Annotated in this window: 41 protein-coding genes and 1 pseudogene (2 of these 42 running past the window's edge); 24 read left to right on the forward strand and 18 right to left on the reverse strand. The window is 66.5% G+C overall.

Annotated features, from left to right (window positions below; translation table 11 throughout):
• The 3 genes and pseudogenes from KY501_RS23560 to KY501_RS54335 form a co-directional block, all read left to right on the forward strand.
• On the forward strand, positions 1–74 hold the 3' end of the coding sequence (locus KY501_RS23560; RefSeq protein WP_224365498.1) for a hypothetical protein. Its footprint begins 1,408 nt before the window's first position; only the last 74 of its 1,482 coding nucleotides appear in the window; its start codon lies off the left edge, out of view; the stop codon is at positions 72–74.
• Between the two features lie 117 nt (positions 75–191).
• Entirely contained in the window at positions 192–728 is a 537-nt protein-coding gene (locus KY501_RS23565) for an RNA polymerase sigma factor (protein ID WP_224365499.1), read from the forward strand.
• Positions 728–796 (forward strand): annotated as a pseudogene (locus KY501_RS54335) (hypothetical protein); the annotation flags it as partial. The gene KY501_RS23565 and the pseudogene KY501_RS54335, both read left to right, overlap by 1 nt.
• On the opposite strand, the gene KY501_RS53205 reads toward KY501_RS54335, so the two are convergent.
• The gene (locus tag KY501_RS53205; RefSeq protein WP_255636784.1) at positions 782–910 is read right to left on the reverse strand and encodes a hypothetical protein; all 129 of its coding nucleotides are present in this window, start codon (positions 908–910) and stop codon (positions 782–784) included. The pseudogene KY501_RS54335 and the gene KY501_RS53205 sit on opposite strands and share 15 nt — an antisense overlap.
• Before the next feature lie 210 nt (positions 911–1,120).
• On the opposite strand from KY501_RS53205, the gene KY501_RS23575 reads away from it, so the two are divergent.
• The 5 genes from KY501_RS23575 (at position 1,121) to KY501_RS53210 (ending at position 14,811) form a co-directional block, all read left to right on the forward strand.
• Positions 1,121–3,703: a CHAT domain-containing protein gene (locus tag KY501_RS23575; RefSeq protein ID WP_224365668.1), complete on the forward strand. Its 2,583-nt coding sequence runs from the start codon at positions 1,121–1,123 to the stop codon at positions 3,701–3,703.
• A 143-nt stretch (positions 3,704–3,846) separates the two neighbouring features.
• On the forward strand, positions 3,847–5,388 hold the full coding sequence (locus tag KY501_RS23580) for a hypothetical protein (RefSeq protein WP_224365500.1): 1,542 nt from the start codon (positions 3,847–3,849) through the stop codon (positions 5,386–5,388).
• Between the two features lie 1,299 nt (positions 5,389–6,687).
• Positions 6,688–8,043: a methyl-accepting chemotaxis protein gene (locus KY501_RS23585; RefSeq protein WP_224365501.1), complete on the forward strand. Its 1,356-nt coding sequence runs from the start codon at positions 6,688–6,690 to the stop codon at positions 8,041–8,043.
• 586 nt (positions 8,044–8,629) lie between these two features.
• Positions 8,630–13,993: an MFS transporter gene (locus tag KY501_RS23590; RefSeq protein ID WP_224365502.1), complete on the forward strand. Its 5,364-nt coding sequence runs from the start codon at positions 8,630–8,632 to the stop codon at positions 13,991–13,993.
• A gap of 689 nt (positions 13,994–14,682) precedes the next feature.
• Positions 14,683–14,811 carry a hypothetical protein gene (locus tag KY501_RS53210; protein WP_255636785.1) on the forward strand — a complete coding sequence of 43 codons (129 nt, stop codon included), beginning with the start codon at positions 14,683–14,685 and terminating at the stop codon, positions 14,809–14,811.
• Between the two features lie 6 nt (positions 14,812–14,817).
• Here KY501_RS53210 and KY501_RS23595 read toward each other — a convergent pair whose 3' ends face one another.
• Positions 14,818–15,246: an arginine repressor gene (locus tag KY501_RS23595; protein WP_224365503.1), complete on the reverse strand. Its 429-nt coding sequence runs from the start codon at positions 15,244–15,246 to the stop codon at positions 14,818–14,820.
• 212 nt (positions 15,247–15,458) lie between these two features.
• Here KY501_RS23595 and KY501_RS23600 point away from each other — a divergent pair, with 212 nt between their 5' ends.
• From KY501_RS23600 to argC, 7 genes are read left to right on the forward strand one after another with little or no spacing between them, the layout of a single operon-like run.
• A complete protein-coding gene (locus KY501_RS23600) occupies positions 15,459–16,463 on the forward strand; it encodes an N-acetylornithine carbamoyltransferase (RefSeq protein ID WP_224365504.1) in 1,005 nt (334 codons plus the stop codon).
• A 24-nt stretch (positions 16,464–16,487) separates the two neighbouring features.
• Complete coding sequence (locus tag KY501_RS23605) at positions 16,488–17,339, forward strand: amino acid kinase family protein (protein ID WP_224365505.1); 852 nt, start codon at positions 16,488–16,490, stop codon at positions 17,337–17,339.
• Entirely contained in the window at positions 17,336–18,409 is a 1,074-nt protein-coding gene (locus KY501_RS23610) for a M20/M25/M40 family metallo-hydrolase (RefSeq protein WP_224365506.1), read from the forward strand. The genes KY501_RS23605 and KY501_RS23610 overlap by 4 nt, the downstream gene beginning before the upstream one ends.
• Before the next feature lie 4 nt (positions 18,410–18,413).
• Complete coding sequence (gene argH, locus KY501_RS23615; RefSeq protein WP_224365669.1) at positions 18,414–19,754, forward strand: argininosuccinate lyase; 1,341 nt, start codon at positions 18,414–18,416, stop codon at positions 19,752–19,754.
• Between the two features lie 35 nt (positions 19,755–19,789).
• Positions 19,790–20,980, forward strand: coding sequence for an argininosuccinate synthase (argG, locus tag KY501_RS23620; RefSeq protein WP_224365507.1), 1,191 nt, complete (start codon positions 19,790–19,792; stop codon positions 20,978–20,980).
• The gene (locus KY501_RS23625) at positions 20,977–22,038 is read left to right on the forward strand and encodes a P-loop NTPase family protein (RefSeq protein ID WP_224365508.1); all 1,062 of its coding nucleotides are present in this window, start codon (positions 20,977–20,979) and stop codon (positions 22,036–22,038) included. The genes argG and KY501_RS23625 overlap by 4 nt, the downstream gene beginning before the upstream one ends.
• Positions 22,035–23,105 (forward strand): N-acetyl-gamma-glutamyl-phosphate reductase, encoded by a 1,071-nt coding sequence (gene argC, locus KY501_RS23630; RefSeq protein ID WP_224365509.1) that lies wholly within the window; start codon positions 22,035–22,037, stop codon positions 23,103–23,105. The genes KY501_RS23625 and argC overlap by 4 nt, the downstream gene beginning before the upstream one ends.
• Positions 23,106–23,120: 15 nt before the next feature.
• On the opposite strand, the gene KY501_RS23635 is transcribed toward argC, so the two are convergent.
• From KY501_RS23635 to KY501_RS23660, 6 genes are all read right to left on the reverse strand, one after another.
• Positions 23,121–25,727, reverse strand: coding sequence for an ATP-binding protein (locus tag KY501_RS23635; protein ID WP_224365510.1), 2,607 nt, complete (start codon positions 25,725–25,727; stop codon positions 23,121–23,123).
• Positions 25,728–25,814: 87 nt separating this feature from the next.
• The gene (gene opgC, locus KY501_RS23640) at positions 25,815–27,047 is read right to left on the reverse strand and encodes an OpgC domain-containing protein (protein ID WP_224365511.1); all 1,233 of its coding nucleotides are present in this window, start codon (positions 27,045–27,047) and stop codon (positions 25,815–25,817) included.
• Positions 27,044–28,390 carry a DUF3131 domain-containing protein gene (locus KY501_RS23645; protein ID WP_224365512.1) on the reverse strand — a complete coding sequence of 449 codons (1,347 nt, stop codon included), beginning with the start codon at positions 28,388–28,390 and terminating at the stop codon, positions 27,044–27,046. Before KY501_RS23645 ends, opgC begins: the two co-directional genes overlap by 4 nt.
• Position 28,391: 1 nt before the next feature.
• On the reverse strand, positions 28,392–30,200 hold the full coding sequence (locus KY501_RS23650) for a glycosyltransferase family 2 protein (protein WP_224365513.1): 1,809 nt from the start codon (positions 30,198–30,200) through the stop codon (positions 28,392–28,394).
• A gap of 12 nt (positions 30,201–30,212) precedes the next feature.
• Entirely contained in the window at positions 30,213–30,539 is a 327-nt protein-coding gene (locus KY501_RS23655; RefSeq protein ID WP_224365514.1) for an STAS domain-containing protein, read from the reverse strand.
• Positions 30,540–30,731: 192 nt separating this feature from the next.
• Positions 30,732–31,886 (reverse strand): PP2C family protein-serine/threonine phosphatase, encoded by a 1,155-nt coding sequence (locus tag KY501_RS23660; RefSeq protein WP_224365515.1) that lies wholly within the window; start codon positions 31,884–31,886, stop codon positions 30,732–30,734.
• A gap of 205 nt (positions 31,887–32,091) precedes the next feature.
• On the opposite strand from KY501_RS23660, the gene KY501_RS23665 reads away from it, so the two are divergent.
• The gene (locus tag KY501_RS23665; protein ID WP_224365516.1) at positions 32,092–32,553 is read left to right on the forward strand and encodes an ATP-binding protein; all 462 of its coding nucleotides are present in this window, start codon (positions 32,092–32,094) and stop codon (positions 32,551–32,553) included.
• Here the strand turns inward: KY501_RS23665 and KY501_RS23670 are convergent.
• On the reverse strand, positions 32,537–33,928 hold the full coding sequence (locus KY501_RS23670) for a hypothetical protein (RefSeq protein ID WP_224365673.1): 1,392 nt from the start codon (positions 33,926–33,928) through the stop codon (positions 32,537–32,539). The genes KY501_RS23665 and KY501_RS23670 overlap by 17 nt on opposite strands.
• Positions 33,929–34,156: 228 nt before the next feature.
• Between KY501_RS23670 and KY501_RS23675 the strand changes: the two genes are divergently transcribed.
• Positions 34,157–35,356 carry an acyltransferase gene (locus KY501_RS23675; protein ID WP_224365517.1) on the forward strand — a complete coding sequence of 400 codons (1,200 nt, stop codon included), beginning with the start codon at positions 34,157–34,159 and terminating at the stop codon, positions 35,354–35,356.
• 4 nt (positions 35,357–35,360) lie between these two features.
• Here KY501_RS23675 and KY501_RS23680 read toward each other — a convergent pair whose 3' ends face one another.
• From KY501_RS23680 to KY501_RS23720, 9 genes are all read right to left on the reverse strand, one after another.
• Positions 35,361–36,479, reverse strand: a complete 1,119-nt coding sequence (locus KY501_RS23680; protein ID WP_224365518.1) for an SGNH/GDSL hydrolase family protein — start codon at positions 36,477–36,479, stop codon at positions 35,361–35,363.
• 39 nt (positions 36,480–36,518) lie between these two features.
• Positions 36,519–38,039 (reverse strand): DUF3131 domain-containing protein, encoded by a 1,521-nt coding sequence (locus tag KY501_RS23685; protein ID WP_224365519.1) that lies wholly within the window; start codon positions 38,037–38,039, stop codon positions 36,519–36,521.
• Positions 38,040–38,270: 231 nt separating this feature from the next.
• On the reverse strand, positions 38,271–40,427 hold the full coding sequence (locus KY501_RS23690) for a fibronectin type III domain-containing protein (RefSeq protein WP_224365520.1): 2,157 nt from the start codon (positions 40,425–40,427) through the stop codon (positions 38,271–38,273).
• Positions 40,428–40,463: 36 nt separating this feature from the next.
• On the reverse strand, positions 40,464–42,329 hold the full coding sequence (locus KY501_RS23695; RefSeq protein ID WP_224365521.1) for a fibronectin type III domain-containing protein: 1,866 nt from the start codon (positions 42,327–42,329) through the stop codon (positions 40,464–40,466).
• Positions 42,330–42,451: 122 nt separating this feature from the next.
• Positions 42,452–43,180 (reverse strand): hypothetical protein, encoded by a 729-nt coding sequence (locus KY501_RS23700; RefSeq protein ID WP_224365522.1) that lies wholly within the window; start codon positions 43,178–43,180, stop codon positions 42,452–42,454.
• Positions 43,181–43,216: 36 nt separating this feature from the next.
• Positions 43,217–44,014, reverse strand: coding sequence for a tRNA pseudouridine(38-40) synthase TruA (truA, locus tag KY501_RS23705; RefSeq protein ID WP_224365523.1), 798 nt, complete (start codon positions 44,012–44,014; stop codon positions 43,217–43,219).
• Between the two features lie 23 nt (positions 44,015–44,037).
• On the reverse strand, positions 44,038–45,228 hold the full coding sequence (locus KY501_RS23710) for a serine/threonine protein kinase (protein WP_224365524.1): 1,191 nt from the start codon (positions 45,226–45,228) through the stop codon (positions 44,038–44,040).
• 43 nt (positions 45,229–45,271) lie between these two features.
• Positions 45,272–46,258, reverse strand: coding sequence for a class I SAM-dependent rRNA methyltransferase (locus KY501_RS23715; protein WP_224365525.1), 987 nt, complete (start codon positions 46,256–46,258; stop codon positions 45,272–45,274).
• Positions 46,255–47,580 carry an amidohydrolase family protein gene (locus tag KY501_RS23720; protein ID WP_224365526.1) on the reverse strand — a complete coding sequence of 442 codons (1,326 nt, stop codon included), beginning with the start codon at positions 47,578–47,580 and terminating at the stop codon, positions 46,255–46,257. The genes KY501_RS23715 and KY501_RS23720 overlap by 4 nt, the downstream gene beginning before the upstream one ends.
• An 87-nt stretch (positions 47,581–47,667) precedes the next feature.
• Here KY501_RS23720 and KY501_RS23725 point away from each other — a divergent pair, with 87 nt between their 5' ends.
• The 7 genes from KY501_RS23725 to KY501_RS23755 all read left to right on the forward strand — a co-directional run.
• The gene (locus KY501_RS23725) at positions 47,668–49,065 is read left to right on the forward strand and encodes an MBOAT family O-acyltransferase (RefSeq protein WP_224365527.1); all 1,398 of its coding nucleotides are present in this window, start codon (positions 47,668–47,670) and stop codon (positions 49,063–49,065) included.
• Positions 49,066–49,074: 9 nt separating this feature from the next.
• The gene (locus tag KY501_RS23730; RefSeq protein WP_224365528.1) at positions 49,075–50,304 is read left to right on the forward strand and encodes an SGNH/GDSL hydrolase family protein; all 1,230 of its coding nucleotides are present in this window, start codon (positions 49,075–49,077) and stop codon (positions 50,302–50,304) included.
• A gap of 34 nt (positions 50,305–50,338) precedes the next feature.
• Positions 50,339–51,580, forward strand: coding sequence for a hypothetical protein (locus KY501_RS23735; protein ID WP_224365529.1), 1,242 nt, complete (start codon positions 50,339–50,341; stop codon positions 51,578–51,580).
• Positions 51,581–51,586: 6 nt separating this feature from the next.
• Complete coding sequence (locus KY501_RS23740) at positions 51,587–53,065, forward strand: hypothetical protein (RefSeq protein WP_224365530.1); 1,479 nt, start codon at positions 51,587–51,589, stop codon at positions 53,063–53,065.
• Positions 53,062–55,299, forward strand: coding sequence for a YfhO family protein (locus KY501_RS23745; protein ID WP_224365531.1), 2,238 nt, complete (start codon positions 53,062–53,064; stop codon positions 55,297–55,299). The genes KY501_RS23740 and KY501_RS23745 overlap by 4 nt, the downstream gene beginning before the upstream one ends.
• 95 nt (positions 55,300–55,394) lie before the next feature.
• Positions 55,395–55,727, forward strand: a complete 333-nt coding sequence (locus KY501_RS23750) for a hypothetical protein (RefSeq protein ID WP_224365532.1) — start codon at positions 55,395–55,397, stop codon at positions 55,725–55,727.
• A 54-nt stretch (positions 55,728–55,781) separates the two neighbouring features.
• A protein-coding gene (locus KY501_RS23755) for a M28 family peptidase (protein WP_224365533.1) crosses the window boundary here: on the forward strand, positions 55,782–57,671 show its 5' portion. Its footprint extends 378 nt past the window's final position; only the first 1,890 of its 2,268 coding nucleotides appear in the window; it begins with the start codon at positions 55,782–55,784; its stop codon lies beyond the right edge, outside the window.

Below are 57,671 nucleotides of genomic sequence, written 5' to 3' on the forward strand. Positions count from 1 at the left end.
CTGTGCAACTCCCCCTCCGCGCCCCCAAGGCGAAGCCACGCACGAGCAGGCCCCCGCGCCAAAGGAAACCCTAGGCAATTCCCATGGTAGGACGATGTGGGCCTGCTCCCCAGCAAGCGCCCTCGCGGCGTGCAGCCAGAGACTTCCTGTTCGTAATTTTTCCCACCCGCCGCCGTTCTTGAAGGCGTCAGATGTCGAACGGCAGGTGCACTATCAACACTTCCCCGGAAAGAGACGTGGACCCCCGATTCGTGGAGCTGAACGCCCGCCATCGACGGTGTCTCTTGCGTACCGCGCTACGGCTGTGTCGCAACCCCTCCATCGCGGAGGAGTACGTCCAGGAGACCTTCCTGCGCTACTTCCAGAAAGGGTACAGCCTTCGCCAGGGTGAGAGCGCCATGGAGCGGGCCCTGCTCGCCCGCATCCTGGCAAACGTGATCATCGATGCGTCTGAAAAGCTGCGGAGAGAGTCCAACGATCTTCACACAGCCGCACCGATCCTGACGACCGCTCAACTCCCCTCCTTCATCGTCCAGGACAAGGATCTGTACTCAGCGATCGGGCAGCTCTCCATGAAGATCCGGACAACAATGTGGCTCTATTTGGAGGGGCTGAAGAACCCAGAGATCGCCGCGCTCCAGCGCATCCCGGTCCAGACCGTTGCGAAGCGCCTCTTTGATGGAAGAGAGAAGCTGAAACAGCTCCTCTCGCCGAAAGGACCTGTCTGATGTCAACGCCCGGCCCATGTGCCCTCATCGCGCGGTTCGTTGAAGGGGAGCTCTCACCCGAGGAGGCCAGGGAGTTCCAGCTCCATCTCGCGGGTTGCGCGCAATGCCAGAAGGAACTCGCAATCCGGCTTCAGATCGATGCACTGGCGGAGCTGGGCCTGGAGCAGGGACCGTTCCAGCATGCGGCCCCCAGATCGCACCGTCTCTCACGCTTGGCGGCGATCTCCACTGCGGTGGCACTTGCCGCAGCTGCTCTGCTCCTGCTGCTCTATCAGAGCCGTCCCCCTCCAGAGCCATCCCTGGAGTTGGTATGGGCACCGAAGGGTGGAAACGCCCTCCTTCCGCGGACAACACACCCCGAGGCCGACCGGTTCCGCATCGGTGCACGGCAGATGGGACCACCTGCCCCCACCGAGCCATTCCCATACAAGGAATTCGCCCAGCTGCTTCAGCGGAATGACCCCCTCGAGATCTCGACAGCCCTCCTGCTCTGGGGGAAGGCCGGCGAGGCCGAGACCCGGCTGACAACCGCTCGCAAGGATGGCCTCATCGCTGAATCCGAGGACTATTGGAACACCCTGGCCGCCATCTATGTTGCCCAGGGTCGGTTCCAGGAGGCGCTCCCGCTGCTCGCGCAGGTGCTGAGGCAGAGGTCCACGCACCCACAGGCGCACTGGAACCGCGCCAAGGCGCTCGAAGGGCTCGGACTGACACTCTCCGCCAGCCGTGAGTATGAAGCGGTCTCTCAACTCGAACCCACGGGCTCCGGATGGGCCTTGGAAGCGCAGCGGCATGTCGCGCGCCTGGCTCCGAACTTCGAGGTCCAGTCGCGCTGGAAGAAGGTCCTCGCCGCAGGGGATGCCCTGATCGACGCGAGGGTCCTACCGCCGCCCGACCTGAACCTGGCCAACTCAGCCATCGCCAGGCTCTTCTTCTACGAGGCTGTCCGGACTCGGCAGTCCGTCCAGGATGTGCAAGCACTGCTGCCACTCGCGAGCGTGCTGGATCCCTCAGGCGTCCTGAGCCGCTACACGGAGGGCGTCGCCGCGCGTGAATTCAAGAAGAGGGCCCCCCTCGCGCAACAATACAAGACTCTCTGGAAGGCAATCCGCCAGGGCACGGGCATGACGCCGCAGCTCCAGCAGACCGCAGCGGCCTTGCTCAGCTGCCAGGAGGATGACCTCGCCATCGGCGCGGCGATCCTCCTGCCCCAGGAGCGCCAGAGCCTCCAGGTGCTCGAGGAGCGCGTTGCAAAGTTGAGGGACCCCTGGTTCGACGTGATGCTGGGGCAACGCCGGGCGGCGGCCGCTCGCGCCCAGGGTGATCTCCGCGGGGCGCAGCGGGCGTTGACCCAGGCGCTCGATTTCTGCGCGAAGGGAACCATCCCGTATCGCTGCATGGATGCGGAGTTCGACATGGCCATCATCCAGAGCAGCCTCTCCGAGCTGGATGTAGCTCAAACGCATGCCGAAAAGGGGCTGACACTTGCATTCGGATTCAACGAGCATGGCAAGGGGCTGCAGCTCATCGAGCTGATCGCGCAGATCGCCAAGCTCAGGAATGATGTCCCGGTTGCTCGCGCATACCTGGAGGAAGCGGTGCAGAGAGCCCGGGACGACAAACCCAGCCAGCACCATATCCACCAGACCCTCATGAACCTGGCGCTGCAGGAACTCGACTTCGCCAGCGCGCGGCAAGAACTCAACCTCGCACTCGCGACGGGCGAGCCCCTGACCCTCGCCGGTGCAATGGATCTGGCTGACATCGCCCGGCATTTGCCTGATGCAGGGGATGAGGCCGCCTTCCTCCGCGCCATGGAGGTACACCGGGCCAATGCCTCTCCGGGCCAGCAGGCCCTCTGGCAGCATGCCTTGGGACGGTTCTACCTCGCTCTTCAGCGCGAGTCTGGGCGCACCTCTCTGCAGGACACCCTGCGCGACATGCAGAAGCGTTCACCTCAAGAGCTGGAGCTCGACCAGGACCTTCAGCGAGCCCTGGCCGGCAGCTATCACGAGCTCATCCTCGACCAAGGCCGGCTCCAGGACTTCCCAGCCGCGCTGGAGCTGTTCGCCCAGGAACAAGGCTTCTCGACTCCCGCCCGGTGCGCTGTGGCACTCACGGAGGAGAGAGAGCGCAGCCTGCTGATTGTCCGAGGCGCCTCGGGTGAGACCTGGGGCCGCTTCGAGGGCAACCGCAGCCAACGCCTCCCACAGGACATGACGGGAATACTCCCCGGCGAAGCACTCGCGATGCTGCGCGGCTGTACACAAATCGAGGTGATCACCCGCCCGCCGCTCTACGACCGGCGAAACGTCCTGCCACCTGAAATGGCTTGGAGTTACCACATGCGGGCCGTGACCTTGCAGCCCGATTCGGGCCCTGGGCAGCATCTCATCGTGTCCGATGTGAAGTATCAGCAGGTGGAGGGCCAGAAGCGCGAGCAACTGAGATGGACTCCTGCTTCTGGAGTGGGCCAGAAACGCATCTTCCTGCAAGGATGGGACGCAACGCCTACACGCGTGCTTCAGGCGATGGTGGATGCCACCGAGATCGATCTCGTCACACACGGGGACAAGGCTCAGGCCTCCAATTCCTCCTTCTTGGTGCTCGCCCCGGAGCCCACTGGGGAGGATCGGCTCACGGTCGCTCGCCTCCGGCAGATGGCGAACCTGAAGCGCGCGCCGTTCGTGGTGATCGCCGCATGCGAAGGCGGTCATACCTCTCCCATCTCCCACGAGGCCGTCAGCATCCCTGCGATGCTCCTCCGCAAAGGGGCCCGGGGAGTACTGGCCGCCACGGTGGTGCTCAATGACACAGCAGTCAACACAGTCGTGAATGCCGTGCGGGAAGAGATGTATCAGGGAAAGCCCCCCGCCATCGCTCTGCGAGACGTGCGCCAGCGCTGGTTGGCGGAGCACAAGGACCCTGAAGCCTCCGAAGACAAGTGGATCGACCACATCCTCCTGTTCGAGTGAAGGTTTCGAAATCCAGCATCAAACCGGCGGTCCATCGGATTCGCGTCCTCGTGGAAATCAATGGGAAGACGGCGGAGCCATCTCCGGGGCTTACGTGAAGCGCTGAGCACATCTAGACGCCATTTCCCTAGAAAGCCTGGGACATGCAAAATCGCCAGACCCTGTTCGTTCCCTCAGCACCCGATTTAAGCCACATCGAAATAAAGGGGCTGGACAGCCTCACGATTCCCCGCGGAGGAGACAACGTCAAAGCAGTAGTGGACGTGCTCATCCTCGGTGCCAAGGAATCTGGCAAAACACAGTTTCTCGCACATGTCGCGCGCACCCTTGAAATGAAGCCGATCCAGGGGTTGTCGGCGGCGGAGACGAACTTCAATGGTGATCTCTGGGAAAACACGCAGAAACTCGACTACAGAATGTTTGCCACCACGGCTACCGAGGTCGTCCATTACGTGCTCCAAGAGGACGCCGGCCGGTTGGCCGAAAAAGTCCTCGACGCCAACTTTTGGGCTGGACTCAAGATTTTCTCCCGGCGTAGCGGCTTTTTCAGGAGCATTACCCTCGGAATAGGAGCCATCCTGGCGGTACATGCCGCGCTCGCTGTCTATCTCCTGCCCCTGTTCAAGCCCACGCCCATGGGACATTGGTGGTTGCTCACGACATTTCTGTTATCGGCCACGGCCACCATCGTCCGAGTCTGGCAGACGACACGAAACGCCTTGGCTGAATCCGGCACGATCGAAGTCGTCCTGTGGGACTTCGCTGGTGAGCACTTCATCGACAATCTGGCCCAGCATCTTGCGTTCATCCAGACATTGGTCAGGCGGCGCCAGGAACTTCATACCCTCCCAGGGGGCGCCCATTACGCTTTCCTGCCGGCGCTGATCTTCGACCCGCTCCAGGTTGAAATCTGCAATTCGCTCCGTGAACGTCTTTCCCAGGTGGTCCATTACACCCTCAAGACAACGAGCGATGTCCTCATCGTCATACCCCGCAACCGGCTGCTCGAGGGGATTCGCCGCCTCCAAGACACCTTCGTCGGCGTCGTCAAGAAGCTCGCCAAGAGCAACATTTCCCATCTCACCTCCCAACCCTCCACGCACCCATCCAGAGAACCTGGAGGCGAACACCCCACAGAGCAACAGCGCGGACAGCTAGAGAGAACCGCGGAACTCGATCAGCTCCCGCCTGCTCCTGTAAGCGACCTCCCCCCCGAACACTCCATCAGAATCATCAGGCCCGCCGAGGTGAGCAAGGCATGCGGGGAGAGGAATCTGAAGAGACGTATTCACCGCAGTCGAATTCGCACGCTCTATTACGACGCCGACCCCGCGGCGACCTGGAAGCAGTGCCAGAAGAAAAAGGCACAGGACTGCATCCACAGACTCGCCGAGGCTGAAGAGAGACCACTCCCATTGATCGACGTCAAGGCCAACGTCGATGGCAACGCCGTGGAGCTGACAACGTTCTTGATCTACGAGTATCAAGAACGAGGCGGCGACTTCAGCGGAGTAGAGAATGGAGATGTCTTCTTCGACTGGATCGGCTCCAATATATGGCCGGTCAACTGGGACAGAATGATGGCCTTCGTTCCTCCGGACCCGCTGGGCCCTGGCGGCTCCTCCTCTCCAGCATCGCAATCCGACCACTTCTCTCAACCCATCGGCTTCTCTACGGGGAGTTGAGGTTCCAGGTGATGCATGTCTCTGGTATCCCTTCGCTACTTCTGGAACCAGAAACACCCGACCCTGTCCAATCAGGCGTGGGAGTTCCACTGGCACCCCCATAATCCGCCACAAGAGTTGCGCCTGGCAGTAGAAGCGTTTGACCGGCGCGCCGGAGGCAAACCCTTCGCGATATGGAGTATCACACCTTCGTCCCTCGTCTGGTTACGCTCGTTCTCGGATTATGCGCCGAGCGAGCAACGCGCCTACCGAGGACTTGCCGGCGTCGTCGCCCGCCTTGAGTCCGGTGATGAGGCAGACTGGGCAGACCTGCTTCCCAATCTGCTCCGCCAAGACATTCTGCCCCCCCCTCAGCGCTTCGATCCCGCGAATCCGAACTTGCAGGTTGCTACCACGCTCAAGGTAGAACCTTCAGGGCGCTGGCCCGGCAGTGCACCGGACTTTGGGCCACACGGAAATACCCCTGACTCGATTCGCCAATGGGCGCAGGCGGTATGCTTCGGAAGCCCTCTTGACACGGAGTCCCCAGCAGACCCTCGTCTGATGCTGCACTTCGGAGAGCTCTTTGCGCGGATGCCTCGCACACTGCGCACCTCCCCACGGGGTGGGCTCATCACGACTTCCCTGCCAACAACTGCTCGAGAGTCACAGAGGCCTGGAAGAGATGCGCTTTGCCATTACCTCGCCCAAAGCTGGGTACTTCAACCCATATTGGCGTCACGCAACCTGTCAGACTATCCTGAGTTTGTCTGGTTTCTTGCGGACTACATGGCGCGAGCGCTAACGATACCGACCGTTGACTTGATAGAGGAGGTCGAACAAGTCACGAGAGCCTGGAACCGGCCAGAGTTCCTCACTGCGTACCTGGAGAAGACTCTCGGGCTCAAACTCCAAGCCTCCGGACAACCTTTCTCATTGGCTGAGCGCTACGCCCGCCTGCTCGACTGGGGTGACTCGCGACGGCTCTGGACATCCATCGTCCACCTCTGGGGCATCCGAGCCCTCGTCACCGAGAAGGGGCCCGTGGAAGCAGACCCTATCGCACGTGTGCTGGCTTGCCGAGTGATCGGGGATCATTTTGCGAGGCTGGATCATCCAGCACGTAGCGATCTGCCCCTCAGATACCTCGCGCGGCTTGGAACCAGCACATACTTGAGCGCCGCGCGTAAGCATGAGCTCGGTCACTCTCTTTGCAAATACCTACCCGCTGAAGTCCTGAGAACCCCTGCGGCATCCAGCTACCGGCTGCTCCCCGCAGCGCACCTCCAGCAGCGGCCCATGCTTCACCCGAGGACAGCCATGAGTGCCGAGAAGCAGGACCTCCCCAGCCTGAAGGATGATCGTACGCCTGAGGAGCAACTGGCCCAGATGAGCGAGCATCTCGAGCATATGCTGGAAAGGCTAGAAGGGCTCACTGATGCCGCCGACGAATATGCTCGAGGTATGAGGCGCCGCATCGAAGTCGATGCGCGAAAGTCGGCGGAGGAGACCACGAGGCAGTTCCTCGACGAGCTGAACCTCCGGATCAGTGATACATTGAATGGGCTGATCACCGTCCGATTGAAGCCGCAGCTCGAGGCATTCGCGCAATCAGTGGACACCACCGCCAGCCAGCTCAACGACGTGGCGGAGCAGCTCTCGAAGGCCCTCGGAGCAGCGAACCAGATTGCTCGGCACTCCCAGACGATTCAGGACAATCTCTCTGCCACGGAGCAAGACGTCAAAGCCGAGGGACAACGGGCCACGAACAGCCTCAAGCGCGTTGGGGATGATGTGGCAAAGATGGGGGAAGGTTTCGCGAAGGTGATGGGCGACCTCCGTCAGCGTATGGAGATGATACCGCCAGCCCCTCGCAATGATGGCGACAAAAGGAGGATCGAATGGCAAAGTTCATATGGGCTCGCCGCAGGCGTGCTTGCCCTGGGCATTCTCCTCGTCTCAGCCATGGCCTTTCTGATTCTTTGGCCACCACCGCCCCCACCGCCCCCCAAAATGGCGGCTACGTACGAAGAATGTCCGACAAGCACTCGGGGGATGATCACGCTGCTCTGCGCAATCAAGCATCACCTCAACCAGCAATGCAGGAGCACGGTGCCGCTGGACGACGAGACTGATCTTGGGTCACTCTTGACAAGCCTGAAGAAATGCCCGCCAGAAGGAAGCGGCAGAGTCGTCACCCTGCTCGCGGAACGCCGCAAGCTCCTGAACGAACAGACACTCCTGGGCTGGAGGAGCATCAGCATCCCGGCGGCCTCCTCCCCTACCGCTCTCTTGGACCTCCTTGACGAGCTTGAGCATAAAAGCGAGCCAGCCGAGTCAACCCAGAAGCAACAAGCCACCACGCAACACGCTTGCACGGCGCTTTCCCCAGAGCAGTCCGGAAAGATGCTCCATGCTCACCTGCTCCAGGCATGTGCGCATGAATTATGCCAGCCACAAGGCTCGCTCGACGGTGGAATCGGCTTGCCCGGCAACATGGACTCACTCCTCTCACACTGCTCGCCAAACAGCGAAGGCTCCAAGGAGTTGCTAGAAGCCATCCAGGACCTCCAACGGCGCAAGATTCTCCAGAAAAGCACGGTGAAATGCTCAACGCCTGGGTTCTCCAATAGCAGATACACCATTTCGGCGGACTGGGTTCGCTCCTGCCAATAAGGGCCCGCTGAGCATGCCAACGTCCATCTCACAATTGCTTTGGGTTCTAGGATTCATTCTGCTGGTATGGGGCACCCACTTGCGGTGGCCGACCAGCACGTCCGTACCCATCTGGCGGATCTGGGGGTTGTTCCTCCTCGTAGCCGTGCTCGGTCTCGGCTCCTGGTGGTCCTTTGGCGTCGGAATCGCGCAGGAAGGCCGCGACAAGGTAGAACTCATACTCAAGAGCAGCCCGGAAACCGCTGGACAGCAGACGGCCGGACGCGTGCGGATCCTCATGAGCTATGTGCAGGTTCTCCCCTCCGCGCCCACACCAGGTGGAGGTGCTCCCAGCGCATCTTTTGGGTACTCGCCGACCTCATCCCTACGGCTACCCCAGGAGTATGGGCTCATTGAGTCCACGCGCAGTGGTGACGTCTTCATCGTGAGTCCCCTGAAGGACGGAAGCCTTCGAGTTACTCATGGCGACCGAGATCCGATGGAAGACCCCTCCCCTGGCGCAGTTCCATCGGTACAGGGGGGCGGGCAGAAGCAAAGCCGCGTCATCCCAGTGAATGTGTGGACAGATTCAGAGAGCCCCAGCGCATTGGAGCGAGCACTCAAGGAAGCCTCCAGCCTTGTGATCGCAGATAACCTTTGTCTCGACACTCCCCCTCGCTCCAACAAGCCGCACAATACACGCGACAAGCTGCTGACATTCGTCTTTGTCTGTGACGAAAGCGAGCCTCGCGTTGCTTTTGAACTCTCACAGGACCGAAGGAGGGTTGGTGACTGGTCGCAACTGCCGATCAGGGTACGCCCCTACACCCGCCGCGGTAGTGCCTGGAGCCAGCATTATATCGACCTCACGCGTGGGGATCTGCTCCAGGTTGGAAGTTCGCACGACGCTCTGCCTGGTGTGCGGATCTGGGAAGTTCCCGCCCCACCAGGACAGGCCCGGTTCGTCTTTCCTCCGCCCAATCTGCTCAGTGCATGCACGCAGTGGGTAAAAAACAACCCCTCGCCCAACAACGGCTTTTTTTTCGGTGATCTCAACCTCGTCGAGGAGGAGCAGTTCACCTCTGAGGGTACGGACTTCGCCTGCGTATTGCCAGTGACGCCTCCGTTCGCGATGGAACTTCGCTTCTTCGTCCCGGACGTGACCGCCGTCAAACTGCGCGCACTTTGGACTGCGGCCTTCACCCTGGGACCCGTACTCCTGCTGATCTTGTTGTTCTGGGTTGCCGTGGACCACCACCCCGCCGTCTTTGTCTGGATTCATGGGGTGGCGATCGCTTCCGTGGCGCTCTCCGCGATTCTCCAGTGGCGCCTCCTCTGGGCGCATCGCCTCGATATGCTCAAAGCAGGTGCGGCGGCCCAACGGTTGGTGGAGCAAAACCAGCTTCTGGTAATTCTTGTAGGCGCCTCCCTCGCGGGCTGCGCGGCGGCTATCGCATCGCGGATCACCGGCAGGCCAGGACTGCCCCTCCTGAGCGGAAGGGACCGGTGGCGCATGCTCTTGGGCGCGCTCCTGGGCTGGGGGAGCATGGTGTGGCTTGGAACAACACTCTCCCCTCTGGGGCACATGAACCGAGGCGCAGTGTTCCAGATGCTCTTAAGCCTGGCACTGCCAACGTTCGTCATCTTCTGGCCCGATCTTCAAGGCCTGCTCGAAAGGAGGAGGCGCCGATCTGCCTACTTCATCATTACCTTTGCAGTTGCCGGCGCAATGCTTGCGTTCTCCAACCCTGTAGCAAGAAAACTCCTCCTCGCTTGGAGCATGAGTTTCGCGCTCTACTGGGTGTTGCGTCAGTCAGCCCGGGAAGGAGTCGTCGAGAGCAGCATTGGAGTGCAATGGCTGAACCGACTGTACCTGCTCCGGTGGTTGAAAGACTGGCACCTGGACATCGTATTCGTTGCCGGTGGCATGTTCCTCACTCTCTGGATGATCGCCGACAATGGCGTCACAGTCACGTTTGGCGCCGCAGGCCTCACGGCCGCGACCGTGGCGGTCCTGCATGACCGAATTGGTTGGAAGACAAAGGCTCCGCTGGAAAACAGGGTATTCTATCGCCGCTTCGTCCTATGGGAGTGCGCTCTCGCCGTGCTGGGCACGATCGGCTTATGCCTATGCTTCCGTAACGCCGAGGGCGGCGCGCCAGGCGCCCCAGGTGTCATCACTCGGACCCTTGTCGTGCTCATACTGGCAGGCTGCAGCGTGTACTTGGGCATGCTTGTGTGGGCATTGATCAACACGGGCAGCTTCAGATTCACGAGCGCTGTATTGGCTCTTGCGATCTTGGTTCCCCCCTTTGCCACCGCCATCATCCGATGGGCCCCTGAGATACGCGAGGAGATACTTTCCAGCTCGGTGCGCAGTCCCTATGCACAGCGCCTCAGTACCATCCTCGATCCCAGTTACGCCCTGCTCTTCAATGATGAATCTTTTGAATTGAACCTGTCGGCGTTCGATGAGACCGCAAGGGGCAATCTCCCTGAACTGTTAGCGGATGGCCAGGGATACTTCGGGGCGGAGATCGCCGATCGTGGAGTCAAGCGCTCCATCGAGAACGACTACTTCGCAGTGATCATCCTCAAGGAGATGGGAGCCCTGGGAGTCGTGCGCCTCTCACTCTTGGTGCTGGTGATTGCAGGCGGCATCTGGTTGAACGGCGCCGGTTGGAAGCATACGGCGACCCTGGGCGGGCGGTGGCGGCGCATCGGTGCATTCATCTTCGCGGCAGTAGGTCTGTACCAACCCATCGCATCACTTGGGCTCCTTCCCATGACCGGCATCTCATGGCCTGGATTTGGGATAGACAGTCCAAGCGACTTCTGGCCCGTAGCCGCACTCATTCTTTTTGGCTACACGTGGATCGACGTCCAACCTGCTGAAGAGGGGCAGAAGGCGCCCTCTGGCATACAAGATGGGGGGCAAACGGGAGCCGCGGTTTTCACCGTGGCGCTCATGGGCCTCGGGGGCCTCTTCGTTCACTGGCAGGGTGCCCGCTTCGCAGCGGAGCGCAAGGCGCCCTTCGACCGACTGGAGAACAATAAGCACAAGTTCCGGCCAGGCTTCGAGCCGCTCCTGAACGTTCTTGAGTTCGTCGACAAGATACATTGCGATGCCAGAGTATTCTCCGACATCGATGAGTTGAAGACGCTGCCGCCTCCAAACCTGCCAGTCTCGGATGATCCATTTCTCGTCCGGTTCAGAGGTGACTTGTTTGCCATGTGGGATGCACAGGCCTCGACCGGTCCCACCGAGCAAGTGAGGGAGTTTCTCACGCAAGCCTCCCGGGAAGCTCCTGGCACCTCCCTTGACGGGTGCAAGCGGGCCGCCGGAATTTCCACCCGATGGCAGTTCCGTGCAGTCTATGGCGACGACGAGTCGACCTGCGAGGTCAGCTTCAAGTTCGGCTGGCCTGATTACAAGCTGAAATATACTTACGATCATACCCAGAGGGTCTACAAGCAAGAGTGCTCTATCGACGACAATGAAAACAACCGGGAGATTGCACGCCGCCTTGGCCCGCTCCCGCGAAACCAGCTGGTAGCGCGCCGTGTACGACTCCTCAGCGCACCCATGGGCGACGCGTCGCGCGATGTAGGCGAGCTGCTTTCTCGTGATGTCGTCGTACGGCTGCGGCCGGGTGCCAAGCCCTCGCGGCTGGACCTGCAGTCTACACGTCCCGGTATATACTTCGCTGAGAGCGTTGTCTTGACGGGCAACGTCGAACTCTCCCTGAGAAAGCAAGACGGCGGGTACATTGTACAGGCGATCCAGCTGCCCATTGCACAAGCCCACTCCGCGCAGAGGGATGATCAGCGCAGCGCCTTTGTGTTCTCACGCCAAGCAGAGGTGCACATGCAGCAAGTCGATTCCGAGGGAGGGCGCTGGAAGTTCGAATCGCTCGAGTCCTCGGCAAAGAAGCCGTTCGATCTCACGCACCTCTCGATTCTGATCACCCCGCATGCCAAGGGGCTCAGTTCATGGATGTTTCGTCCGCGGGGCTCACCCGAGAACCAACTCGACACGCTCCTGGCCGACGACGTCATCACCCAGGGAAAAGAGAGGCGCCGAGCTTATGTTTATGGAGGCCTCGTTCCAGAACTGGGCTGGTCAGGGTCAGGCTCGGCACACGCATTGGGGCTGGATGGCTGGATACAGACGGCGCTCCTAGAACACAACCGCTCCTTGGACTGGTTGGTAAAGCCAGAGTCCGACAAAGACAACAGCATCCAAGAGACGAGCCGGTTCATCAATCAGTATTGCGGCCTGCTCGCTCCGCTGCGGCCAGACAAAGCCTCGCCTGCGGTCTGTACCGCCAACGATGATGATGGAGTCCTGGAGTGCAGGGTGACCATCCAACCGGAACTCGAGATCCGGCTCCGCCACCTGCTCGAGATGGTCAGCCTGTCTCCCAGCGCATTGCAAGGCGACGCGCACCCAGCGCTCTCAGCCTCATTCGCACTGCTACACGGCGGCACTGGAGCGATTGTTGCTCAAGGAGAGTTTGTCCCTGGGCGTGAGTCGACTGTTTATGCCCCGCGCACGCCGCCGATTGAGAGCAGGCTGCGTGAATTGCTTGATGACTACGACCCGGTGCAGAAGACACGCACGCCCAAGGATGATAGCGCCGAGAAGCTGGAATGGTCCCGGCCTATCGCTATTGGCTCGACCCTCAAGCCACTGGTGGCAAGGGCTGCGGAATTGACAGACCCTGATACGCTGAAGTTGCTGCGAATGTCGGACTTCCCCAGGGACCATCCCACCTGCGGAAGCGACAGCAATAGATTCGCTCCAGTGCTGGGGTACTGCCCTCCGACCTCTTCCATATGGCCCAGGAATCCAAGCAAGGGTCAAATCCGGCTGCAGGACTTCCTCGCCAGGTCACCCAACTGGTATCAGGCGGCGCTCGGGCTGATTGGCCCAGCCCTTGGACCACGAGGACAGTTCCGGTTTGGGCCTGATGACCACGAAGGCACATGGAGAAAGGCCAGCGACCTGGCATCTCTGAGCGTCGGCAGGTACCCGCTCACCGAGTACCTGCGCGTACGCAATGGGGAGAAAGAAGTCATTGGAGGAGGAGGGGCCAAGACAGCTGGCACTGTTGATCAAAACGCGCTCCGCGCGACTCCATTCTGGGCCCACCTCGAGAAGCTCCTGGGTCGAGAGCTGTGTATCGGCGAGTCCAAGGAGGGATGCAGGCGGGAGAGCGTCTGGCGAGACCTGTGCGCCGCCCGAGCGCTGCCAGTTACAAATCCCCGGCCTGGGCTTCGACGTTTCGTCTCGCTTGGGGACTCGCGTTTCGATTTCAACGGCAGTCCTTCAGGCGACGGACGCCAGCCTGTCAGCGAATACTTCCAGTTCCTGCGTGGCGCAGGAAAGCACGAGGCCGCCAGCATTCTTCAGTTGGCTGACACCTACAACCGCCTGATTTACGACTCACCCAACCGCGATGGCCGCTACCAACTGGTTGCCTCATGGTTCCCTGCTCCCGCCAGTGGCAGACCTCTGCCACCTCCATGCTCCAGTGCTTCCTCGGGGGGAACCGTTGCGGATGGATTATGCCAGGTAGTTTTTGGCGAGAATGCCACCGCGGCGAAGTTGAAGAAGCCGTTCACACAGGACTGGAAGGGACGGATCCTTCTCCACGGAGCCAAGACGGGTACTATCGACTCGCTGGGAGACATTCAGGACGATAAGCGTATCTGCTACAACTATGATGCAGCGAGGACCTTGCCCAATCGCGACGCGCCGCAGGCCTATCACCTATGCGGTCCTTCAGGGAAGAGGCCTGTCGATGACAGCTTGTTTGTGATCGGATTTTCGGTGAGTGGAACCCCTCTCACCCTGGCACTCCGTTTTCAGGGAGTCGGTGGCCATGGTTTCGCTGTCGATGCGGCCAAACCGTTCATCGAGGTGATCGCTGACTACTTTGCTCCGGAGGCAATCGAAAATCGCTAGGTGGACTCATAGAAATTGAAGACCGTGTTCTCAGAAGAACGATGATTGGACTTGTCCATGAGCAAGAAATTGCTGCTCGTCAGCTTTCTAGCGGGGTCGTGCATCGTTGTCTTGGCTGTGCTTGAAGGAGTTTCTCTCCACTCCCTACATCAAGCGCGCCTCGACGCATACAATGAGCACTCACGGCTCAGCCGGGATCGTATTGGCAGGATACAGGCGCGGACCGCTGTTGCCGCACCGTCCACTGTGCTCACATCCAAAGGATGCGTCGAGGGAGTGGAGACGTTCGCCGCCGCAGCCGCGCGCATCGATGGGTTGCGCATTCTCCCAAACAATGTTGTACCGACTCTCAGAGAAATCAGCGAGCACGCCGTGCAAGCTGAGTGGGCTCTCGAGCGGGCTCGGTACACTGCTCCAACCTTACCGAAGCGCATGGGAGCACAATCGGTCGTAAAGCCAAGCCCCAATGAATCAACCACCATTCCAGAGACGCGGGACTGCCTCGTCAGCCTTGCGGATGGCAGGAGCGAGATACATCTCGGTTGCAACCCCCTGCACAAGATTCCCGTTGGTCGAGCTGAGCCCGGACGGGAGAGGCCGATCAAGGCTCCGGAGCGTGTGGTTCCCACTTGCGGAAGCCACGGCTTCGCCGAGTTCTACGGCGCCACGGCCCCGATGTCGTCGACCCAGTGAACCTCTACCTCCCCGCGCAGGTGCAGGAGGACATTGTGGGAGAGGCCCTGCTCGCCGACCTGCCCTCCGCCATCCGAGAGCTGATCGCCAGCCGGCTGGGCCTGAAACCTGGACCAACCCGCTGATCGCGCTCAAGGCACCAGCCGCAGCAGCCGCTCCACCTGGCTGCGCACCTCGGCCAGCAGCGACGGATCCCTCACCGCGATGAACACCGTGTCATCTCCCGCCACGGTGCCCGCCAGCCCCGGAATGTCCGGCGCCCGATCCACCATCACCCCCACCACCTGCGCGTAGCCCGGCGCCGTCTTCAGCACGAGCATGTTGGGCGGTGCCTCCAGCACCCTCACCCCCTGCGTGGGCCCCGCCGCCCCGGGCTCGACGCGCTGGTAGCGCCCGCGCACCTTCTGGATCGACAGCCGCTTGAGGTGCCTCGACAGCGTGGACTGGCTCGGCGCATGCCCCTCCGCCGCCAGCAGCCGCTGCAGTACCGCCTGATCGGTGATCTCCTGGGCTCCCAGCAGCCGGAGGATGGCCTCGTCCAGATCCTGCTCCTCTCCCATGGCTCTACCCTGCCTCATGCATGCATATGCATGCAAGCGCCACGTGAGAAGATGAAAAAAATCCCCAGGAAACTCGCATGAAATTTGAGGATTGCGCTGCGCGTCGATTTGAATAGTATGCGCATCCTCTGCGGATCCGCTGCATATCCATTCACGAATATGCAGCCCCCCACCGTAGGCCCCCGTCGTCGTCCAGCGAGGAACCCACAGCTATGAGGCACCTCACCCGCATCCAGGACCTTGGCCCCAGTGGCGTGGAGACGATCCTCGCGCAGGCGGAGGCCTGGAAGCGCCAGAACCCCGGCCACGTCTTCCAGAACAAGCTGCTCGGCATGGTCTTCTTCAACCCCTCGCTGCGCACGCGCACCTCGTTCGAGGCCGTCATGCTGCGCTCGGGTGGGCACGCCATCGTTCTGGACGTGGGCAACGGTGTGTGGAAGCTCGAGGACCGCATTGGCGCGGTGATGAACGGCGACCGGGCCGAGCACATCAAGGAAGCAGCGCCCGTGCTGTCGCGCTTCGTGGACATGCTCGGGGTGCGCGCGTTCTCGGGCGGCGGCGGTGACGAGGAGGACGAGCAGGACTCGGTCATCAACGCCTTCCGCCAGCACACCACCGTGCCGCTGGTGAGCATGGAGTCCGCGCGCGAGCACCCGTGCCAGGGCCTGGCCGACGTGCTCACGCTCCGGGAGAACTTCGGCTCCACGAAGAAGATGCCGGTGACGCTCACGTGGGCCCCGCACATCAAGCCGCTGCCCAAGGCGGTGCCCAACTCGTTCCTGCTCACCGCGGCGGCCGCCGGGTGCGAGGTGCGCGTGGCCCACCCGCCCGGCTTCGAGCTGCACCCGCAGGTGCGCGCCGAGGCCGAGGCCTACGCCAAGGCCACCGGCGGCAGCGTGACGTACACCCACGATCAGGAGGAGGCGCTCGACGGCAGCCGCGCCGTCTATGCCAAGGCCTGGGGCCCGGCCACTCGCGCCGGACACGCTCCGGGGGATGTGGCCGCGCTGCTGGCCTCGTACTCCGGGTGGATGCCCACCCGAAAGGCCATGTCCCAGGCCGCCAAGGACGCCATCTTCCTCCACTGCCTGCCAGTCCGCCGTAACGTCGAAGTGGCCGACGACGTGCTGGATCACTCCTCCAGCCGTGTCATTGATACGGCCGAGAACCGCTTCCACGTCCAGCGCTCCATCCTCCACTGGATCCTGGCCACCTGACCCTTCCGAGTTCCGAGGTCCGCCTTGCCCTTCTCTCCCGATCCCTACGCCGCGCTCCGCTCCGCCGCGCGCTACGTCCGGCAGTTCCGCCGGAAGACCTTCGTCCTGCTGGTGGACGGCCCGGTGCTCGGGGATCCCCGGCTTCGGCGCGCCGCCTGCGAGCAGATCGCCCTGCTGTGGACCTTCTCCATCCAGCCCGTGGTGGTGCACGGCGCCGGCCCGGAGCTGGACACGCCCTTCGATGCCATGTCCGCCAAGGTCCGCATGGACCTGCTGGCCGATCTCCAGGCCTCCGGGGTGCCGTGCGTGGGCCTGAGCGGCGTGGACGCGGGTCTGCTCCGCGCCCGGCGGCGCCCTGGCGAGGGTGCGGCCGAGGCTGCGCCCTGGGACGGCAACCGGCAGGGCAACTACGGCCCCGTGGGCGACATCGAGTCCGTGGACACTCGCTTGCTCCAGCACCTGCGCACAGGCGACTACGTGCCGGTGGTGGCGCCGCTGGCCGGTGATCCGTCGGGCGGCGTGTACAGCGCCAGCGCGGACACCGTGGCCGCGTCGGTGGCCGTGGCGCTCGGCGCCGAGAAGCTGTTCTTCCTGCTGCCGACCCCGGGCCTGCTGCGCCGGCCGGAAGAGCCCACCTCGCTCGTTCCCCAGGCCACGCTCACGGACCTGGCGGCGCTGGAGCAGGAGGGACAGATGTCCGCGGCGCTGCTGTCCAAGGTGCACGCCATCCGCTCCGCCCTCGTGGGCGGCGTGGCCAGCGTCCACCTGGTGAGCGGCGTGCTGCCCAACGCCCTGTTGGAGGAGGTCTTCACCAACGAGGGCAGCGGCACGATGGTGGTGCGGGAAGCGGCTCGGGTCCAAGGGTCCAAGACGTGACGCCTGCCGCCCTTCTCGAGGCCCTGGTGGCCACCCCGAGCGTCTCCGGCCAGGAGGGGCGCATCGCCGATCAGGTGGCTGCCTGGGTCGAGAGCTGGGGCGGGCGCGTCCAACGCCAGGGCCACAATGTGTGGTTCTCCGTCGGCAGCGGGCCCAAGCGCCTGCTCGTCAACTCGCACCTGGACACCGTGCCTCCGTGCGCCGGCTGGACGCTGGAGCCCCAGGTTCCGGTGTGGCGCGAGGGCCGGCTGTACGGGCTGGGCAGCAATGACGCCAAGGGCAGCGTGGCTGCCATGCTGCTCGCGGCTCGGGCGCTGCTGGAGAAGCCGCAGGCCCTGGAGGGCAAGGGAGAGGTCGTCTTCGCCTTCACCGCCGAGGAGGAGACGGGCGGCAAGGGCGGCATTGGTCCACTGTTGCCAGAACTCGGGACGCTGGATGCGGCCGTGGTGGGTGAGCCGACCGGACTGAAGCCCTGCACCGCCCAGCGCGGGATGCTGTTGCTGCGCTGCGTGGCGCACGGCCGCTCCGCGCACGTGGCCCATGCGATCGCCGCCGAGGCGCAGAACGCCATCCACCTGGCCGCGCAGGACATCTCCACCCTGGCCGAGCTGCGCTTCCCCTCGCACCCGCTGCTGGGCGAAGCGCGCGCTCAGGTGACGCAGATCCAGGGCGGGCTGGCTCGCAACCAGGTCCCGGACCGCTGCGAGTTCTTCGTGGACATCCGCACGACGCCCAGCATGGACCACTCGGCGGTGGCCACCCACCTGTCCGGGGTGCTGCGCAGCGAGGTGGTCGTCCACTCCGCGCGCTACCTGCCGAAGTCCACTGGAGCCAACGAGCCCATCGTCCGCGCGGCGGTGACGGCCTCGGAGGGTGCCTCGACGATCGGTTCGAGCACGACTTCCGACTGGGCCTTCCTGGGCAACCTGCCCGCGGTGAAGGTGGGCCCTGGCGACACCCTGCGCTCGCACAAGCCGGACGAGTACCTGGCCCTCGTGGAGCTGGAGGCCGGTGTCGCCTTCTACCAGCGCCTCATCGGTGGCTACTTCGAGGAGGTGGCCCGTGGCTGACGACATGCTGTGGTCGAAGGGCCTGCCGCTGGACGCGGCCATCCACCGCTTCACGGTGGGCGATGATCCCCAGGTGGACCTGGCGCTGGCGCCTCATGACGCGCTCGGCAGCGCGGCCCATGCGCGGATGCTGGCGCGCGTGGGGCTGCTTCCCGAGGCGGACATGCGGGCGCTCGTGGCCGCCCTGCGCACGCTCCACGACGAGGCGCGGGCCGGCAAGTTCACCATCCGGCCGGAGCAGGAGGACGGACACACCGCGCTGGAGGCGGCGCTGGTGGAGCGCGTGGGCGACCCGGGACGGCGCATCCACCTGGCGCGCTCGCGGAACGATCAGGTGCAGCTCGCCCTGCGTCTGATGCTGCGCGAGCAGGTGTTGCAGCTGGGCGCTGGCGCGGCGGAGCTGGCCGGAGCCTTCCTGGACTTCGCTCAGGCGCACGCCAACGTGCCGCTGCCGGGCTACACGCATATGCGCCGCGCCATGCCGAGCACCTTCGGCATGTGGGGCGCCGCCTTCGCCGAGGGCCTCATCGAGGAACTCGAGGCGCTGCGCGGCCTCTGGGCACGAATCGATCGCTGCCCACTGGGCGCGGCCGCGGGCTTCGGCGTGCCGCTGCCGATCGACCGCGAATACGTGGCGACGCTGCTCGGTTTCTCCCGCGTGCAACGCAGCCCGATCGACGTGCAGAACAGCCGGGGCCGGTACGAGGCCGCGACGCTGGCGTGGGCCAACTCCGTGGCTGGCGGCCTGGAGAAGTGGCTCTGGGACGTGTCCCTCTTCAGCACCGAGGAGTTCGGCTTCCTCTCGCTGCCGGACGCCTTCACCACCGGCTCGTCCATCATGCCGCAGAAGAAGAACCCGGACGTGGTGGAGCTGGCGCGCGCCCGCTGCCGGGAGCTGCGCGGCATCGCCCGCCAGGTGGAGGAGATCGCCGGGGGCCTGCCCTCCAGCTACCACCGAGACTTCCAGCTCCTCAAGCGCCCCACCCTCACGGGCCTTGCCACCATTCGCGAGCTGCTGGACGTGCTCACGCGCCTGGTGCCCGTGCTGAAGATCCGCGCCGAAGCCGCCGCTCGCGCCTGTGACGACACGCTGTACGCGGCCCACCAGGCCTATGTGCTCGTCGGACGCGGCATGCCCTTCCGAGACGCCTACCGCCAGGTGGCCCGGGAGATCTCCGACGGCACCTTCCACCCGGACCGCACGGCACTCACGGCCACCCACCTGGGCGGCGCCGGCAACCTGGCCCTGGATCAAACCCGCTCCGAGCTGAACGCCGCGCGGAGCTGGCTCACCGAGACCCACCGCGCGCTGGCCGCCTGTGCCGAGCGCGTCTGGCAACCCTGAAACGCAGCAGCAGCAGCAGTGAGGACCTCGAAGCAATGAACAAGAAACCCGTGGTGCTGGCCTTCTCCGGCGGCTTGGACACCTCTTACTGCGTGGTCTATCTGCGCGAGCAGGGGCACGCGGTCACCACCGTCACGGTGGACACTGGCGGTTTCTCCGCCGAGACGCTGGCGAAGATGCCCGAGCACTCGGCCCGCCTGGGCGCGGTGGCCCACCACACGGTGGATGGCCGCTCGCTGCTCTTCGAGAGCTACCTGCGCCACCTGCTCGCCGGCAACGTGCTGCGCGGCCAGGCCTACCCCCTGAGCGTCTCCGCCGAGCGCGTCTGCCAGGCCACCGAGGTGGTCCGCATGGCCCGCGAGGTGGGCGGCAAGGCCCTGGCCCACGGCTCCACCGGCGCGGGCAACGATCAGATCCGCTTCGACGTGGCCTTCCGCGCGCTGGCGCCGGATTTGGAGATCATCACCCCGATCCGCGAGCTGAGCCTCAGCCGCGCCCAGGAGATGTCCTATCTGGCCGAGCGCGGCTTCCACTTCCCTCCCAAGACGGGCGCCTACTCGATCAACGAGGGAATGTGGGGCACCTCCGTCGGCGGCAAGGAGACGCACGACTCGTGGAGCCACCTGCCCGAGGCCGCCTACCCGGCCGGCGTGGTGCCTCCGGACATGAAGCCGCGCACCCTGGTGATCAGCTTCGAGAAGGGCCGCCCCGTGGCCCTGGACGGCAAGGCTGTGTCCCCCGTCGAGATGATCGCCCAGCTCAACACCATCGGCCAGGCGTACGGAGTGGGCCGCGGCGTGCACCTGGGAGACACCATCCTCGGCATCAAGGGCCGTGTGGGCTTCGACGCTCCGGCGGCGATCACCCTCATCACCGCGCATCGCGAGCTGGAGAAGCTGGTGCTCTCCGGCAAGCAGCTCTTCTGGAAGGAGACGCTGGGCAACCTCTACGGCACCCTGCTCCACGAGGGGAACTTCTTCGATCCGCTCGCCCGTGACTTGGAGGCCTACCTGGAGTCCTCACAGGACCGCGTGACGGGCGAGGTGCGCGTCACGATGCACCCGCACGCGCTGGTGGTGGAGGGCGTGCGTTCTCCGCACTCGCTGATGGACGCCAAGGTGGCGAGCTACGGCGAGGCCAACCATCTCTGGACGGGCGCTGAGGCCGCGGGCTTCGCCAAGGTGTACGGCGTGGCCCAAACCCTGGCCCTCAAGGTCAAGTCATGAAGGTCTACGTCGACAAGGTGGGCAGCGTCACCCGCAACCTGCAGCTCGGCCGCACCGTCCACCTCACCGAGGAGATCCAGGCGGTCGAGGGGGCGGTGATCGCCGCGCGCATCCACGGGGAGAAGTCCGTCTACAACCAGCTCGAGGACGTGCACGGCCGGCTGGTGACGCTCCACGGCGGAGACATCGTCGTGGGCGCGCTCGGCCACCGCAACGCGCTGCACGGCTACGAGGGCGTGGTGCCGGACAAGGTGGCGCCGGGCCAGAAGCTGCACATCCTCAACATGGGTGGCGTCATCGGCCAGTGCACCTCGCACAACCCGGGCGTGGGCACCCCGTTCGAGGCGGAAGTCCTCGGCCAGGTGCTCATGTTCCCCGAGTTCCAGTCGCGCTCGGGCCAGCCGGCCCACGTGCGCGCCGGAGCGCTCAAGGGCTCGCAGCAGCCGGTGTCCGTGCCCGTGGTGTACGTGGTGGGCACCTGCATGAACGCGGGGAAGACCTACGCCGCCTGCGCCATGGTGCGCCGGCTGGCCCAGGCCGGCTACCGCGTGGGTGGCGCCAAGCTCACCGGCGTTTCGCTCATGCGCGACACGCTGAGCATGCGGGACTCGGGCGCGGACGTGGTGATGGACTTCACCGACGCGGGCACGGTGTGCACCAGCCCGAAAACGGCGGCCCAGGTGTCCCGCATCATCCTGTCCGAGCTGTCCGCCTCCGAGGTGGACGTCATCGTCGCGGAGACGGGCGACGGCATCATGGGTGAGTACGGCGTGCAGTCCATCCTCGAGGATCCGGCCCTGCGCGAGCTGGCCGGCGCGTGGGTGCTGTGCGCCAATGATCCCGTGGGCGCCTCGGGCGGCGTGCGCCACCTGAAGGAGACGTACGGCATCCAGGTGGACGTGGTGGCCGGACCCGCCACGGACAACCGGGTGGGCATCCGCTTCGTGGAGCGCGAGGTGGGCCTGCCCGCCCACAACGCCCGCGCGGACGCCGCCGGCCTGGGTGGCCTCATCTTGAACAAGGTTGCGCCGCGGATCGCGGGGAGGAAGAGCACATGACACCGGTTCACGCCTACATCCTGGGAGCCTCGGGCTTCGGCGGAGGAGAGCTGCTGCGGCTGCTGTCGGGCCATCCGTCAGTAGCCGGGCTGCGCGCGGTGTCTCCGCCCCACGCGGACATGCCCTTCTACAAGGTCCACCCGCACCTGCGCGGGCTGGTCGAGGGCAAGTTCGACGCTGAGCCAGACTGGCGCTGGCTGACGGACTCGCCGCAGCCTGTCGTCTTCTCCGTGCTGGAGGACGAGGAGCTGGCCCGGCAGCTGCCCGCGCTGGAGAAGAAGTGGGCTGAGCTGGGGCTGGCCGATCGGATGATCCTGATCGATCTGTCCTCCGACTTCCGCCTGGATCACCCGGGCCGCTACGCCGCGACGCACGGCCGCCCCCACCTGGCGCCCGAGCTGCTCGAGCGCTTCGTGTACGGCCTGCCCGAGTGGCGCCGCGACAAGCTCAAGGGCGCCAAGCGCATCGCCAACCCGGGCTGCTTCGCCACGGCCGTGCAACTGGCGCTGCTGCCGGTGGCCTCCACGCCGGGCCTGGGGCTGATCGCCGCCTCGGGGGTGACGGGCTCGTCCGGCTCAGGCGTGGCGCCGGGCGACTCCACGCACCACCCCACCCGCGCGCATGACTTCCGCGTCTACAAGCCCCTGGAGCACCCCCAGGAGGCGGAGATGGACGTGATGCTCGTGCAGCACAAGGCCACGCGCCACCGGCTGACGTTCATCCCCCACTCGGCTCCGCTGGTGCGCGGCATCTTCGCCACCGTGCAGTTCGAGTGGCCGGAGTTCGCGGGCGGCGTGAGCACCGCGTCCCTGTCCGAGGTCTACCGCCGCTACTACGCCACCTCGCCGATGATCCGCGTGGTGGAGGGCACGCCCCGCCTCGCCTCGGTGGTGGGCAGCAACTTCTGTGACGTCTCCGTGGCCAGCCGTGGCCGCACGGTCGCCGTCATGGTGGCGCTGGACAACCTGGTCAAGGGCATGGCCGGCCAAGCGGTGCAGAACCTCAACGTGGCGCTCGGCCTGCCCGAGGACACGGCGCTGCGTCAGGCCGCGTGCTTCCCCTGCTGAGCCGGTAGCGCCGCGTCAGTTGCTCGTCAGCACCACCGCCCCCTCCCCGTACGGCGCATGCCGCGCGGGGGAGTTGGGGCGGTGGAGCTGGTTGTCGATCTCCCGAAGCTCGGTGAAGACCTGCACCAGCTCCCGCTCCAGAGGCTCCCGCTCCGCACGGGCCGCAGCAAGGTCTCCACGCCGAGCCAGCATCTCGACGCGTCCGCACATCGCGAACGCGGACCGCGCCGCGAGATCCCCCAGGGCCCCCTTCAACTTGTGCGCGGTCCCCACCAGCGCCTTCGCATCATCTCCCGCGAAGGCCGCCAGGAGCGCATCGCGCATCTCCGGCCCGTACTGAAGGAACAGGCGCACGACGCGGGCCAGCAGCTCCCCATCCCCACCCACCAGCTCATCCAGCGACGCGCGATCCAGACAGCGGGACAGCTCGGGAGCAGGAGCAGCGGGCTCCGGGAGGGCCTCCCCCACGATGCGATCGAGCGCCTCCGCGAGCTGGCGGCCCCGGACCGGCTTGGTGAGGTACTCGTCCATCCCCGTCGCGAGCCCCTTCTCCCGGTCCCCCACGATGGCCTGGGCCGTCAGTCCGATGATGCGCGTGCGCGCTCGGCCGAGCCGCTCCTCCTCTTCGCGGAGCCGCCGCGTGACCTCCAGGCCATCCATATCCGGCAGCTGGATGTCCATGAGGATGACATCGAAGCGCTCGTCTCGCAGCCGCGCCAGGGCCAGCTCGCCCCGCTCCACGGTCTCCACCTGGTGGCCGTCCAGCTCGAGCAGCCCGCGAGCCACCTGCTGGTTCACCACATTGTCCTCGACGACCAGCACGCGCAGGCTCCGGCGCACCTTCGTGCGGGGATGCGGCTGCGCCGGCTCGATCTCCTTGTATGTCCGCTCCTCGATCCCGAGCCGCGCCGTGAAGCGGAAGCAGCTCCCCTTGCCCACCGTGCTCTCCACCGAGATCATCCCACCCAGCATCTGCACGAGTTGATGGCAGATCGTCAGCCCCAGGCCCGTGCCCCCAAAGTGCTGGGCCGTCTCCGCCTCCGCCTGGGTGAAGGCCTCGAAGATGGCCCGCTGCCGCGAGACGTCGATTCCAATCCCCGTGTCGACGACGGAGAACTCGAGCAGGCAATCCTTGGCCGAGCGCTCGACGACGCGCGCCACCAGCCGCACCTCGCCCTGCTGGGTGAACTTCACCGCGTTGCCCAGCAGGTTGATGAGCACCTGCGAGAGCCGGAGCGGATCCCCCCTCACCGCATTCGGCAGCTCTTCCGCGAGCTCCACGGTGAAGCGCAGGCCCTTGCCTCGCGCCCGGGCCGCGAGCCCCTTCAAGGGCCGCTCGAGACACTCCCGCAGCGAGAAGGGCATCTCCGCCAGATCGAGCCGGCCCGCTTCGATCTTCGAGAAGTCGAGCACGTCATTGACGAGCTGGAGCAGCAGCTCCGCGGACGACTGGGCCGTCTCCAGGTGCTCACGCTGGCTTGACGTGAGCGGTGAGCTCATGACGAGCTCGATCATGCCGATGACGCCGTTGATGGGGGTGCGGATCTCGTGGCTCATCCTCGCCAGGAACTGGCTCTTGGCGGCTGTCGCGGCCTCTGCGGCCTTCTTCGACTCGCGCAGCGCCTGCTCCGCCCGGTACTTCTCCACGAAGTGGCCAATGCAGACACCGATCTGCTCGAGCGCGTCCAGCAGGCGCGAATCCCGGGATCTCGGCTGAGTCGAGTACAGTTCGCAGACTCCCGCCACGCCCTGGGAGCCCGCCAGCGGGAAAGCACACGAGCACCGGAATCCCGCCTTCACCGCGGCGCGAGAGCGGCTGGAGAACGAGGTGAAGGACAGATCCTCGCCCCAGTCCGCCAGCCCGGTGCGAAGGGCATTACCGGCGGGATCCACCTCCAGTCCTGGAGGAGTCCCCAGCAAGTAGTCCTTGAACGCGGACACCTGCGGATGCGTCCGGGCATCCCTCGCGAACGAGAAGGAGCGCGACTCTTCCCCCTGCAACCAGATCACTCCCACGTCCCAGGGACCCAGCTCGCAGACGGAAGCGAGGATTCCCGCCGCCGCCTCTCCGATGTTCGAGGCCCGGGTCAGCGCCTGGGTCACCCCATAATCGGCGATGAGGCACGCATTCGCCGAACGCAGCTCCGCGCGCTGCGCATTCAGCTTCTCCGCCAGGCGGTTGGCATCCGCGAGCGCCGTCGCTTGCGACTGCATGAGGTGGATCAGATCCACCACGGGATCGTGCAGCGCGAAATCCGAGGTCACCAGGCCCATGCTGCGGATCTGCGTCGGCTCCGTGAGCCAGGGCGAGCAGAGATACAGAAGGCAGTTCCCTGCCTCGGACCGCAGGAACTCGCCGCGCACCGCCAGTTGCCCGCGCAGCGTCTCCATCACCACTAGGTGCGAGATCAGCGAGCAGAAGTACTCGAAGCCAGGCTCCTGCACCGAGTCTCGGAGCCGCAGGTGATCATCCAGCCGAGCCCCCGGAACCAATCCTGGGCAGAGCTTGTGCAGCGAGGGACCGGCCTGAACGACCACGAGCTGCTCATCGAAGGCGACATGGAACGGAAAGGCATGAGCGAACTGCGCCGGGCCCAACCCCAGGTGAAGAGCTGGACTCACGGCAGGCTCCTTCTCACCGGAAGGAGACGGATGTCATGCTTCTCGCGAGCCCGCTTCACCCGATCGCACATGCGCCACCTCCACGAGTCAGTGGGGAATCCAACGAAAGAGAACCCGGTAGCGCACCAGCAACCAGACCACGGCCAGGCACAGCATGTGGGCCACCGTGTTGCGCAGCAGCGCGGGCGCTTCGGTCGTGTAGCCAAAGGGCACCAGGTGCGAGGTGATCAGCACCAGCGGCACGTGCACCGTGAAGATGTAGAGCGAGGCCTGTCCCAGGGGAATGAAGAACCAACCAAGCCCGGCGCGCAGCGGCACCCAGGCGCAGGTGAGCAGCTCGCCGCACACCACCAGGAGCACGGCGATGTTCAGCAGCCGCAGCAGCCCCAACTGCTCCTTCGAGAAGAACTGCCCTGAGACGCTAGAGAAGACATCCTCCGGGATGATGGACAGGCGCGCATACTCGGGGATGAAGCGATTGGGACTGTTGAGGGCGAAGAAGCAGAACGCGGCGGCCAGCACCAGCGCGGCGCTCCGCAACAGCTTGCGCCACCGCGAGTAGAAGGCCAGCAGTTGCTCCCGGTGGTAGCCCGCCGCCAGACCATGGACGAAGAGCACCTGCCAGGTGAGCAGCGGGAAGGCGTACTCGAACATGGCCCCGGTGGGCTGGGACGGCGCCGCTCGCTGTGCGAAGTAGCCCACCCACGAGAGCGTCAGCAGCCAGCGCACCCGCCCCTTGGACAGGAGATAGAGCGCCGCCGGCGCACACACGAAGAAGCACGTATAGAGCCCGAGGACCTGGACCTGGTACGGGCCCATGCGCAGCAGGAGCCACCGTCCGATCCAGACATACAGGTCCGTGCCCGGCCCCGGGTAGAGCGAATAGACCGCGTTGGCACCGCGATCCACGAAGGTGGTGAGCGGCGTCGTATCCCAGATGGGGACCTGTGCCACCAACGCCGCCAGCAGGTTGACGGCCAACAGGTTCCGGTAGAGCAGCACCGCGCGATCCCAGATCTTCCAGCTGGCCCCCTGCAGCCCCTGCTGGCTCACACGCTTCAGGGACACCTGCCCGAGCACGAACCCCGAGAGGACCACGAAGAACTCGGCGGAGCTCACCGAGCCGATCCGCTCCCAGAAGAGGAAGTTGAACAGGGAGAAGAACTCCACGTGCACGATGACCACGCTGACAGTGGCCAGGCCGCGCATGAAGTCCACACGCAGATCCCGCTCGCTGGCATCTCCCACGTACGCCCAGCTCACCCGCTCAGCGGACGGCGCCACCGCAGGCAACACCGTAGGGCCCACCTGCGTTGTCATTGCACCCTCCTCGCCGCGGACAACAGAGGGCCATGCGCCCGGTACCAGAGGGCCTCGAGCACCAGTGCGTTCGTGTTCGCGGTGAGGGCGGTGTTCACCTTGCCGTCCGCCTCGTAGCGGCCGGAGTACCAGCCCTTCGTCGGATCGTTCAGGGACGACACCGCCTGGAGCAGGCGGTGGGAGTAGTCACTATCGAAGAGATAGGCCCAGCCGAACGCCGCCTTCAGCGACAGGCAGCGGTGCGCCGAGGCATCCACCCCTTCCGGGGTGAAGGCCGCCCACTCGTGCCGGCCGTTGAGCACGCTGTTGTAGACGAAGTACGGAGGCCGATCGATGTTGTCCTCGGACACGGCGGTGAGGATGCCGGTGTCCTCGAAGCGTCCCTGCTGCGCGTGGTAGACGGAGCGCGCCAACGGCAGGGTGATGGAGTTGAGCCCGAACTCGAGCCCCTCCAGCACATAGGGCTCGGAGAGCACGGCGTTCTGCGTGCCTCCATTCTGCTCCGGCAGGCGCGAGTCGTAGGCGATGAGCTGCCCCCCCACCTTCATCACGTCCACGCCGACCTCGTAGCGAACGGCCCTGCTCACATCCAACCCGAGCAGGAAAAGCGACTTGGCGCCGTATTGCTCGTAGCCGAAGCGCCCCTCCTGGCGCAGCTCGAGCGCACCGCTCTCCTGGGAGCGATGGCTGCCCATCATCTGCCCGTCCTTCGCCATCTCTCCCAACCCCCAGGCCAGGAGGATGGAACGCACTCGGGGCGTATAACGAGGGTGGCGCCAGGTGATCAGCGTGGCCGGCATCGCGAAGCGCGCCACGTCCAGCGCGGACCAGCCCACGCCCTGGGCGGACGCGTTGTTGTTGTAGTCCACCATCGCGAGCGTGACGGTGTGGTAGACCTTGTTGGGCAATTGGCCGTTGACGAGCGGCAGGGTCTCCAGCGAGGCGAGCAGCTTGTCCATGCGCGCATCGAACTGCGGCTCATCCACGAGCCCCAGATCCTCGGCGGCCAGCAGCGCCATCATGTACGAGCCGAGATCCCAGAGCGTGGTGGAGGGGTACCCATCCACCGAGTTCACCAGCCCGGTCCCCGCCTGGTAGTTGTTCTCGAAGTAGGTCCAGGCGATCCGCGCCCAGGTGCGCTCCTGATCGGAGAGCGGCACTCCCGTCGCTCGCAAGGGTGCGTCGCCAGGCCGATCCCCGAGCAGTGCCCCGTAGTCGACGACTCCGGGGCGAACGGTGGGAGCCCGCGCGTGGAGGATGAAGATGGTGCCCAGCGCCAGGCTCAGACCGATCAGAAAGGCCGCATGCGAGCGCGCGGCGAGAAACCCTCTCGAGTGACGCATCTCAGCTCTCCTTTGCCCGACGCAGGGCCGCGAAGACGACCACGGACAGGGCGAGGACGTTGTTGAGGCTCCAGAAAAGGTTGGCCAGGTACGAGTCCACGTCCCCATCGCGCAGCGCGAAGATGCGCACCCCCATCACCCCCAGGCCCAGCAGCGTGAGCGAGATGAGGACGATGTGGGGCCACACGAGGGAGAGGAAGGTGCCGGACTGCCGCGTCTTTGGCGTGACGTGGAACTTGATGGGCTTGCCGCGCACCACGTCCACCATGGCCTTGATGTTGAGCCAGAAGAACGAGAGGTAGTGCTGCTCGCCGCGCCAGGAGGGCACGCCCCACGTCCCCACGGTGAAGGCCAGCTTGTTCACCAGGATGAAGGGCACCAGGTGCAGGTAGAAGTCCGTGTCATAGGCGGACAGCGGGCTCAGCCCGGTGAACAGGTAGACGATGGGCGAGATCAGGAAGACCACCGTCCAGAGCGGCGCCAGGTACGAGTAGATGGTCGTCCCGTACATCAGCTTCTGCCAGAGGGAGAGCCCCGCGCGGCGCAGCGGGTTGTCGTGCCAGAAGATATCCAGCGTGCCACCGGCGTACTTGAAGCGCTGGATGGTCCACGCCAACAGATCCTGCGGGGACAGCATCCGCGAGAGCACGCGCGGGTGGAACACGGACCTCCAGTGCCGCTGCGAGTCCGAGTGCAGAACGATGCTCGTGTAGATGTCCTCGGACACGTGGAACTTGTACGGGGTGAACTCGAGCGAACGCGCCACCTCACCCGACATCATCTCGGTGAGCTCGGTGCGCAGCTTCGCGTCCTCCACCTCGCTGACGACCCGGTCCACCTCGCGGCCGACCTGCTCTCCGTAGGCTCGCAGCGCCGCCTCCATCACCGCCTCGCGGCGGTGTACGCTGCCCGCGCCGCAGCAGAACGAGGCGTTGCACCAGTTCCGGCGCCGCTGGATGACGTCGTAGAAGAGCCCCGGTTCGTTGCCCAGGAGATCCGCGCCCACCCGCACCGGGCCGACCAGCCACTCGACAGAGCGGCCCAGCACGCGGCCCACGCCGCCGAGCCGGAGCGTGCGCGAGAGCCAGTCCGGCAGCGCCGTACCCTCGTCCAGATCATTGAACCACTGCGGCGTCTGCACCCACGCCACCTGCGGATCGCGGAAGTAGCCCAGCGTCTCCTCGAGGAACTCCGGAAAGGGGCGCGTGTCCGCGTCGCAGATGACCACCAGATCGCCGTGGGTCAGCTCCAGCGCGTTGCGGATGTTGCCCGCCTTGTAGCCGATGTTGTTCCCACGGGTGAGGTAGCCCACGCCCTCCTGCTCCGCCACGGCCCGCATGGCGGGGCGGCGCCCGTCATCCAGCACGTAGACCTGCATCTCAAGGGGATGCGGGTAGCGCATCCGCTTCGCGTCCTGGATCGACTGCCGGACCAGCTCTGGGTCCTCGCTGTATGTGGCGATGAAGACGTCCACGACGAGCGGGCGCTCACTCCGAGATTTCACCTCGAGGATGTCCCCGACCGTGGCCGGAGGCGCACGCGGAGGTGTGTCCTCGGTGCGCCAGAGGTTGAGCATGAAGAGGCAGGTGCCGAAGAAGGCCAGCGTCTCGGCCAGGACCAGCGGCACGGAGAACCACCAGACCTCCCAACGCACCGAACTCGTCCACCGCCACCACAAGTACCAGGCCCCGAAGACCACGGTCGCCGTCGCGAGCGCCTGGAAAAGGAGTTCTCGCGGCGCGCTGTAGGGCATGGGCTCGGGAGGCCGACGCGCCTCCTCGGGGGCGGTGGAGAGAGGGAGGGGGAACATGGGCGAGCGTCCTCAGGCCTCGAGGGCCTCCCGGAGGCTGGGGTAGCTGGAGAAGACCTTCACCAGACGGGTGAGTTGCAGCAGCGCCTGCACGTTCGCGTGCACGTGCACGAGCCGCAGCGTGGCCCCGGGCGGCAGCCCCTTGAGCACAGAGACGAGGCTCGCCAGACCCGAACTGTCCACGAAGGAGACGAACACCATGTTGAGCACGACGCGCTTCCAGTCCGCGACGTGCTGCAGCACCTCCTTGCGGAACTCCACGGCCGCCTGCGCATCCAGCCGGTCGATGTGCGGGGTGATGATGAGAGTGCCCTCGCTCCACTCGGTCTTCAGTTCCATGGCTTCTCCTGTCGAGGGAACGGGAACCGGCCTCGACTCAGGGGTCCTTCCAGATTCATGAGCAACGCTTGTGCCGTGCGCCGAAGTGGGGAGTGCCTGGGAAGGAGGGAGAGCTGAAGCGCCCGACTGTGGTGAACTCCCACTCCGCACGCGTGCGCCGCTGCATCTCGCGACAGTGGGAGAAGGACCGCGTCATGCGCCGCCAGACAGGCGCTCGAGCACGAGCAGCGTTGCATCGTCCTGCTGCACCTGGCCCACCCGCTCCTGGATGCGGCGCACCAGCTCCCTCGGCTCGGGGATGGGCCCCTGCATGCCCAGCAGTCCCAGCGCGGCGAGCCCAGGCAGCACGACGTTCGCCGGCCCGAAGGGCTCCGTCAGCCCGTCACTGAGCATCACCAAGCAGTCGCCCGGCTCGAACTTCAGCCGGGTCGGCACGAGGGTGGGATCCTCGATCAGCCCGGGCGGCACGGCGCTGGCCGAGACGAGCTCCTGCACCATTCCGCGCCGCAGCACGCATACCGGCGGCAGGCCCGCATTGATGATGGTGATCTGTCCCCCGCGCATCTCCGCCGCCGCCACGCAGGCATAGCGCTCGGTGCCGCGGTGGGCCATGTGGAAGCTGAGCGCCATCATCGCCTCGGCCAGGGGCCGCGTCTCCACCAGCATGCGCAGCTCGCTGGAGACCTGCGCCGCGACAAGGGCCGCTCCCGTGCCGTGGCCCGCCACATCCACCAGCGACACCACCTGGGCGCCATCCGTGCCGGGAGTGACGTCCAGCATGTCCCCGCCCACCATGGAGCAGGACACCACCGCGCCGCTCACCTGCCAGCCGGAGAACTGCGCTGGCAGCTTGGGGAGGAGGGACTGCTGCACCTGCCGGGCCTCCTCCAGATCCTGGAGGATGGCGTCCGCATTGCGCGCGGCGGCACTGCTCTCGGAGGCGCGGATGGCCGCGCTGATCCTCGACAGCAGCAAGGGACGGGCAACAGGCTTGATGAGGTAGTCATCCGCCCCCGCGGCGAAGGCCTCCTCCATGGTGCTCTCGAGCGACGAGGCGGTGACCAGGATGATGGGCACTTCACGCAGCCGCGGGTCTGCGCGCATGCGCATCGCCACGTTCGGCCCGGTGATGTCCGGCATCATGTAGTCCAGCAGGATGAGATCGGGCGGGTGCGCCTTCGCGCTGGCCAGCGCTTGCTCACCCGAGACAGCCACCGTGACGATCATCCCCTCGCGCTCGAGCATCCCCGAGAAAAGGGCACAGGTGGTGGGCGAGTCATCCACCACCAGGACACGACGGGGACGCGCGATCGTCGAAACCTTGAAGGTGCCTGACTCCCTTCGCATGTGCCTTGTGTCCCCGGCAGGGGACCCACCGAGATGACTCTCTTCGCTCTCCAGTCGCATGACTTCCCCCAGCGGGCAGAACCGCTCATGGTCACTTCCATGCAATTTCGGAGTGATGGCCGAAGGGACAGGTGCCAGCGCGAGCCCTGCCGCGGTGGACGCGGGGTGGCATGCTCCTCGCAGCGGTCCGCGTGGAGGCATCGCCTTGCACACCGAACCCCATACACCCGCCCAGCTTCACCTCAACCTGCCGAGCCAGCCCGGCTCCGTGCGAAGGGCAGCCGACCTCCTGCGCAAGCTCCTCTCGGCGGGCGGCTGCAGCCCGGAGGTCATGGGCGAGATCGAGCTGTGCGCGGTAGAAGCCATGAACAACATCCTCGAGCACGCTTATGGCTCGTGCCTGGGACACGCCTTCGAGGTGACGGTCTGGTTCGATGAGCGCGGGCTCGTCATCGAGCTGAGAGACGAGGGTGCGTCGATCCCGCCAGGGAAGCTGGAGGGGCTCAAGCTGCCCGAGTTCCAGCCTGATCAGCTCGAGTCCCTCCCCGAAGGAGGTTGGGGGCTGTGCATCCTCCGCGAGCTGATGGACGAGGTGATCTATGAGACTCGGCCCGACTGCAATGTGATGCGGATGGTGCGAAGGAACGGCCTCACAAGCTCCAGGTGACCCCGGCGGTGAGCGCGCCGCCCTTCACGGGCTCGAACTCGAAGACGGGCGCTGCGGCCCAGTGGGTGTAGCTCAAGGAGAAGAGCCGGGAGCCCCGGGCCAGGGCATAGCCCGCGGAGTAGGACCAGGTGAGCGCCTCGCGATCCAGAGGCGAGAAGCGCAGGGCCACCGAGACGAACGTCCCGAACCCCGGCCGCACGACGAACACGGCGGAGGTGGACGGGTCTCCCCGAAGCGGCACGGTGAGCTTCAAGCTCGTGGACAGCACTTCCTCCAACACGCGGGGGAGCCGCAGTTGGTAGCTGATGTCGAAGGCCGCGCCCTGGAGGAAGGCCTTGGGCTGCAGGGGATCCAGAGGCCCCCAGTTGTCGAGGTGCAGCGACCAGGTGCCCGGCCTTCCTCCGTCGTAGCCCACGCCCCACGAGAGCGTCAGATGCCGGGCCTCGCGAGCCGGTTGGAACTCCTGGAGCAATCCATAGGAGGCCCCCACCCTCAGCGAGAGCCCACGCACCGGGGTGAAGATGCCGAGCAACCCCAGCGATCCCTGCCCTTCCAGCCCCTGTGAGTAGGACACACCCGTGGTCCAGTGATGAAGGCCTGGCGCGGCCACGACGGGCACCACGTTGGCTGCGGTTCCCGGTGGAGGGTACAGCACTGGAGAGGGCGGAGAGCTCTTCGGGACAGGCACGGGAGTTGGCGCCACGATGGCGAGCGGAGGAGGAGGAGGCGGCGGCGGCAGCGGCGTTGGGGGCGGCGCCAGGCAGGCGGAAGCCACCTCCGGCGCTGCAGGCGCAGTGCGCACGGGCCCCGAGGGGACGCCCGGCACGAAGTCGAAAAGGGTAACACCGCCACTTCCCTCTCCGCAGAGCGGCTCGAACGCGGCCGCATCGGTGCCAGCGGCAGGCATGGCGTCCCCGGCGGCGGGCGGCAGCAGCTTCCAGGCGCGCAGCCCTTCTCCTCCGAGCGGCATGGGAATCACGAGCTGCCGACGCTGCGGCGGCCCTTCCCGCCGGAGGACATCGTAGGCGTCTCCAGCATCGATGATGGCGCAGGTGTTCCAGGAGCCCACCAAGGCCTTCACATCCGGAGCGATCTCGGGGTGCCTGCGCTCGCCCAGCGCCAGCGCGGCCAGGAGGATGTCCAGCACGCTCGCATGCAGCGTCCTGTCTCCCTGGGAAGTGAGGTGTTCGTCAGGGAAGCCGAGCGCGAGCGCATTCGCCGAACGCAGAGCACCCACCGCCGCGCGAGCCTCTTCGGCTGTCTGCGCGCAACCCACCCTGCGCGCCTGTGCGAGCAGAGGCAGGGGCTCGGCGGCCATGGCGTTCTCACCGAGCAACAGAAGGACTGTTCCGACGATGAGAGCGCCGCGGCTCATCCCCCTTTCCAAAGCAGGAAGCAGGCCAGTCCCGGCCGGTGGAGACATGGCCTCGAGTACTGGGAGTGCGAGAGTAACTCTCCGCCACGCCCACGGGTTGCTGTCGCAAAAGGCGACACGTGTTGCCGTCCGCAGCGGAGCAACGGCGACAGCACCCACGAGACCCGGAAGCGCTCCTGGCACAGCGGATGCTCACCCACCAGGGATCTGCACGGAAAGGAGCAGTCCATGACGAGTGTCACCGCCCCCCTGGAGAAAGCCCCCGCGCCAAGGATGGTCTGGCTCGACGCCAACCGCGTCCTCGCCGCCGTGGGCATCATCCTGATTCACAGCTCGACGAACTTCAGCGGCGATCCGTTCAAGAGCCCGGAGCCGGGGATGAACCTGGCGACCGCGCTCGTCCGCACCTTCGCGGAGCTCTCCGGCGCCGAGATCTTCCTGGTGTTCTCCCTGTTCCTGCTGGCCCACCGGCTGGACAAACGGGACATCCCCTACGGCTCACTCATCCGCGGGCAGGCGAAGCGTCTGCTGATTCCCTTCCTGATCTGGACGCTGTTCTTCGCGGTGTTCCGCCTCGTCAAGGCGTCGGCCTTCGGCTACGGCGACGCCATCCGCGCCGAACTCCTCATGCCCCGCTCGTGGGCCGGCTACCTGCTCATCGGCTCGGCTCAGTACCACCTGCACTTCCTGCCCACCCTCTTCTTCGCCATCCTGTTCTACCCGTGCATGCGAATGGCCCGGCGCTACCCGCTGATGGGGCTGCTGCTGGTGCCGCTGCTGTACCTCATGGACTTCGTCCAGCGCTGGATGTGGGGCTACATCTCCGATCCCTTCGTGCGGGGGCTGGCGCTCCAAGGCGTGAAGAACCTGGGCTATCTCGGCTACGGGATGATGGCGTTCAGCCTCCACGCGTACTGGAAGCGCGGCATGGACCGCGCGGAGTCCCGAGACCTGCTGAGGATGATGCTCCTGCTCGGGGGGTTCGCCTTCCTGACGACGCTCGTCTACGGCATTGCCTGCATGGAGGCCGGGAGCTGGGTCGACCGGAACGGCGCGGCGTTCTATGCCCACCTCCTGATGCCCGTCATCGTGTTCTGCGCCTTCATGGCGACGCAGCACCGAGCCTGGCCGCCGCTCTTCAGCAAGCTGTCGCCGTACACCTTTGGCGTCTATCTCCTGCACCCGATCGTGATCGACCTCTTCGACACCATCACCTTCACCGAGCGGTGGAACCTCTCGCCCCTGGCGATGATCTTCTCGAAGTTCGCCGTGGCCGTGCTGGGCGCCTTCGCCCTGGCCTACGGGCTCGGAAAGCTGCGGCCGTTTGCGTTCATGATCGGAATCGAAGAGAGCGCGCCGGCCAGAAAGGCCGTTGCTCCGGAGCCGCCCCCCGCGGCCATGGCCAGCTCCTCGGCGTCCGCTCCCTGAGGAACTACCAGCCGAGCAGGCTGCGCAGCCGGGCGGTGAGCAGCTCCGCCATCGCCCGGTGCGTCACCAGGTTCGGGTGATAGTCACAGCCATAGCCATTGGCGGGATCCTGCGGGGCGAACTCCAGGAAGGAAGTCCGGGAGTCGCCCGCTGTCTGCCGACGAAGGACCACGGCGTTCAGGTAGCTGCGAGCCTTCGCCCGGGCCTGCACTCCCGCGGGCCAGGAATCGCTCAGGGTCGGCCCGAGGGCGACCACCAGGAAGGCGTTCGGGTACCGGGCGCGGAGCCGGACGAGGAATGCCTCATAGGCTTTCTCGAAGCGCTCCCGGCCCGGATCCCCACTCGCGAAGTCGTTCGCGCCCAGATTGACCACGACGGCATCCGGCGTCCACGAAGCGAAGTCCCAGCGGCTCCCACCACGAGCCGGCAGCGTCCGGTCGAACATCAGCGGCAGCACGGGCGCATCCTTGGGCGCCTCCACGTTGCGGACCACCCCGCGGCCGGACCAGGCGATCGTCACCGCCTCCGCGCCCAGAGCGTGCGCGGTGAGCTCTCCATAGCTCAGGTCATGATTCTCGGTCTCGGGGGAGAAGTGGCAGCTGCTGTCCTGGCCTTCGTTGCCGTAGCCCGCCGTGATGGAGTCTCCAAAGAGCTCGATGCGCCGGGAAGGCATCGGCTCGGGCGGCAGTACCTGAGCCCCGGGCGCGAGGTCGATGCCCAGCAACTGCGCCTCCCCCACCATCGCCTCGGTCTGCTTGTAGACCTCGAGCCGGTGTGGGCCCTTGGGCAGACCTGACTGTTGGAAGAGCACGTCGGAGCCTTCTTTGACGAACACCTGCTGGGGCGGCTGGTCGTCCAGCTTCACCTGGAAGCGGTTGGGCCAGATCCGGCCTCGCAGATCCGGGATCTTCGGCAGGTCGCGCAACCGGACCTGGACCGAGTCTCCGGTGAAACGCACCTCGAAGCGCGTGCCGGACCAGGCGAGGCGTGGGCCATGCCGGTCCTTGCGGTCGACGCGTCCAGAGAACCGCAGCTCGGGCGCATAGGGAGACACATGAACGACGGCTCCCCCTGCATCTCCCAGGTGGAGCACCAGACCGACCGTCAAGCTGAGTGAATGCACGCGGGTTCGTGCTCCTGTGAAGCTGCGGGTGGGGAGCGGCTAGCGGGCCGCCGAGACAGCACAGGCGGCGCAACGGGTGCTGGCCACCACCTCGGGCGCGACGACCTCCGGCACGCGACGGCAGCGGGTGCACACCTCGTGGAGCGGGCCCAGCGCCTTGTAGAGCAGCACCTCGAGCACGATGCCATTGGTGTTCGCCGTGATGGCCTTGTTGTAGCCCAGCCCGCTCTCGTAGACGCCCGAATACCAACCCCGCTCCGGCGAGTAGGCGCTGTTCACCGCGTTCATCACCACGGCGGAGTATGGATCGTTGGGAAAGAGGGCCGCGAGCGAGAACGCCGCCTTGGTGGAGACCGTCTTCAGCGCATCCTGGTTCGCCCCCCTGTCGGTGAGCGCGGCCCACGCCGTGCCCGCGGCGTAGATGCTGTTGTAGACGAAGTAGGGAGGCCGATCGACGTTGTCCTCGGAGACGGCCGTGACGATGCCCGTCTTCTGCCAGCGCCGCTTCTGCACCTCGTAGATGGCGCTGAGCAACGGGGTGTTCTCCGCATCCAGGCCGAACTCGAGCGCGTCCAGAACGTAGGACTCGGAGACCACGAAGTTGTAGGCGCCGAGCACCCGGGGATCCCGCGAGTCGATGGGCACCTGCACTCCATAGATGTCCACGGAGCTGGCGAAGGCGTTGGAGTAGGTGCCGGAGACGTGCTGATCGAAGCCCAGGCGCGCGAACATCTTCCCGGCGTACTGCTCGTAGCCGCGGCGGCCCTCCTGCATGGTGACGTCCTTGTGGGTGGCGCCATCCATGGCCGCTCCGTAGAGCTGGCCATCGCGCACCATGCGCTGGAACTTCCAGCGCTGGACGACATTGCGCGCCTGCACCACGTACTTGGGGTACATGCAGCCCAGCATCTGCAGCCAGGAGAGCATCCGCCCCATGTCCAGGGCCGAGTAGCCCAATCCGTCCTCAATGGGTTTGTTGGTGTAGTCCACCAGCTCTCCGGTGAGGGTGTTGTAGACCTTGTTGGGGAGCTCGTTCTGGTAGAGGCGCAGCGTCAGGAGCGTGGCGAGCATCGGGGTGATGCGATCGTCGAACTCCTTCGGAGTGATGAAGCCCAACTGCTCGGCGGCGATGGTCCCGGCCAGCGACGAGGCCAAGTCCCACATCGTGGTGGAGGGGTAGTTGTCCGCGGCGTTGACCAGGCCCGTTTTGGGCTGGAAGTTGTTCTCGAAGTACTTCCAGGCCGTCCTGCCGACGGCGAGATCCTGTTCGCACAGCGGCTGCCGGGCCATGCAACGGTTGTCCGGATAGTCCCGGATGGGAAAGCAGGCGGACGAGTGCGAGGGCGTGGCCATGCGCGCCGCCGTGGAGGCCGAGGAAGTCTTCTTCCGGGGCAGCAGCGCCGGGGCACAGGCCGCAGGCTCCGAGGTTGTCGGAGCCGGAGCCGCTGAGGCCGTGGGGGCGCTCGAGCTGGTCTGCGCGGCGGATTCGCCCACGGCGCCGCAGAGGAGCAGGGCCAGGACTGCCTGAGAGAGAGACAGGTGGATGAGGCGGCGCGACACTTCACCCTCCCCGACGGCTGGAACCAACGGACCGTCTGGTCAGTGGAGAGACAGCGCCTCCCTTCAGAGCAGGAAGCAGACCAATCCCAGGAGCTCCGTGGGGATCGAGTCCAAATACCCGAAATGACGTGGCACTCCGCAGCGGCCGATCCACCGCATCATGGCGAAAAGCCATGGCTGTGGTGGATCACCACAAGTGCTGGAGAGCGAGCCCCCTGCCCTGCCTTCCCCTCAGGGCAGTGACACGGGGCTGGCGCAGTACTCCTGGACACGGTTGATCCAGTAGTAGTTGTCGGTCGGCTCGGCCTCGGGGTAGCTACCGGGCTGCGGAATGCCTCGCGTGCTCACGCCGACGCCCGCGCCCATGAGGATGGCCACGACGCCCGCGTTGGCCACCTCCGGCAGGTGGGAGCCCCACGTCACCGTGCTGCCGCTCACCGTGACCTTGGGATCGCCCCACGCGTTCTTCGAGAAGTACGTCAGCCGGTTGCCCGACAGCACGAAGCTGTCGCCGAAGAGGAAGGGGGCCGCGGACTCCTCGTAGCGCTGGACGGTATTGGGGAGATCCGGGTACGTGCCCGAGCTGTTGTAGGCAGTGGGGCTGCGGTGGGTCGTCCCGTTGATGTGGCCCGCGGGCACCTGCCAGAGGATCACCGGCACGCCGAGCGTCTCCTTCAGCGTCCGGGCGAACAGCAGGTAGTTGTTCCAGAGGTCCGCGTTCCAGAACCACAGCGAGTTGGCGGGATCGCTCGGGTTGGCTCCCGCGGCGCCCGCGCCATCCAGGCCGTACTTGTCGATGGAGATGAACTCCGCGCCGCCGGAGAGGACTCCTGCCTTCTTGGCGAACCCGGCGTTGGCTCGGGCGTTGTCCTGGATGCGCGTCTTGCCCGCCTCGAGCCCGTACACCTCGGTGGAGTGCATGATGCCGTTGCCCGGCGCTCCCGGAGCGGCCCAGAGGTTGAGCTGCCAGCCCAGGAAGGCCCGGGGCGTGTACTTGCGCAGCGTGTAGTTGATGGCCTGGACGAGCCCCGTCAGGGTGTTCGGGAAGGCGGGATCGACCCCGCGCACGAGCACGCCCGAGTCGTACGCGGCCGAGGTCGCCGCGGGCATGAGCGAGGGATCGTTGCCGTACTGCGCGGCGTACTGCTGCTGGAGATAGCCCAGGGTATCGGGCTCGACGATGTAGCCGATGCGGCCCGAGCCGACGATGCCCGTCGCTGTCTGGCCCACGTCCTTCAGTCCCTGGAAATACGTGGAGAGGAACGAGGTGCTCTGGAGGTTGGCCCAGACAGCCGCCGGGCTGTCGGTGTTCCCACCAATGCCATACACCACGAAGATGGGCGTCATGCCCTGCGCGAGGCTCTTCTGGGACAGGCGCACGGTCCGGTCATGCCACTCGGAGACCTGCGAGCCCCCGTTCAGGTACAGGTAGCCGTAGTCGAGGTGCTTGCCCGCGGGGAACAGCGGGTTGACCTTGGAGAAGAATCCATCGGTGCCGGTGAAGGGCTCGAAGACGGTGCCCAGGGCGAGCGTCGTCGGGTGCCAATCCGCGGTCCCCGACGAGGGGGACGTGGTGACCGAGAGTGCACTGCTCGCCGCCGAGACATTGCCCGCGGCATCGCGCGCCTTGACCGTGTAGGCATACTGCGTCGAGGCGGAGAGGCCGCTGTCCGTATAGGAGGTGCTGGTGGGAGTCCCCACCTGCGTCCCGTTGCGGAAGACGAGGTACCCGGTGACGGCCACGTTGTCGGTAGAGGCGGTCCAGGCCAGCGCGACACTGGTGCTGGTGATGGCCGTGGTGCGCAGGCTCGTGGGTGCCGAGGGCGCCTGGGTATCGGTGCTCTGGGGGTTGGTGGTGACGCTGAATGCGGAGCTGGCCACCGAACGGTTGCCGGCCGCATCACGCGCCTTCACCGTGAAGGTATAGGTGGTGTTGGCCGACAGGCCGCTCACCGTGGCACCCGGGCTGGTGCTCGTGGCCGCGGCGGTGGTGGCACTGCCGACGAACACCTCGTAGCCGGTGACGCCCACGTTGTCCGTGGACGCAGTCCAGCTGAGCGTCACGCTGGTGGCCGTTTTGCTCGGCGAGCCCAGACCCGTGGGCGTCGTGGGGGCCTGCGTGTCCGAGGTACCGCCCGTGCGCTCCAGCCACAGAGCCGGAACGTTCGGCGGCTCCCAGCCCACCAGCGACGTATGCGCCTGCCGACAGTCATAGCCCTTGCCTCCGTAGCTGACGATGTCGCTCACCGCATAGGTGACGTTGGGAGCCCACGCGCCGCGATCGGCCGCTTCCGCCAGCCATGGCGCCAGGATCGAGAACAGCGTTGCTACCAGGAACAGCCTCCCGATTCCCTGGGAGGCTTTTGGGAAATGACTCGACATGCGCATGGCTGGGTCCTCGTGGATTCGATGCCGGTCCAGGCCTTACTTCAGCGAGTCCAGGTAGGGGCGGTGGCTGTTGGTGAACTCGTAGTTGGCGAAGGCATCCCAGTTCACGGACCACGACATCAGGCCGCGGAAGCTCTTGTTGTTGGCCACGTTGCTGCGCACGGAATAGGTGCTGATGGGGATGCCCTTGACGAGCGCATCCACGGCCTTCTGCACCTCCGCGGGAGTCGTGTAGCCACCGCCTGCATTGCCATTGGCGGGCAGGCCGATGACGACCTGATCCGGGCGGAGCGCGGGGAACACGTTGCTGGTGTTCCTGCCCACGGGGAAGCCGGTGAGCAGCATGTCCGTCATGGCGACGTGGAAATCGGCGGAGCCCATGTTGTGGTACTGGTCATCGAGCCCCGTGATGGGTCCGGAGTTGTAGTCCTGGACCTGGATCCAGTTGAGGATGTCTCGCACCGCGTAGAGGACGGGGAGATAGGCCCCGGCGCGGGTGTCGCAGCCGGAGCAGGTGCCGCCGTAGAACGAGTAGCCGAGCTGCACGAAGAAGGTCTCGGGCGCCATGGTCAGCATGAACTTCGAGCCGAAGTTGTTGCGCAGGCTGCGGATGGCGGAGATGAGGTTGACGATGACCGGCGTGGTCGGGTTCTTGAAGTCCGCGTCGCCCGGGTTGAGCACGAGCGAGTGGCCCTCGAAGTCGATGTCCATGCCATCGAAGCCATAGTTGTTGATGATGGAGGTCATCGAGCTGACGAAGGCATCGCGGGCGGCGGTGGTCTCCAGGCGGACCTGGCCGTTGGCGCCACCGATGGAGATGATGACCTTCTTGCCCTGGCTCTTCAGGTAGGCGACGTCGGCCTTGAAGTCCGCGTCGGAGGTGCCGTACGGCGTGAAGCCGATGGTGCCTCCGGTGGCGCTGGTGGGCTCGGCGAAGGAGACGTTGATGACGTCCCACTTGGACGAGACGTTGCGCAGCCGGATGAAGCCCGAGCCGTTGTCGAAGTTGTGCCAGTAGCCCACGAGGATCTTGCTGGGCACATCGCCAGAGGGAGCCGTCTGCGTGGTGGCGCTGACGGCCGAGCTCGCGGAGGAGCGGTTGCCAGCGGCATCGCGCGCCTTCACGGTGAAGCTATAGGTGGTGTTGGCCGACAGGCCGGAGACGGTGGCGCTCGTGGAGGTGCTGGTCGCGGCCGCCGTGGTCGAGCTGCCGACGAAGACCTCGTAGCCGGTGACGCCCACGTTGTCCGTGGACGCGGTCCAGGACAGCGACACAGAGGTGCTGGTGGTGCCCGTGGAGCGCAGGCTGGTGGGCGCGGTGGGAGCCTGGGTGTCGGTGCTCTGGGGGTTGGTGGTGGTGCTGAACGCGGAGCTGGCCGCCGAGCGGTTGCCGGCCGCATCACGCGCCTTCACCGTGAAGGTGTAGGTGGTGTTGGCCGACAGGCCGCTCACCGTGGCACCCGTGCTGGTACTCGTGACCGCGGCGGTGGTGGAGCTACCGACGAAGACCTCGTAGCCGGTGACGCCCACGTTGTCCGTGGACGCAGTCCAGCTCAGCGTCACACTGTTCGCCGTCTTGCTGGGCGAGTTCAGGCCTGTGGGCGCCGTGGGCGCCTGCGTGTCCGTGGTGCCACCCGTGCGCTCCAGCCACAGGGCCGGAACGTTCGGCGGCTCCCAGCCCACCAGCGACGTGTGCGCTTGCCGACAGTCATAGCCCTTGCCCCCATAGCTGACGATGTCGCTCGCCGCGTAGGCGACGTTGGGAGCCCAGGCACCTCGATCAGCCGCTCCCGCCAGCGAGGGAACCAGGAGCAGCAGCCCCACCAGCCACAGCACATGGGCGGGTACACGCTGGAAGGCAGAGCCTTTCCGGGTGGCTGTCTTGAGAGATGGGGGGGACATTCTTGCGCTCCTCGGATGGGGGACTCCCAGAGAAGAGGGCAAGACCGATTTTTTCGGGTTGGTCCTTATTTACAGAATGCCCCGACTATCTAGACCTCACGCGCTCCAAGGCGTTCACCGGCTCACCCCTCCGAGGTCGGAGCCTTGGGTTCCGCGGGAGCTTCGGTGGTAGCCGCAGGGCTCGGCGAAGCAGGACTCACACTGGCGTCCGATGAAGCAGTGGCACTCTCCACCGCGGGCGGCGAACTCTCCGCCACCGCCGCGCCACCCGTCGAAGCCGCCGCAGCCACGCGCTCCGCCTCGCGCTGCGCCGTCTTCTCCGCGCCTCGCTCGGCATCCTGCAGGAACTGCATGTACTCCGCCTTCCGAGCCTCGGCCTGTGTCTGCGCCTTGGTCGCTCCCAAAGCCGCCGCCGCGCGCCCACGCACCACCGCTCGGTGGGTGAGGAACACTCCCGTGGCGAAAACCAGGAACCGCAACGGCGTGTAGGCCCACCCCACCCACAGCCCCTCGAAGCCATCCCGGACGAAGTAGAGCGCCAGGACGAAGAGCTCCCCGGACAGCGCCGCCCCCACCGCGGTGGACAGTGGCTTCAATTCGAGAATGCGAGCGGCGCCGTAGCACAGCAGCGGCAGCACCAGGAGCACCCACAGGTTCTCCATCACCAGCGCAATCCCCACGCGCAGCGAGCTCACCGGCAACGCCTGGACACGCTCACTCACCCGCCAGATGAGGCTCCCCGTGAGCACCGAGCCGATCACCAGCGACAGGAAGCCCAACCCCACGATGAACTGGAGGCGGCGAACACGGACACGCAGCGAGTCGAGGACCTTCGGGGACTTGGAGCTCACGCCGCCGGAGCCTAGCCCAAGCCCGGCTCCGAAACGTCACGGCTCGTCGTCAAACACGTCCGCCGAGTCCCCAGCCGTGCGAGGAGGCGGCCCTTCTCCGTAGAACACCTCCTCCAACACCAGCCCCTGAGGCGGCGCCGTGGGCCCCGCCTGCGTCCTGTCCCGAGACGCCAGCACCTGCTCCACCCACGCCTCAGGCCTACGGCCCTTCCCCACCTCCACCAGCGTCCCCACCAGGTTGCGCACCATGTGCTTCAGGAACGCCGTGCCCTCCACCACGAAGGACACCGCGTCCCCTGCCGCCCCCTCCACGTCCAGCCGCCGCACCTCGCGCACCGCATGCGCCGCCTGGCAATCCGAGGCTCGGAACGCCGAGAAGTCATGCCGCCCCAACAGGTGCCTCGCCGCGCTCGCCATCGCCTCCACCTGCAGCGGAGCGTAGATCTCCCAGTGCGTGTGCCGCCGCATTGGAGAGCGCGTGGGCCGGTTGCTCACCCGGTACCGGTAGCGCTTGCCCCGAGACCACCGCCGCGGATCGAACTCCGGCGCCACCTCCTCCGCGCGCACCACGGCGATGTCCTCGGGCAGCAGCCCGTTCAATCCCCGGAAATAGGCCTTGAGCGGAAACTGGCGCTCCGTATCGAAGCACACCACCTGCCCCGTGGCGTGCACGCCCGAGTCCGTCCTCCCCGCCGCCACCACATCCACAGGAGCGCCCAGCAACTTGCCCAGCGCCTCCCGCAGCTCCGCCTGGATGGAGCGCCCGTTGAGCTGCACCTGCCAGCCCACATAGCGCGTCCCGTCGTACTCGATCACCAGCTTCACACGAGGCATCGCGTCCCGCCGCCTCCCTCGGCCTAGCGGTACTTGAGCCAGGCCGCCAGCAGCTCTCCCACCATCTTGTTCACGCTCACGCCGCTGCGCTGGGCAATGGCCTCCAGCGCTTCGATCTGCTCCCCGGGCAGGGTGAGGCTGAGCAGCCGCTCGGAGGGGCTGCGGCCTTCCTTCACGGGGTTGGCCGACATTGGCGTCACCTCGTCATCCAGCGCCAGCACCTCGTCCGAGCTGGTCGTCTGCTTCACCAGCCGGCCCTGCTCCTCCGTCAGCTCATCGTGGAACAGCTGCCGCAGGAAGTTCGACAGGTGCAGCGGCGTCGGCGTGAACTCGTACGTGCTGAGGAACGCGTCGATCGCCGACCGCATCTCCCCTGCCGTCTGGTACCGCTTGTCCCGATCCTTCTCGAGCGCCTTCATCAAGATGGCCTCGACAGGCTCGGGGATGTCCGCCTTGAAGTAGGACGGGGCGTAGATCTTCCCATCCGTGATGCTGCGCATCACCGCCACCTCGGACTCGCCCGTGAACAGCTTGAACCCGGTGAGCCACTCGTAGAGCACCACGCCCACCGAGAAGATGTCACTGCGACAGTCCAGCGGCTTGCCGTGGCACTGCTCCGGGCTCATGTAGCTGAGCTTGCCCTTCAGCTCGCCCGAGCGCGTCTGCTCCACCTGGTTCGTCGCCTTGGCGATGCCGAAGTCCAGCAGCTTCACCGTGCCGTCGAACGCCACGAAGATGTTCTCCGGCGTCACGTCCCGGTGAACGATGTTCAGCGGATTGCCGTACAGGTCCACCTTCTTGTGCGCGTAGTGCAACCCCGCGCACACGTCCGAGGCGATCCGCAGCGCGTACACCATGGGGAACGCGATCCCCAGCTCCTCCGCCTTGGGGATCACCTTCCGCATGTCGCGGCCGAAGATGTACTCCATGGCGATGAAGTAGCTCTCGCCGATCTTCCCCAAGTCGTGGATCTGCACGATGTTGGGGTGGTTGAGCTGCGCCGCCAGCCGCGCCTCGTTCAGGAACATCTTCACGAACGTGGCGTGCTTGGACAGGTGCGGGCGGATGCGCTTGATGACGACGGGCCGCTCGAGCCCCTCGCCGTCGACCTGGTGCGCGAGGAAGATCTCCGCCATCCCGCCGACAGCAATGCGGTCGATGAGTCGGTACTTGCCGAAGCGGCTGGAGTCTCGGATGGCGGTGCCAGTGGACATCGGTCTGGAGACAATAACCGATAAGCGTGACAGAGCCGCGATTCTAACGCAGTTGGACGACGTTCACCTTGAGTCCCGGAGGCGCCTCCGGGGAGGCCGGAAAGTCGATCGGGGAGGGGCCGAGCGACAGGACGGTCCGCCCCTGCCGCCCGGCACGACCTACCCCTTCGGCCACCATGGCCTCGAAGCGGCGGGAAGGCAGCGTAGAGAGGTTGCAGCACGCCACCAGCCGGCCCCCGGGAGCCACCACACGCGCGGCGGCCTCGGCCAACTGGGGGTAATCCCTAGCCGCCGAGAAGCGGGTCGTCCGCGTGGTGGAGAAGGACGGCGGATCCGAGATCACCATGTCGAACCCCTGCCCCTTCTTCGCCAGGCGCCCCAACCAGTCGAACACGTCCCCTGCGACATAGTCGTAGCGATCCACGGGCTGACCGTTGAGGAGGGCGTTCTCCTCGCCCCATTCCAGCACGCGCCGGCTGGTGTCGATGTTGAGCACCCGGGTGGCGCCTCCGGCCGTGGCCACCACCCCGAAGGCGCAGGTGTAGGAGAAGAGGTTGAGCACAGTCAGCCCCTTCACCTGCTCCAGCAGCCAGGCCCGAGTCTCGCGCATGTCCAGGTACAACCCCACCGAGAGCCCCTGCGCCGGGCGGATCCGAAAGCGCAGCCCGTTCTCCAGCGCCTCGAGGGACTCCACGGGCTCGCCCCGCGCGGGCTGCTCCGGCGCCACCACGTCTCGAGCCGTATTGGCCACCACCCGGGCCTCTCGAGGCCGGCGCTTCAGGTAGAGACTGCGCGGCGCCCAGGCCTCCTCGATCGCGGAGAGCAGGGCCTCCTCCTCGGAGGGAGTAAAGTCCCGATAGAGGCTCACCACGGGGAGTCCCGCGTAGCTGTCCACGGTGACGTCGGGCACTCCGTCCGGAGCGCCGTTCACCAGTCGGAAGGCAGTGGTGCGCGGATCCGAGAGCAGGGCCCCCCGCCTCTCCCGGGCGGTGCGCAGCCGTTCGACGAGGGAGGCGGGCACGAAGCTCATCCGAGTCGAGCGCGGTTCCACACGCTGGCGAGCGCCTGGGTGGCAGCGGTGGACAGCTCCAAGAAGTCCGTGCCGAGCAGTTGCCCCTCTCGCACGGCGACGCGGCCGTTGACGATCGTCCAGGCCACCCGCGAGCGGGCCAGCTGGCCGATCAGATGAGGCGAGTAACCCGTCTCGGGGTCCGCCGCGGGGACGTGGTCGTACACCACCAGGTCGGCGATGTTGTCCTCCTCCACCCGGCCCGAAGGCGCGCCGAACAGGCGGGTGCACAGCTCGGCGGGACCGCTCACCAGGAGCTGCGCCAGCGCGCCATCCGGATCCGGCAACCGCCCGGAGCGGGCGCTGCGCATCAACCCCACGAAGGCGGCCAGCACTTCATCCCAAAGGGTGCCGTGCCCGCTGGTGCCCAGGCCCACCAGGTGGTGCCGGGCGAGGACCGCCTCCAGCGAATCGCCGGTGCGCTCCGAAGTCAGGTGAGCACGAGGGCTGAGCGCCACGAACGCGCCCGTGGCCGCGAGCCGCTCCGCCTCCTGCGTGTTGATGCTGCGCGCCCGAGCGGCGATGGCCCGAGGCCCCAGCAGGCCCAGCTCGTCCAACCGGGGAACCACGCGCTTGCCGTGCCGCGAATAGGTGGCGGCGAGATCCTCCTCACCCTCGGCGAGGTGGAAGAGGACAGGGGCCTCGAGCTCCGCGGAGAGAGTGCTGACCCGGCGCAGGAGGCTGTCCTCACAGGAGTGCGAGGACTGGAAGCCCAGCGCGCCGCGCACCAGCGGGTGGGAGCGGTAGCGCCGCACGAACTCCGCATTGGCCTCCAGACAGGCCTGGGCGGGAGCATCCCCCGCGAGGCTGTGGGTGATGTGAGCGCTGGCGAACCGGATGCCGAGCTGCTCCGCCACGCGAGCCTGCACCGAGAGCGCTCCGGCCACATCGGAGGGGGCCTCCAGGTGCTCCACCACCAGGGTGATGCCATCCCTCAGCGCCCGGGCGAGCGCGAACCGGGTGAGGGCCTCCACCTCGCCCACCGTGAGGAGCGAGGCCACGTGCCTGCGCCGATCCTGGCGGGTGTCCGGCGCCCTCAAGAGGAAGTTGCCGGTGGAGGGGAGCGTCTGGCCTCCAACGAGGTGGGTATGGCAGTCCACGAGCCCGGGAGCCACGAGGCGGCCCTGGCACGCCACCTCCCAGTCTCCGGGGAGAACGGGGACGTCGGCATTCGGGGCGACGCGGCGGATGAACCCGTCCTGCACCACCAGGGCCATGCCGGAGCGAACGCGGCCGTCCGCTCGGAAGATGGCGCAGTTCTTGAGCAGCAGGCGGCCTTCCATGCGTTCCCTCTCTTAGCACGAGCAGGAAGTAGCGTCCCCGCCACCGCACGACGATGATGCACCCCGCCCCGTCAGCGCTTCAGCACCATGCTCTTCAACACAGTCCTGTTCTGGCTCTTCTTCGCCGCCTTCTTCGTGGCGTTCCACTTCGTCGCAAGGACTCGTGTGACGAAGCTGTGGCTCGTGGTGGTAGGCAGCCTGCTCTTCTATGGAGCGTGGGATCTGCGCTGCGTGCCGTTGCTGCTGGGCACGGCGCTACTGGACTTCTGGATCGCCCTGCTCCTGTCCCGCTCCGACGACGAGCGCAAGCGCCGCGCGCTGCTCGCGGTGAGCATCGTGGCCAACCTGGGGGTGCTGGGCTTCTTCAAGTACGCGCGCTTCTTCGCGGACTCGGCGCACGGCCTGCTCGGGGTGCTGGGGGTGTCGCTGCCGGAGCCCACGTTCTCGCTGCTGCTGCCGGCGGGCATCTCCTTCTACACGTTCCAGAGCATGAGCTACACCATCGACGTGTACCGCCGGGAGCTCACCGCCCGAGAGAGGCCCGAGGAGTTCCTGGCGGCGGTGTCCTTCTTCCCGCACCTGGTGGCCGGGCCCATCATCCGCGCCTCGGTGCTGCTGCCGCAGTTCGAGAAGATGGAGGCGCCCCGATGGGAGCAGGCGCGCCGGGGGTATCTGCTCATCGCCGTGGGCCTCTTCAAGAAGACGGTGGCGGATCTGCTCGCGGCACCATCGGATTCGCTCTTCCAGGCCTCGGGCGCCAGCAGCGCTCTGGAGGCGTGGACCGGAGCACTGGCCTTCACCGGGCAGATCTACGCGGACTTCTCGGGCTACACGGACATCGCCATCGGCGTGGCGCTGCTGCTGGGCTTCGTGCTGCCGCCGAACTTCGATCTGCCATACCTGGCCACCTCGCCCATCGACTTCTGGCGCCGCTGGCACCTGTCCCTGTCCACCTGGCTGAGGGACTACCTCTACATTCCGCTCGGAGGGAACCGGAACGGCCGCTACCGCAACCTGCTGCTCACCATGCTGCTGGGCGGGCTGTGGCACGGAGCCAACTGGACCTTCGTCCTCTGGGGCCTGTACCACGGGCTGCTGCTGGTGGCGGCGCACCTGCTGGTGGGGCGCTTCCCCGCCTTGAAGCAGACGCCGTCGGCCGCGGTGCTCTGGCTGAAGCGGTTGGGCACCTTCTACCTGGTGGTGCTCGGGTGGGTGCTGTTCCGCGCGGAGAACGTATCCTCGGCGCTCCGGGTGCTGCGAGGCATGCACGCGCCCGCTGAGCCCTCCAGCTTCACATGGCCCGCGGTGCTCAGCCTGCTCTTCGTGCTGATGGGGCTCGTCCTGTGCCATGCGGCCTCCGCGCTGGCCGAGAAGACCGAGCTGCGCCAGCGCCCCTTCGCCCTGTGGCCCGTGGTGGCCACGTGCCTTGCCGTGGCCATGGCCGTCGGAATGCCGGGGCACAGCTTCATCTACTTCCAGTTCTGAGCCTGCCCTGTGACAACGCCCTCTCCCTCCAACGATCGAATCGCCGCCCGGACGCTCGGGGTGGGGCTCGTGCTGGTGCTGGCGGCGCTCGGGTTGGCGCGAGGATTCGTCTCGCTCCTGGTGAGCACCTCCGCACCCGAGCTGCGCGGCCAGTACACCGAGGGATCCATCCGGCTCTCTGAGTTCCTGGAGGTGCTGCCGGAGATCTCCCGGCGCGAGGACGCAGTGCTCGTCTTCGGCTCGTCCATCATCCAGCACGGCTTCTCTCCAGAGGCCTTCGAGCAGCGCCTCGGGGCTCCGGTCACCGCGTACAACCTGGGCTTCCCAGGCGTGAATCCGTTGATGCAGGCCCTGCTGGCGCGCAAGGTGGCGCAGTCCTTCGAGCACACGGGCCGCAAGGCGCGGCTCACGCTGGTGGAGTTCACCCCCTTCCAGGCCACCCTGGCGCGCGGGAAGTCCTCCTGGTACCGGGAGCAGTCGGCGGTGAAGAAGGCCCTGCTGGCTGATCCCCCCACGCTCGCTGAGACGGCGCGGAACTCACCCGAGGAGGCCTCGCACGTGGGCGCGCTGTGGCTGATGGGCGGCATCTCGCCGCTCTCGGTGACATCGCTGCTGGAGACCCGCATCTTCGACGAGCCCTCCCCCTCCTGGTGGCCAGTGCCTCCTCCCGAGGATCCGAGCGCCGAGCGCAAGGCCTTGGCGGCACGCATCCTCTCGACGAGGGCCGCCATCGAGCACCGCGAGGTGCCCGAGTGGGACCCGGTCCGCCGAGGCGAGGTGCGCTGGATCTTCGACGAGACGCGCGAGGCCTACCTGGCCTGGGCCCGGCTCCGCAGTGCCCCCGAGTTGTTGAAGGCGGACGTGCAGTGGCGGGTGAACACGAGCGACATGCTGGAGCTGCGCTTCGACGACGCCCAGGTGACGGGCTTCATCGAGGCCGTGCGGACATTGGCCTCGGTCTCCCAGGAGACGCGGGTGGTGGTGGGGCCTCGGAACCGGGCCTGGAACCAACCCACCCCCGAGGGCCGGGCTCGCCTGGCTGCTGTCCTGGCGCGCATCAAGCGGGAGACGGGGGTGCCGCTGCTGGACCTGTCCGAGAGCCCGGACTTCGTCCCGGAGGACTTCATCGACGTGACGCACTTCAACGAGTCCCACGGCCGGCCCAAGTTCTCCCGGCGGCTGGCGGAGGCGGTGTCCGACCAGTGGGGGCCGGGCGTGGCAAAGGGCGCGGCTCCCTGATCGCAGATGCCTCGGGGCGGGTATACTGGCAGTGATGACCGCGTCGACCCCCACCCTGGCCCATGGGCCCGCCACGTCCCGCTCCGCTCCCGGGAGCCTGCCTTTCCGGGGGATGTGGCTCTTCTCGCCTCGTGCGGATGCGGCGTTCCTCACGCTGCCCATCCTGCTCACGGTGGGCTCGGCGGTGCTGAGCGCGCTGGTAGGTCTCCGAGCCGCGGACGAGGTGAACCGGCTGGCCGTGTGGACAGCGCAGAACATCCTCGGCAACGGCACCCACGTGGTGCTCACCTACCTGCTCTTCGCGGTGCACCGGGACGTGCTCACCTCCGAGCCAAAGCAGCCGCGCCTCATCCTCGCGGGCACGCTGGGCATGCTCGCGGTGGGCGCGGGGTTCATCGCCACGTACTACGCGAACAAGGACGCCCACGTGTATCTGGTGGGAGTGCTGTTCAACATCTTCGGGCTGCACCACACGCTGTCGCAGCACAAGGGCTTCTGGGCACTCCACACGCTGCGCGGGCACCAGGCCGGGCTCGGGCCGGGCAATCCCCGCGAGCGCACGCTGCAGCAGACGTACGTGCCGCTGATGCTCAGCCTCATCCTGATCCGCCTCTTCTTCGTCCCGGACTCGGCGGCCCCGGGCGCCACGCCGTACCTGGACGTGGGCCAGGGAGCGCTGTTGCCCCATGGCACGCTGGCGCTGATCCTCGCGGTGTGGCTCGGCTTCTTCGCGCTGCTGTTCCGCACGTTGCTGCGCGCTGGGAACGCCACCGGTCCCAAGGTGCTCTACCTGCTCGCGGTGGCGACGGCCACGGGGCTGACGATCGTCGCGCCCCTGTGGGGCAACGTGATGCTGCCGGCCATGCACGGGCTCGAGTACTACATGATCACCGCGCGGATGATGGAGCCCCGCGAGGGAGATCCTCCGACCCGCCTGGGGCGCGCGTGGATCTGGCCGTTGATGATCCTGTCCATGCTGCCGATGCTGGCGCTGGGCGTCATCCACGGGCTCATCCTCGACGGCGCGGGCCGAGGCACCCTGGGCACCTCGGATCCCACGGGGAGCGGCTCGCACACGCTGCTGCGCGTGCTCACGTCGCTGAGCCTCGGGGTGGTGCTGGCGCACTACTTCTCGGACGCGCTCATCTACCGGTTCCGCATCCCGAGCATCCGGAAGGTGATGCTGCGCCGGCTCGGCTTCGCGCCCCCGGCTGCGCCCGCAAGCGTCCCCGCTGCCCCCAGCGCCGTGACGCCTCCTGTGGCGAGCGTGGGATAGCCGCCTGTGAGCCGTCGGGCCCTGCTGCTCCCTGGACCGGCCGCGCTGCTTGCCCTCTTCTTCGGCGTGCGGCTCGGCCTGTCTCCGCTCAAGCACTACGATCTCTTCTTCCACCTCGCTGGCGGGCGCTACGTGCTGGAGCACGGCTTCCAGCGAGTGGACCCGTTCAGCGTCACGGGCACCGCGGGCTGGGTGCCTCACGAGTGGGGCTTCGGCGTCCTTTCCGTGCTGCTGGTGAAGCTGCTCGGCGCTGCGGGCCCGGCGCTGCTCACGGGAGCGCTCGTGGCCGCCAACGTGCTCGTGCTCTGGGCCGTCCTGGGCCGCGCGACGCCTCGCCGGGGCATGCTGGCGCTCGGGGTGCTGGGGTTGATCCTCGCCGTCCAGTCTCCCACGTGGAGCCAGGAGCGGCCCTTCCACCTGGGACACCTGCTGTTCGCGCTCGCGGTGCTCGGGGCGCAGGTGTGGCGCGGGGGGAATGATCGGGTGCTGTGGTTCGCGCCCCTGCTGGGTGCAGCATGGGCCAACCTGCACGGAAGCTGGCTGCTGGGTCCAGCCCTGCTCGGAGCCACGGCGGTGGGCCAGGCGTTGGACGTCCCCGAGCAGCGTCACCGCGCCGTGCGCGCGGTGGTGGCGAGCATCGCCATGTTCCTGGCCTCGGCGCTGTCGCCCAGCGGTCCGAGCATCTGGATCTACCCACTCCACCACTCGGTGCTGGCCTCCACGCAGAACATCAACGAGTGGGTGCCGTTGGATCTCGCGGTGGGATGGAGCTGGGCGTACCTGGCGCTGCTCGGCGTGGCCATCTTCTGCGTGGGGCAGGCGCCCGTGCGGCGAGTCGCCATCCTCCTGCCGGCCTTGGGACTGGGCCTCGCGGCGTTGAAGGTGCAGCGCCATGCGCCCTTCGGCGCGGTGCTCGTCGGGCTGGCACTGCTGGAACACGCGGCTCCGGTGCGAGGGCTGGTGTGGCCGGAGTTCGTACGCCGCCCGGCACGGGCCGTGGAAGAGCTCTTCGCGCGATGGAGCGCGGGGGCCGGAGGCGCCATCTGGCCCGCCCTGGTGCTCGTACTGCTCGCGGGAGCCAGTTGGCGGAACCCGGTGCCAGTGGAGCAGGGAGTGCTGCGCTCGCGCTTTCCGTTGGCCTGCTTCGAGGCACTGCGCAAGCTGCCCCCGGGCAAGGTGCTGAATCGCTTCACCATCGGAGGCGCCATCTCGTACTTCGCGGGGACGGACTACAAGGTGTTCATCGACAGCCGGAACGATCCCTTCCCGCAGGCCATTCACGACGACTACACGCGGATCCTCTGGTCCGAGCCCGGCTGGGAGGAATCGCTCGCCCGGTATGATCCGGACTACCTCCTCTGGGACGAGGAGAACCCGGGCAACATCCTCCTCAACCAGCTCCGGCAGCGCGGCGGGTGGCGCGAGGAAGCTCGGGACGGGCAGTACGTCCTCTGGGCCCGCACCCGCTCCACCTCCTCGAGATGAAACGCTCCACGCGCAACGCGCTCACCGTCGCGGGATTGCTGGCGGTCCTGGCCATCATCTACCGCTCGGTCTTCTCCGGACAGGTGCTCGCGGGGCGGGATGTGTTCCGCATCTTCTTCCCGGACTCGGCCTTCCTGCTCGAGTCCCTGCGCACGGGCGAGTTGCCCCTGTGGAACCCGTACCTGCGACTGGGACAGCCGTTCGCGGCCACGCTCTACTCGCAGGTCTTCTATCCGCCGCGCTGGGTGGCGGTGGTGCTCGCCGGGCCCATCGCCGCGATGACGGTGATGCAGGTGTTCCACTCCGCGGTGGCCGCCGTGGGTGTGTTCCTCCTGGCCCGCCAGCTGCGCCTGTCCTGGGTGGCATCGCTCGTTTCAGGAGCGGTGTTCGGCGTGTCGCCGATGATGACGGACCTGGGCATCCAGCAGAACGTCGTCGACGCGGCGGCCTGGAGTGGCTTCATCATCGCCTCGGCTCGTACGGCGGCGATCCAGCCGGGCGCCGCAGCCATGGCACGGCTCGCCGCATTCGCAACCCTGTCCCTGCTGGCCGGCTCGCCGGAGACGACTCTCTGGCAGGGAGTGGTGTCGCTCCTGGCCCTGGGGAGCACCGAGCGCCGCGGGGTACGGGCTCCGAATGAACCAGGGGCCACACGCTGGCGAGGCGCGGCACGGGTGGCAGGCGGGTTGGCACTGGCAGGAGCCCTGGCAGCGCTGGTGCTGCTGCCCGCCGCCGAGTTCGCGATGAACTCGCTGCGCACGCGGACCGAAGGCTTCGCGAACCAACGTCTGGCATGGTCGGTGTCCTGGCCGCAGTTGCTGTCCATGGTGTGGCCGCTAGCGGACTGGCCGCGCGGCCCCTATTGGGGCGAGGACCAATGGTTCATCCTCAACCAGTTCCTCGGCTCGGTGGCCTGCGCGCTGGCGGTGGTGGGAGCCCTCGCAGGTCCACGCCGAGCCCGACCCTTCGCCGCGGGCGCCTTGTTCTTCGCCCTGCTGAGCCTGGGCCGCCACTTCCCTCCAGCCGCGGCGCTGCTGCATGTGCCGCCGTTCTCGCTGTTCCGCTATCCGGCGAAGTACTTCGTGGGAGCCGCCTTCTGTGTTGCCCTGCTGTCCGGCTTCGGGCTGGAGGCCATGGGCCGACTCTCCCGGCGCATCCGCCCCTCGCTCCTCCGCGCCGTCGTGGCGTTCGTGGGCATGGGAGTGGCCATCGGCGTGGCGGGGCCCATCGTGCACCGGCTGCCGATGCGCGAGTCCGCCGAGGCCGGTGTCACCTGGCCCCTGCTCTTCCTGGGGCTGTCCACCGTGTTCCTCTTCATCCTCCGGGACACGTTCGCGCGGCCGAGCCGGGTGCGCCACGCGCTGGCGGCATTGGCGGTGCTGGAGCTGGTCGCTGCCCACTACCTGCTCACCGTGCCGAAGTACTCGGACCACGAGCCGCTGGAGCGCACCTCGGCGATCCGGCGGCAGCTTCCCGAGTCCCTCGAAGGGCGCATCAGCGCGGACATCGAGGGCCCGGCGGACCCGACGAAGGTACCCAACGCCGTGTCACGCACCATCGAGCTGAGCCGGGATCGGCTCATCCCCAACCGCTTCGTCGAGGAGCGGCTGCCCGCCCTGGAGGGCTATGGAGCCCCCGAGCCCGTGCGCAGCGATGTGTTCAACCTCGCTGGGGAGCGCAGCGTCTATGACTTGACGGGCGTCACCTGGTACGTGCGCAACGGGCCGCCGCCCTACGCGGATCTGGAACTGCTCCAGACGCTCGAGGATGGCACAACGCTCTCGCGTTCGAAGACAGCCCTGCCTCGCGCCTTCCTCGTACAGAAGGCCCAGGTGACTCCAGACGCGGACGCGCTGAAAGCAGTGCTCGATCCGGCCCAGCCCTTCCGGCACACCGCCTACATTGCCACAGGAGAGGCCCTGGATCGCCCTGCCTGCGGAGGCAGCGCTCGCATCGTGGACTCGGGGGCAAGACGCCTGGAGCTCGAAGTGAACGCCTGTGACGAGAGCTACCTCGTGGTCAGCGACACCCACTATCCGGGTTGGCGCGCGACCCTCGACGGAGCCGCCACGGATATCCACCGCGCCGACTTCGCACTGCGCGCCGTGCGTGTCCCCACCGGCCCCCACCGTGTTCGCTTCGAGTACGCACCCCTGAGCTTCCGAGTGGGGCTCACGGTGTCCCTTCTTGCCCTGGCCGGACTCGTTGCCGCCCTCTTCTTCCGACGAAAATAAAAAAATACCGAAAAATCCGGAGATCCAGCCAGCCCAGCAAATCCCAAAGAACGGTCGGGACCGCGCTTCCTCACAAAGGTCCTGAGGAGATTGAGATGAAGGCGATCGCGAAGCTGGGATTGTTGGTGTGCGGAATCACGCTCGGCACGGCATGTGGCCCGGAAATGCAAGGTGAGGAAGGGCAACCCGCCGAGGCATCTGAGCAGATGTCGCCGAAGCTCAAGGAGCTGATGCAGGGCGTCAATGGCAATGGCCAGTGTTGCATGGCTTGGTGCCGGACGGACGGGACCTACTACCACTACGGCAGCAGGGCCGTGACCCAGAACTGCACCTCATGGGTGCAGACGGTCTGCTCCAACCGCGGGCTCGTCTTCGTCGACGCCTACTGGGGCAGCTGCAACGAGGGCGGCGTCTACTGGCTGAGCTGAGCCCCTAGTCCACTCCCCGTGGACCCGGTGAGCGCGCGCTGCTAGAGGCGGCGCATGGATCACCCATCCGGACGTGGGCTGCTGGCGGGAGTGTTGGGGTTGGGAGCCCTTCTCCCCCTGGTGTGGCTCCTAAGCCAGCCCCCCAGCGTGCGAGGTAACGAGTCCCCCCCGGATGTCTTCTCCGCGGCCCGTGCGGGTGCACTCCGCGCGAAGCTGCTGGAGGGGCTCGGGCCTCATCGCGTGGGCCAGCCCAGCCTGCGCCAGCTCCGGGACCGGCTCCTGGTCGAGTTCCAGGGACTCGGCCTCACTCCAGAGGTGCAGTCCTCCTTCGTGTGCTCCTTCTATGGAAGCTGCGCCACGGTCGAGAACCTCCTGTTCCGCATTCCTGGAAGTGACCCGCCTACAGGCGGGCGCCGCGCCATCATGCTGGCGGCGCACTACGACTCGGTCGGGGCCGGGCCCGGCGCATCCGATGACTTCAATGGTACCGCGGCCATGCTGGAGATCGCTCGCATCCTGAAGTCGGGCCCTCCCCTCCGCAACGACGTCATCCTGCTGCTCACGGATGGAGAGGAAACCGGCCTGCTCGGCGCGCATGCGTTCGTTCGCCACCCCTGGGCCAATGAGGTGGCCGCTGTCATCAACATCGAAGCTCGCGGCACCTCGGGCCTCAGCCACATGTTCGAGACAGGCCCGGACAATGCCTGGCTGATGGCGCTGTACGCGCGGAGCGTTCCCAGGCCCTCGGCCAACTCCCTCGCCTATGCCGTCTACAAGCGGCTGCCCAATGACACGGACCTCACCGTGTTCAAGGCTCATGGCATCAACGGGATGAACCTGGCCAACATCGGTGACGTGGTCCACTACCACACGCCGCTCGATGACCTGGAGCACTCGGATCCGCGCACCCTCCAGCACCACGGAGATACGGCGCTCGCACTCGTGAAGGCCCTGGCGGGCACGGATCTCTCCGCCGAGCACAAGGGAGATGCCGCCTACGTGGATGTGCTCGGCCAGTTCGTCCTGCGCTGGCCGGTGGGGTTCACGCCCGTGCTGGCCGTACTCGGGCTGCTGCTCGTCGTCATCGGCGCATGGCGAGGAGCGCGCCAGGAGCCGCTCACGCTCCGGCAACTCGGATGGGCCAGCCTGGGCTGGTGGTGGCTGCTCGTGTCCTGCCTGCTCTCAGGCCTCGTCGTGTCGAGCCTCCTGGAGCGCACGGGCGCGGCCCCCGTGCCGTGGATCGCCCATCCGGCTGCGGCCTACGCGGCGTTCGGGCTGCTGCTGCTCGCGGGGCTCGTACCGGTCTGCAAGGTCATCCCCTCTCGAGCGAGCCCAACCGCCCGCTGGGCCTCGGGGTGGTGCTGGTGGGCGCTGCTGGTCACGGTGATCACCTTCCTCGCGCCCGAGGCCACGCCTTCGTTCCTCCTGCCGGTGCTCATCGCGGGACTCGCCGCGGTGCTCGCGCCTCTGGGCCGGCACCGGGCCGCGGCCGTGGGGGTGGGAACAGCCGGCGCGGGTCTCTTCCTTCTCCCCGTCTTCCTCTTCTTGATGGACAGCATGGGACTGCCCATGCTCGCCGCGGCCGGACTCCTCATCGGGCTGCCGCTGACCAGCCTGCTCCCGCTGGCCCCGGACAAGCTGCCGCGCGCGTGGACCCTCTTCGGCGCGCTCCTCGGAGGGGCCGTGGTGTTCGCCGTCTGGAGCAGCCTGCTCTCCCCCTACTCCGCGCAGGCACCGCAGCGCTTGAACCTCGTCTATCGCTTCGAACAGGACAAACAGTCGAGCCACTGGGCCCTGGAGGGCGATCTGAGTCGCGTGCCCGAGCCGCTCACGGAGTTCCGGTCCGGGACGCGCCAGAAGGTCACCCCGTGGACATCACAGCCCACCGCCATCACCGTTCCCGTGGAGGCCCCCGCGTTGACCGCGCCTGAGTTGGAGCCTCTG

Source organism: Hyalangium versicolor, assembly GCF_020103695.1.
Taxonomy (GTDB): Bacteria; Myxococcota; Myxococcia; order Myxococcales; family Myxococcaceae; genus Hyalangium; species Hyalangium versicolor.

What these genes read in the sequence shown, in the direction of transcription:
- KY501_RS23565 (WP_224365499.1), top strand. Translation starts at nt 192, where the DNA reads ATGTCGAACGGCAGGTGCACTATCAACACTTCCCCGGAAAGAGACGTG.
- KY501_RS53205 (WP_255636784.1), bottom strand. Translation starts at nt 910, where the DNA reads ATGCTGGAACGGTCCCTGCTCCAGGCCCAGCTCCGCCAGTGCATCGAT.
- KY501_RS23575 (WP_224365668.1), top strand. Translation starts at nt 1,121, where the DNA reads ATGGGACCACCTGCCCCCACCGAGCCATTCCCATACAAGGAATTCGCC.
- KY501_RS23580 (WP_224365500.1), top strand. Translation starts at nt 3,847, where the DNA reads ATGCAAAATCGCCAGACCCTGTTCGTTCCCTCAGCACCCGATTTAAGC.
- KY501_RS23585 (WP_224365501.1), top strand. Translation starts at nt 6,688, where the DNA reads ATGAGTGCCGAGAAGCAGGACCTCCCCAGCCTGAAGGATGATCGTACG.
- KY501_RS23595 (WP_224365503.1), bottom strand. Translation starts at nt 15,246, where the DNA reads ATGGGAGAGGAGCAGGATCTGGACGAGGCCATCCTCCGGCTGCTGGGA.
- KY501_RS23600 (WP_224365504.1), top strand. Translation starts at nt 15,459, where the DNA reads ATGAGGCACCTCACCCGCATCCAGGACCTTGGCCCCAGTGGCGTGGAG.
- argH (WP_224365669.1), top strand. Translation starts at nt 18,414, where the DNA reads ATGCTGTGGTCGAAGGGCCTGCCGCTGGACGCGGCCATCCACCGCTTC.
- argG (WP_224365507.1), top strand. Translation starts at nt 19,790, where the DNA reads ATGAACAAGAAACCCGTGGTGCTGGCCTTCTCCGGCGGCTTGGACACC.
- KY501_RS23625 (WP_224365508.1), top strand. Translation starts at nt 20,977, where the DNA reads ATGAAGGTCTACGTCGACAAGGTGGGCAGCGTCACCCGCAACCTGCAG.
- argC (WP_224365509.1), top strand. Translation starts at nt 22,035, where the DNA reads ATGACACCGGTTCACGCCTACATCCTGGGAGCCTCGGGCTTCGGCGGA.
- opgC (WP_224365511.1), bottom strand. Translation starts at nt 27,047, where the DNA reads ATGACAACGCAGGTGGGCCCTACGGTGTTGCCTGCGGTGGCGCCGTCC.
- KY501_RS23645 (WP_224365512.1), bottom strand. Translation starts at nt 28,390, where the DNA reads ATGCGTCACTCGAGAGGGTTTCTCGCCGCGCGCTCGCATGCGGCCTTT.
- KY501_RS23650 (WP_224365513.1), bottom strand. Translation starts at nt 30,200, where the DNA reads ATGTTCCCCCTCCCTCTCTCCACCGCCCCCGAGGAGGCGCGTCGGCCT.
- KY501_RS23655 (WP_224365514.1), bottom strand. Translation starts at nt 30,539, where the DNA reads ATGGAACTGAAGACCGAGTGGAGCGAGGGCACTCTCATCATCACCCCG.
- KY501_RS23660 (WP_224365515.1), bottom strand. Translation starts at nt 31,886, where the DNA reads ATGCGAAGGGAGTCAGGCACCTTCAAGGTTTCGACGATCGCGCGTCCC.
- KY501_RS23670 (WP_224365673.1), bottom strand. Translation starts at nt 33,928, where the DNA reads ATGAGCCGCGGCGCTCTCATCGTCGGAACAGTCCTTCTGTTGCTCGGT.
- KY501_RS23675 (WP_224365517.1), top strand. Translation starts at nt 34,157, where the DNA reads ATGACGAGTGTCACCGCCCCCCTGGAGAAAGCCCCCGCGCCAAGGATG.
- KY501_RS23690 (WP_224365520.1), bottom strand. Translation starts at nt 40,427, where the DNA reads ATGCGCATGTCGAGTCATTTCCCAAAAGCCTCCCAGGGAATCGGGAGG.
- KY501_RS23695 (WP_224365521.1), bottom strand. Translation starts at nt 42,329, where the DNA reads ATGTCCCCCCCATCTCTCAAGACAGCCACCCGGAAAGGCTCTGCCTTC.
- truA (WP_224365523.1), bottom strand. Translation starts at nt 44,014, where the DNA reads ATGCCTCGTGTGAAGCTGGTGATCGAGTACGACGGGACGCGCTATGTG.
- KY501_RS23710 (WP_224365524.1), bottom strand. Translation starts at nt 45,228, where the DNA reads ATGTCCACTGGCACCGCCATCCGAGACTCCAGCCGCTTCGGCAAGTAC.
- KY501_RS23715 (WP_224365525.1), bottom strand. Translation starts at nt 46,258, where the DNA reads ATGAGCTTCGTGCCCGCCTCCCTCGTCGAACGGCTGCGCACCGCCCGG.
- KY501_RS23720 (WP_224365526.1), bottom strand. Translation starts at nt 47,580, where the DNA reads ATGGAAGGCCGCCTGCTGCTCAAGAACTGCGCCATCTTCCGAGCGGAC.
- KY501_RS23725 (WP_224365527.1), top strand. Translation starts at nt 47,668, where the DNA reads ATGCTCTTCAACACAGTCCTGTTCTGGCTCTTCTTCGCCGCCTTCTTC.
- KY501_RS23735 (WP_224365529.1), top strand. Translation starts at nt 50,339, where the DNA reads ATGACCGCGTCGACCCCCACCCTGGCCCATGGGCCCGCCACGTCCCGC.
- KY501_RS23745 (WP_224365531.1), top strand. Translation starts at nt 53,062, where the DNA reads ATGAAACGCTCCACGCGCAACGCGCTCACCGTCGCGGGATTGCTGGCG.
- KY501_RS23750 (WP_224365532.1), top strand. Translation starts at nt 55,395, where the DNA reads ATGAAGGCGATCGCGAAGCTGGGATTGTTGGTGTGCGGAATCACGCTC.